This is a genomic window from Stenotrophomonas sp. AR029 (assembly GCF_047520695.2).
In the GTDB taxonomy this organism is placed as follows: domain Bacteria; phylum Pseudomonadota; class Gammaproteobacteria; order Xanthomonadales; family Xanthomonadaceae; genus Stenotrophomonas; species Stenotrophomonas sepilia.
Genome location: NZ_JAXBQQ020000005.1, coordinates 166893 through 222294, shown reverse-complemented (window position 1 = coordinate 222294; position 55402 = coordinate 166893). Strand labels below are relative to the sequence as shown.

Sequence of the window (55402 nt, the reverse complement as noted above, 5' to 3'; positions counted from 1 at the left end):
GTGTGGCTGATGCTGTTCCTGTTCGTCTACGTGCTTTGACCACGCACGCATCGGTGGCCTCAGCCGCCGACGCCGTGCGGCTTGATCCAGCCCATGTAGATGCTCACGATCACCAGTACGATCAACGCCACCGACACCGCGATGCGACGTGTCAGTGCGTTGACCGTGCGCTTGGTCTGGCCGCGGTCGACCAGCAGGTAATACAGGCCGGCGCCCAGGTTCCAGACGATGACGATCAGAAACGCGATTACCAGCAGGGTCTTCAGCGAATCACTCATGCGCGGCTCGAGGGAAGGGTGGGTGCGCCTATCTGACCGCGTTTGTGCGGACTTGTCATGATGCGCCAGCACACACGCGTGATCGGATGGTTGCTGGCCGTGCTGGCGATGGCCGGTTTCACTGCATTGGGGCTGTGGCAGCTGCAGCGCATGCATGCCAAACAGTCAATGTTGGATGCGCAGGGGCCAGCGGTGGCACAGGCGCTGCCGCTGGCCCAGGCGCTGGCAGCCCCCGGTGCGTTGCACGGTGTGGCCGATCACGGTCGCTTCCTGCCTGGCGTGGTGCTGCTGGACAACCAGACCCGGCATGGCCGTGCCGGCGTAAAGATCTATCGCCCGTTCCGCAGTGACGAAGGCAGCGTGCTGCTGGTCGATCTTGGCTGGCGCGCGCTGCCGCCGGATCGCACGCTGCCGGACATACCGGCGCCGCCTTCGCCGGTGGTGGTGCGCGGGTTGCTGGCGCCACCGCCTTCGGCGGGGCTGGTACTGGGTCCGCCGTTCTCCGCCACCGGTGAGGCGGGGCGCTGGCTGGCCAGCCGCTTGCCGGCCGAGGGCCTCGCCGCAGCGCTGGGCCTGCCAACACTGCCCGAGCGGGTCCTGCGACTGGACCCGGCGCTGCCCTTCGGCGACGAGCGTGACATGGACCTGCTGCCAAATACGCTGCCACCGCAGCGACACCTGGGCTACGCCGTGCAGTGGTTCGGCCTGGCCCTGACCGTGCTGGTGGTGGCGCTGGTGCTGGAGCGGCGCAGGAGACGGCCCATCGCCGGGTAGTGCCGGCCGCTGGCCGGCACGCACTCGGATTCCTGGATGCCGGCCAGCGGCCGGCACTACCGGCATCGTTTACCCAACCATGAGAAAATGCCCCACATGAACACTGCTACGTCCCCGCAGGCGCGCGGCTCCGGCCGCCGGACCCTGGTGCTGCTGTTTGCCGTGTTCTTCGGGGCGATGGCGCTGGCCGCGGTATTGCGCTTCTCCGGCTGGCAGCCCACCGGCCACCGCAATGCGGGACAGCTGCTGAAGCCGCCGGTCGATCTGCGCCAGCAGACGCCGACCCTGGCCAGCGGCCAGCCCTATCCTTGGAACCCCGAGGCCCGCACCTGGCGCCTGCTGGTGGCACCGGCCGGTGCCTGCGACGCGCAGTGCGTCACTTTGTCGCAGGGACTGGGCAAGGTGTGGCAGCTGTTCGGCCATAACGCCGATAATGTCGAGATCCTGTGGCTGGGTACGCCACCGGCGTCGATCGCCTCGCTGCCCGCGCTGCGGCCGCTGGCTCCGTCGCCAGCCCTGCGCGCGGTGTTGCCGGGCGTCGATGATCCGGCGGGACTGCCGGTCTACGTGATCGATCCGAACGGCTTCGTGATCATGCGCCATGCCCCGGGTTCCGACCTGGGTGGCCTGCGCAAGGACATGGCCACGTTGCTGAAACTGAAGTGAGTCCCGTTTGATGAGCCTTTCCGCGCGTCCGGCGCTGCACCGCAATTTCCACCGCCTGGCGTGGTTCGCCATGATCATGACCGCGAGCACGATCATGTTCGGCGCGTTCGTACGCCTGTCCGATGCCGGCCTGAGCTGCCCGGACTGGCCGACCTGCTATGGCCAGGCCACCTGGCCGCAGCACGTGGAAGAGACCATCGGCCACCCGGCGGCGGATATCCGCCCGCTGGAGACCCACAAGGCCTGGCGTGAGCAGGTGCACCGCTTCCTGGCCGGCGCGCTGGGCATCGAGATCCTGACCCTGGCCCTGCTGGCCACGCGCAAGCGCCGCTTTGGGACCACGGCAGTGGTGACCGCCTGCGTACTGGTGGCCGCTGGCATACCGCTGTACATGATGGGCTGGCATGGCACCGCCAGCGCATTGGCTCTGGTCGGCGAGGCGATCCTGTTGATCGCCGCGCTGCGCTGGAGCAACATCGACCTGGCACGCGCTGCACTGCTGACCCTGGCGGTGGTGATCTTCCAGGCCCTGCTGGGCATGTGGACGGTGACCCTGCTGCTCAAGCCCATCGTGGTGATGGGCCATCTGCTGGGCGGCATGCTGATGTTCGCGCTGCTGGCCTGGATGGCCTGGCGTGCGACGCACATGCCGATCACTCTGGCCGAGGCACCGAAGCTGAAGTGGCTGCTGCGCATCGGCCTGGCGGTGCTGGTCACCCAGATCGCACTCGGCGGCTGGGTCAGTGCCAACTACGCGGCGCTGGCCTGCGGCGGCGGCAGTGCATCGCTGGACAACTTCCCGCGCTGTGCCAACCAGTGGTGGCCGCAGCACAACTTCGTCGAAGGCTTCACCCTGTGGCGTGGCATCGGCGTGGACTACGAAGGCGGCGTGCTGGATGGTGCCTCGCGTATCGCCATCCAGATGGCGCACCGCCTGTTCGCGGTGGTGGTGGCCATCTACCTGCTGTGGCTGGGCGTGCGCCTGTTCCGGTTGCCGAGCATGCGCGGCTGGGCCAGCGCGCTGATCGCGCTGCTGGTGCTGCAGGTCACCCTCGGCATCCTCAATGTGAAGCTGGCGCTGCCACTGGAAGTGGCCGTGGCCCACAATGGCGTGGCCGTTGCCCTGTTGTTCGTGCTGGTCAGCCTGCTGGCCCGCCTGCGCGCCCCGGACTGATTCCATGTTTTCCAACTACCGCCAGTACTGGGACCTGACCAAGCCCAAGGTCGTCGCCCTCATTGTCTTCACTGCCCTGGTCGGCATGGTCCTGGCTATTCCGGGCGTGCCCAGCTGGGAGCAGGTGCGCGCCGGCCTGCTCGGCTTCCTCGGCATCTGGCTGGCCGCTTCGGCGGCCGCCGCGATCAACCAGTTGCTGGATGCGCACATCGATGCGCAGATGGCACGCACGTCGTGGCGCCCGCTGGTGGTCGGCAAGGTCAAGCCATGGCAGGTGCTGGTGTTCGCCGGCGTGCTGATCGTGCTGTCGATGACCATCCTGGTGCTGTGGGTGAACCTGATCACTGCGGTGCTGACCTTCGCCTCGCTGATCGGCTACGCGGTGATCTACACCGTGTACCTGAAGCGTGCGACCTCGCAGAACATCGTCATCGGTGGCCTGGCCGGCGCGATGCCGCCGATGCTGGGCTGGGCTGCGGTGACCGGCATGCAGGGCTCGTCGGACTGGGCGTACTCGTCGCTGCTGGTGCTGATCATCTTCATCTGGACGCCGCCGCACTTCTGGGCGCTGGCGATCTTCCGCCGCGAAGACTATGCCAAGGCGGAGATCCCGATGCTGCCGGTGACCCACGGCGTGGCGCACACCCGCAAGCAGATCATGGTGTATTCGGTGGTGCTGGCGCTGGTCTGCCTGTTGCCCTACCTGGTGGGCATGAGCGGTGCGTTCTACCTGGGCGGCGCGATCGTGCTCAATGCCGTGTTCCTCTGGTACGCCTGGCGCATGCTCGACCCACCGGATGAGCTGTTCTCGATGAAGATGTTCTATTACTCCATCGTGTACCTGATGGCGCTGTTCGCCTTCCTGCTGGTCGACCACTGGATCCTGCCCTGGTTGTGAAGCACCACCTGTAGAGCCGAGCCCATGCTCGGCTGAGGGGGGATTGGAAGAGCAGCCGAGCGTGGGCTCGGCTCTGCACTTGATCTCTTCCAGCGGCGTCGCCATTGCTGTTCCTGACCCCAAGGAAAGGAGCGAGCAGGGATGCATACGATCTTCCGTTGGACCACCGCGCTGATTCTGGCGCTGGGCATGGCCGTGACCGCGCATGCCGACGACACCGCCGCGCAGATCCACCAGCACGCCGGTGATCACCGCCTGCTGGTGCTGGGCGAATTCCATGGAACCCGCGAGACGCCGCTGCTGGTGCGGCAGCTGGTGGATGACTACAGCCGCACCAGGCCGGTCCTGCTGGCGCTGGAACTGCCACGCGGGGAAACCTCCACGCTGCGCGATTACCTGGCTTCCGATGGCGGGGAGAAGGCACGCCAGCATCTGCGCGGGCGTGCGTTCTGGACCGTGCGCGATGACCAGCATGATGGCCGTCGCAGCCGCGACATGCTGGCAATGATCGAAAGCCTACGCGTGCTGAAGTCGCAGGGACGTGTGATCGACGTCGTTGGCTATGACGTCAACGCCAGCAAAGGCGGCAACCAGGTACGCGATGACCTCATGGCAGCCGAGTTGCGGCGGCTCAATCGAGGCCTACCGGCCAGTGCGCGCATGCTGGTGCTGACTGGTAACGTGCACGCGATGCTGCAAAGGCCGCAAGGTATGCCGCCAGAAATGCAGATGCATCCGATGGCGTCGCAGCTGCGGGACCTGGATATCTACAGCGTACGGTTGGGCGCGCAACGTGGTCAGACGTGGGGATGCGCGGGCGGTTGCATGGCGCGGCCACTTCGAGAGCAGGTTGCCACGGGGCCGCGGGTCGCTGCCGGTGCGGAACGGCCGTACGACCTATGGGTATGGATGCCGGAACTGAGCGTCGGGACGCTGGTGGATCCGTAGCGTCAGGCAAACCATCCACGCATGGCGTGGATCTACTCCGGATCACAGGTGTCAGCCGAGCGCGGGCTCGGCTCTACAACAGATCCACGCCATGCGTGGATGTCCTCCCGTCGGGTCAGGGCGCGCGCTTCGCGTACCGCTGCGCGATCACGCCGCAGACGATGAGCTGGATCTGGTGGTAGATCATCACCGGCAGCACGATGGCGCCGAGGCTGCCGCCGGCGAACAGCACCTTGGCAATCGGCACGCCGGTGGCCAGGCTCTTCTTCGAGCCGCAGAACACGATGGCGATCTCGTCCTCGCGGTTGAAACGCAGGCGGCGGGCGATGAAGGTGATCAGCGGCATGGCGATGCCGAGCAGCACGGCGGCCACGACCGCCACGGCCAGCAACGAGAGCAGCGGCGTCTTGCTCCACAGTCCTTCGGTCACCGCCTCGCCGAACGCCGAGTACACCACCAGCAGGATCGTGCCCTGGTCGGTGTAACGCAGCAGCGCGCGCTGCTTTTCCACCCAGCCGGCAATCCACGGCCGCAGCAGGTGGCCGGCCACGAACGGCACCAGCAGCTGCAGCATGATGCCGCCGATCGCATGCAGCGGGTCGTGCACGCCGCCGGAGGTGCCCGCCAGCGCGGTCAGCAGCAGCGGGGTCAGGAATACGCCGAGAATGCTCGACAACGAGGCACTGCACACCGCTGCGGGCACGTTGCCATGCGCCATTGAGGTGAACGCGATGGACGACTGCACGGTGGAGGGCAGGGTGCACAGGAACAGCACGCCCAGGTACAGCTCCGGGGTCAGCAGCCAGCCCGATAGCGGCTTGAACATCAGCCCGAGCAGCGGGAACAGGAGGAAGGTGCAGGCGAGGATGGTCAGGTGCAGCCGCCAGTGCAGCATGCCGCCAATGATCGACTCACGTGGCAGGCGCGCGCCATGCAGGAAGAACAGTGCAGCGATGGCGACGGTGGTGACATCGTCCAGGACGATGGCGGCGGCGCCCCTCATCGGCAGCAGGGAGGCCAGGCCGACGGTGCACAGCAGGGCGAGGGTGAAGTTGTCCGGTCGCAGGCGCGACCACCAGCGGGTCATGGTGGGCAGAGTCCTTGGTGCGGAGGGTTCAGGGTGAGGTGATCGGCGTGGCCAGGCGTTGGCGGGTGGCGGCTTCCAGCGAGGTCAGGCCAGCACGCTGGCCCAGCTGAAGGGCCTGTTCGGGGCTGGCATGTTCGTAGCGTGCGTTGACCAGGCCGAGCACGGCGCCGGCGCGGTTGCCGGACGCACAGTGCAGCAGCACAGGCCCCTGGCTCTGCCGCAGGGCCTGGTGCACGGCGCGCACGTTGGCGGCATCGAGCCCCTCGGCACCGGCCACCGGAATGTGCACGTAGCGCAGGCCCAATGATTCGGCAACGCGCGTTTCGTCGAACCCCCGGTCCTCGCCGGGCTGGCGCAGGTCGATCACGGTGCGCACGCCCTGCGCGGCAAGTTCGCCCAGTTGTGCGGCGGAGGGCTGGCCGCCGGCATACAGGCCCGGGCGGACTTCATTGAGCGGGCCATCTGCGGCCAGGGCCGCCAGTGGCAGGCAGAGCGACAACAACAGCAGGCAGGTCAGGCGCAGCAGCATGGTCCTCTCCGTGAAAACGTTCTGCCGCTACAGGCGCAGCCCGGCGCGGGCCTTCAGCAGCTCGCGCAGTTCGTATTTGTCAGTATCATCCAGGCCCTGCTGGCGCTGCTTTGCCAACAACTCCTCCAGACGTTGCACCAGCAGCTGTTTCTCCAGCTGCGCCACCGCGTCGTGCAGTTCCTGGGTCCAGCTGGCCTCGGTGCCAGGCAGGGTCTGTGCCGCCAGGGTGTGCAGCGACGCCTGTTCCTCGCGGCCGTCGAAGTGTTCCAGCAGGGCGCCGGTGCTGATGTCCGGGCGCTGTTCGACCAGCCCCAGCAGTTCCAGCAGCAGCTCCACGCCCGGCAGTCGCAGGCCCTGGAAGTGATGCTTTCCGCCCAGGGTCAGCGCCAGCGACGGCTGCTGCAGCAGCACGGCGATCGCGCCGCGCACCAGGCTGCGCTTGGCCACCGGCTGGATCGTCCGATGTGGCTGGCGTTGCGGCACCGGCGCGCGCGTGGCCTGGGCTGTGCCACCGAGGCCGGTCAGCTGCGCCAGCTGCTGCTTCATCAGGTCGCCGAAGGCACCGTCGGGAATCTGCGCCAGCATCGGCTTTGCGCGTTCGGCCAGGCGCGCCTTGCCGTCCAGCGTGCCCAGGTTGATCTCGCGGGTCAGTTCATCGAAGAAAAACTGCGACAGCGGCGTGGCCTGCTTCAGGCGCTCGTTGAAGGCCTCGGCGCCTTCCTTGCGCACGATGCTGTCCGGGTCCTCGCCATCGGGCAGGAACAGGAAGAAGGCCTGGCGGCCATCCTTCATGCGCGGCAGCACCGATTCCAGCGCCTTCCAGCCGGCGCGGCGGCCTGCGGCGTCGCCGTCGAAGCAGAAGAACACGTCCGGTGCGTTGCGGAACAACAGCTCGGCGTGGTCCGGCGTGGTCGCCGTACCCAGCGTGGCCACCGCCTGGGTGACGCCGAACTGGAACAGCGAAACCACGTCCATGTAGCCCTCGACCACGATCAACCGCTCGATCTTCTGGTTGGCCTGGCGCACCTGCCACAGGCCGTACAGTTCGCGGCCCTTGTGGAACAGCGCGGTTTCGGGCGAGTTGAGGTACTTGGGGCCGTCGTCCTTCTCGAACACGCGCCCGCCGAAGGCGATCACCCGGCCACGGCGGTCGAAGATCGGGAACATGACCCGGTCACGGAACTTGTCGTAGACGTGGCCGCGATCGTTCTTGGAAAACAGGCCGGCGCGGTCGAGCAGCTTCATGCGGCGCTCGTCCTTGCCCAGCGCATCGCGCAGGCCGCTGTAGCCATCCGGTGCGTAGCCGATCTGGAAGCGCGCGCGGTTCGCTTCGTCCACGCCACGGCTTTCCAGATACGCGCGTGCCTTCTCGCTGCCTTCGAGGTTCTTCTGGAAGAACCTGGTGGCGGCGTCCAGCGCCGAATACAGCTCGCGGCTGTCGTCCTGCTGCTGCGGGCTGCGCGGATTCTCGTTGCGCGGCACTTCCATGCCGGCGCGCTTGGCCAGTTCATCCACCGCGTCGAGGAACTCGAGGCGGTCGTAGTTCATCAGGAAGCTGATCGCGGTGCCGTGCGCGCCGCAGCCGAAGCAGTGATAGAACTGCTTGGTCGGCGAGACCGTGAACGAGGCCGAGCGCTCGTCATGGAACGGGCAGCGTGCGGCGTATTCCTTGCCCTGGCGCTTCAACGGCACGCGGCTGCCCACCACCTCGACGATGTCGGTGCGGGCCAGCAGGTCGTCGATGAAAGCGTCGGGAATACGGGCCATGGGCAACAGGGCAGGGCGCGGTACAGGACCACGCGACGGAACCGGGGGCGGTTGCCCTAGTTTACCCCCTGTCGGGCACCTGGCTGGCGGTGGCCGGATCGATGCCGGCGGCGGCCAGGTGATGGCGCGCGCGCAGGCGCTCATCGATCACCGCGGTCATCAGCGCGCCAACGAAGAAGACCACGGTCGCGTAATAGATCCAGATCAGTGAGATCACCAGCGCGCCCATCGAGCCGTAGGCACTGCCGGGGGCCACGGTGGCGATGTAGACGCCGATGCCGTAGCGGCCCAGTGCGAACAGTGCCGAGGTGATGGCACCGCCGATGAAGGCCTGGCGCCATGCCACGCGGCGGTCGGGCAGGTAGTGGTACATGAAGGCGAACCCCACCGCGTACAGCAGCAGGCTGGTGACGTACCCCAGCGCGGGGAGGATCGAGGGCAGTTGCGCGAAGGCCACCTGCAGTACCGTGGTGGCAGTCATCGACAGGATCAGCAGGAAGCCCAGGGCCAGCACCACGCCGAACGAGAACACACGCTTGCGCAGCCAGGCCTTGATGCCCTCCAGGCGCTCGCCACTGGTGCGGAAGATCAGGTTGAGCGCGTTCTGCAGCTGCGCGAACACGGCGGTGGCGCCGACGAACAGCAGCAGCGTGCTCCACAGCCCCGCCAACGAGCCGACGTCGGGCTGGTTGTCGGCGTTCTTCAGGACGGTTTCGGCCACCGTAGCCGCGCTGCTGCCAGCCACCGAGCTGATCTGGTCGATCAGCGCCTGCTGTGCCGGCGGGTACAGCGAAGCGGTCAACCACAGCAGCAGCACCAGCAGCGGGGCCATCGACAGCAGGGCGTAGAAGGAAACGGAGGCGGCCTGGGTCAGCACGTCGACGTCGATGAAGCGCTTGGCCACCGCCATCGGAAAGCTGTCCTGCAGGCGCTTGAGGTACTTGTGCAGGGACACGGGAACGTTGGGCTCGGGTTCAACCATGGGTGTGGTTGTAGCAGGCGACCGACGAAGGTGCGGTGAAGCGGGTGCATCAATGGGGTCAGAGCCCTTTCGCGTTGCGAAAGGGATCCGACTCCGTGTACCGGATTACGCCAGCTGCTGCTTGACCAGCTTGGACACCAGGCCCATGTCGGCCTGGCCAGCGAGCTTGGGCTTCAGTGCGCCCATCAGCTTGCCCATGTCGGCCGGGCCGGAGGCGCCGGTCTCGGCGATGGCGGCCTGGATGGCGGCCACGATCTCGTCTTCGCCCATCTTGGCCGGCAGGTAGGCTTCGATGACCACGATCTCGGCGCGCTCGATCTCGGCCAGGTCTTCGCGGTTGGCCGCTTCGTACTGGCTGACCGAGTCCTTGCGCTGCTTGACCATCTTGTCGAGCACGGCGATCACGGCGGTGTCGTCCAGTTCGATGCGCTCGTCCACTTCGCGCTGCTTGATGGCGGCATTGATCAGGCGGATCACGCCCAGCTTGTGCTTCTCGCCCGCCTTCATGGCGGCCTTCATGTCTTCGGTGAGCTGCTGCTTCATGCTCATGAGGAACCTCGTGGTGGTAGGTGGGGCGGGGCGGATGCCCGAACCCGGAAACGCAAAAAGCCGGCGACGCTCGCGCGTGCCGGCTTCGGCTCCATCGCGACGGGCAGGCCCGCCGCAATGAAAATGCGTCCGATCAGTACAGGCGCTGACGCTTGGTGACGTCGCGCGACGAGCGGCGCAGCTGACGCTTCACAGCAGCGGCGGCCTTGCGCTTGCGCTCCTGGGTCGGCTTTTCGTAGAACTCGCGCTTGCGGGTTTCGGCCAGCACACCGGCCTTTTCGCAAGTGCGCTTGAAGCGGCGAAGAGCAAACTCGAAGGGCTCGTTCTCGCGGACTTTGACGCTGGGCATGGAATCTCCGGGACACAGTAGAACCGGGTCACGCCCGGCGAGCCGCACATTATAGCGGCGAATCGACAAACTGCAAGCGGCCAACCCTGAATACGGGCCGGCGGTTCGAAAGCAGTGAGATCTGCACGTCCCCCGAGGGGGCGGCAGGGGCGTCATAATAGCAGGCATGCGAGTCCTTGGCATCGAATCTTCCTGTGATGAGACCGGCGTGGCGGTGTATGACACCGACCTGGCCGGCAGCGCGGCCCTGCGCGCCCATGCGGTCTACAGCCAGATCGCCCTGCACGCCGAATACGGTGGCGTGGTGCCCGAGCTGGCCAGCCGCGACCACGTCCGCAAGCTGCTGCCACTGGTACGCCAGACCCTGGCCGACGCCGGCCTGGGCGTGGGCGATATCGATGGCGTCGCCTATACGGCCGGTCCCGGCCTGGTCGGCGCGCTGCTGGTCGGCGCCGGCGTGGCCCGATCGCTGGCCTGGGCGCTGGAGGTTCCGGCCGTCGGCGTACACCATATGGAAGGCCACCTGCTGGCTCCGCTGATGGAAGACGACCCGCCGGAAGCGCCGTTCGTGGCGCTGCTGGTGTCCGGTGGCCATACCCAGCTGGTGGCGGTGGACGCGATCGGCCAGTACCGCCTGCTGGGCGAAACCCTGGACGATGCGGCTGGCGAGGCCTTCGACAAGACCGCCAAGCTGATGGGCCTGCCGTATCCGGGCGGCCCGCAGCTGGCCAGGCTGGCCGAGCAGGGCACGCCGGGCGCGTACCGCTTCGCGCGGCCGATGACCGACCGCCCGGGGCTGGATTTCAGCTTCTCCGGCCTGAAGACCCAGGTCCTGATGGCCTGGCGCGACAGCGACCAGAGCGAGCAGACCCGCGCCGACATTGCCCGGGGCTTTGAGGACGCGGTGGTCGAGACCCTGTCGATCAAGTGCGAGCGCGCGCTGGAAGCGGCCGGGACCAATGTGATCGTGGTGGCCGGCGGTGTAGGTGCCAACAAGCGCCTGCGCGCCCGCCTGCAGCAGATGGCCGAGCGCCTCGGCGGCCGCGCCTGCTTCCCGCGGCCTGCACTGTGCACCGACAACGGCGCGATGATCGCCTTCGCTGGCGCGCTGCGGCTGCAGGCTGGCCAGCACAGCCCGCCGAAGGTGGATGTGACCCCGCGCTGGGACATGGCGACCCTGCCGGCGGTGTGAACCGGTAGCGTCGGGCCACGGCCGGCGGACGCATTACCGATGCACTACCAACGGCGACGCCGCCCATACCGTCGTCGCCCGCTCATGGCGCTGCAGCCACCCCAGGGTGTGCGGGCAGCGCGCATGGATCAGCCGCCCGATCGCGGCCAGATCGGCGCCGATGTCGCGCTCGAGGATGGGCTCGTGATGGGCGATGCGGTTGCGCAGGTGGCGGATGCGTCCGATATCCGCATGGATGGCTTTCCTGACGGCACTGGGATGAGCAGAGGGAGCATGCTGCAGAACCCTGCTGAGTGCGGGTATCCAAAGCGTGGAGTCGAAGCGACAGGTGAAGAGCTGCTGCCAGAACACCATCGGCAGGTTGGCGACGATCCCAGGTGTATCGGTTACGCGGCTGGCAAGGTGTTCCAGTACCGTGCGCGGAGAAGTACTGGATGAGGTTGGCAGCCTCCGTCGGAAGGCACCATTCCAGGGCCAACGCGGGCCATGCTGCCTGGCGAGCACAGCTGCAGCGGCGTTACGGGTGACCACTTCGCACAGATGGACCGGCATCATCAGTGCACTGCACATCCGCATGTTCCACAGGTACAGGGATTCGGCTGTGACGTCGGGGCTGCAGGTCGATGCGATTCTCTCGTAAGTAGACAGACGCTCCGCTGACAACGCGCGCCGCAGTACATCGTATGGAGCCATCGTCATGTGCGGTGGTGAAGGAGGGATCGATGTTCGCGAGAGTGGGCGGCGGCGACCATCAGGGAACGTCGTTGTCCGCGCGGCTGATTTTCTGCGTTTTGCCTCGGACGAATACCTGACCTGCCCTGTCGGAATTGGCCTTGACCGGCGATCTGGTCCTTGCCTAATCTGCGTGCCTGCGCCACCGGGACTCGCGGCTGGATTCCAGCTCCCCCCGGGGACAAACGGTAGTACCAAAGGGCCCTGCTAGTGGGGCCCTTTGTTTTTTCCGGCGCCGTCTCCCTGTCGGCCGCTCACCGCCCGTTCCGGGCAGGGTCACCGCCGTGCCGTTACCATGGCCGCCTGTATTGGCGCTGGTAACCGCAATGGACAAGGTTTTCATCGAGGGGCTGACGATCGACGCCCTGATCGGTATCTACGATTGGGAGCGACGGATCCGCCAGGACCTGGTGTTCGACCTGGAAATGGGCTTCGACAACCGTCGCCCTGCGGCCACCGACGACATCGCCCACACCCTGAACTACAAGGCGGTGAGCAAGCGCCTGGAGCAGTTCGTGCGCGAGTCGGAGTTCGGCCTGGTCGAGACGCTGGCCGAGCGCTGCGCGCAGATCGTGCTGGACGAATTCGACGTGAAGTGGCTGCGCCTGAAGCTGAGCAAGCCGGGCGCGGTGCGCGGCGCTCGCGCGGTGGGCGTGATCATCGAACGCTCGCGGGACTGATCCGGTAAATCCGGCCGCCGGCCGGCAACCCCAACAACAACGACAAAGCAAGGAGACAACGGATGGTGGATGCGGTGGTGGCGGTACAGTGGCTGGAACGGCTGCAGAACACACTGGAACCCTATCCCGGCGCCTACCTGGCGTTGATGATCTCGGCGCTGCTGATCGCCGCCGGCCTGGCCAATTGGGTGACCAAGCGCATCCTGCTGCGTGGCCTGCGGCGCCTGTTGCAGCGCCTGCCAGGTGCCGAGTCCGGCCGCGGCAGCCACTTGATGCGGGTGATTTCGCGCCTGTCCAACGTGGTGCCCAGCCAGGTGATCGCTTCGGGCATCACCCTCATCCCCGACCTGCCGCCCAGCCTGGTCAACGTCATCATCAAGCTGTGCATCGTGTGGGCCGTACTGACGGTGTCGATGGCGTTCTCGCATGCGCTGGACGCGGCCAACAGCCTGTACGAGCGCAAGCCCGATGCGCGCAACAAGCCGATCAAGGGCTACCTGCAGGTGGTCAAGATCGTGGTGTTCGTGGCCGCCGGCCTTTCCATCGTCGCCACCCTGCTTGGGGTGAAGCTGGGCCCGCTGGTGACCGGCCTTGGCGCCGCCACCGCGGTGCTGATGCTGATCTTCCAGGACACCATCCTGTCGCTGGTGGCCAGCGTGCAGATCAGTGGCGATGGCCGCGTGCGCATCGGCGACTGGATCGAGATGCCCAGCCAGAACGCCGACGGTGACGTCATCGACATCGCCCTGCACACCATCACCGTGCAGAACTTCGACAAGACCATCACCACCATCCCGACCAAGAAGCTGGTGACCGAGTCGTTCAAGAACTGGCGCGGCATGCAGGAGGCCGGTGGCCGCCGGATCAAGCGCGCGCTGTACCTGGACCAGCACAGCGTCGGCTTCCTCGACGACGGCGACCTGGCCTTCCTCGGCGAATTCGCGCTGCTGCGCGACTACCTGCGTGAGAAGGAACAGGAGCTGGGGCAGTGGAACGGGCGCCTGCGCGAGCAGGGCGTGGCTGAGGTCAACAGCCGCCGCGTGACCAACCTGGGCACCTTCCGCGCCTACGTGGAGCGCTACCTGCGCAGCCACCCGGGCATCCATACCGACATGACCCTGCTGGTGCGGCAGCTGCAGCCCACCACCGAAGGCCTGCCGCTGGAGCTGTACTGCTTCACCCGCAGCACCGCCTGGAGCGAGTACGAGGCCGTGCAGTCGGACATCTTCGACCACCTGCTGGCGATTCTGCCGGCGTTCGGCTTGCGGGTGTTCCAGGCCTCCAGCGATGCCATGTTGATGGCCGGGCAGCGCCAGATGGCCGGCTCGGAGTAAGCTGCGGTGCTCCCGGTGGGACCATACGGGCCCCGCTGTTGGCTGAAACTGAACGAAGAAACCTCTCGCCAAATGGCTCGGGATCGCTAGAATGCCGGGCTTGTAAACGTTTTCATCAAGGACTGCCGGTGGCCTCCGATCGCATCGAATCCCTCATTGCCCAGATGACCGTCGAGGAAAAGGTCGGCCAGCTGGGTGTCTTCGCGGACATGGTCCGCCCGTTCGCCCCGGACGTGAACCCGGAAGCCAACGTGCGCAATGCCGACCAGGTGCTGCAGCAGGTGCGCGAGGGCAAGGTCGGCTCGCTGTTCAATGGCGTGGGCGCCGAGCTGGGCCGCCGCATCCAGCAGGTCGCCACCGAGGAGAGCCGCCTGGGCATCCCGGTGATCCTGGCCGCCGACGTCATCCACGGCATGCGCACCGTGTTCCCGATTCCGTTGGGCGAGGCCGCCAGCTTCGAGCCGGACCTGGCCGAGCGCACCGCGCGCGCCACCGCCATCGAAGCCACCGCTGCCGGCCTGCACTGGACCTATGCCCCGGCCGTGGACATCGCCCGCGACCAGCGCTGGGGCCGGGGTGCCGAAGGTGCCGGTGAGGACGTGGTGCTGGGTTGTGCGTTCGCCGCCGCCCGCGTGCGTGGCTTCCAGGGCAGCGACCTGCGCGCCGCCGATTCGCTGCTGGCCACGCCGAAGCACTTCGCCGCCTACGGCGCGGTGATGGCCGGCATGGAATACAACATGGTGGACATCTCGCCGCAGACCCTGCGCGATGTGCACCTGCCGCCGTTCAAGGCCGCCTTCGATGCCGGCGCGATCACCGTGATGTCCTCGTTCAATGACATCAACGGCGTGCCGGCCAGTGCCAACGCTGAACTGCTGACCGACATCCTGCGCGGCGAATGGAAGTTCCCGGGCGTGGTGATCTCCGACTACACCGCCGACATGGAGCTGGTCGCCCACGGCTATGCCGCCGACGACCGCGATGCCACCGCCAAGGCGTTCACCGCCGGCCTGGACCTGAGCATGCAGAGCGGCTTCTACGCCGAGCACCTGCCGGGCCTGGTCGAGAGCGGCGAAGTGCCGATGGCGGTGCTGGATGAAGGCGTGCGCCGCATCCTGTGGCTGAAGGAAACCATCGGCCTGTTCGACGACCCGTACCGTTCGCTGGACCCGGCGCGCGAAGCGGATACCTCGCATATCGCTGCGCATGATGAACTGTCGCGCGATGCCGCGCGCCGTTCGATCGTGCTGCTGAACAACCGCGACAACGTGCTGCCGCTGCAGAAGACCGGGCAGAAGATCGCGCTGATCGGCCCGTTCGTGCAGGACCGCGAAAACATCGAAGGCTGCTGGACGCTGTTCGGCGACAAGCAGCGTTACGTCGACCTGGAAACCGGCGTGCGTGCCGCCATCGGCGACGAAGCGCTGCTGGAAATCGTGCCGGGCTGCGAACTGGAAGCGGCCATTCCGGGCGGTACCGAAGCGGCGGTGGCTGCCGCGCTGCGCGCCGATGTGGTGGTGCTGGCGCTGGGCGAACCGCAGCGTTACAGCGGTGAAGCACAGTCGCGCGTGGAGATCACCCTGCCGCCGGCACAGCAGGCACTGGCCGAGGCCGTGGCGATGACCGGCAAGCCGCTGGTGGTGCTGCTGCGCAATGGCCGCGCGCTGGCGCTGCAGGGCGCGGTGCGCAATGCGCAGGCCGTGGCGGTGACCTGGTACCTGGGTACGCAGACCGGCCATGCCGTGGCCGATGTGCTGTTCGGTGACTACAGCCCGTCCGGCCGCCTGCCGGTCAGCTTCCCGCAGGTGTCCGGCCAGCAGCCGTACTTCTACAACCACCCGCGCACCGGCCGTCCGGAGCTGCCGACCATGTCGGAGTTCAAGGCCCGCTGGCGCGAGATTCCGAACGAGCCGCTGTACCCGTTCGGCCACGGCATCGGCTACACCACCTTCGCCTACGGCGTGCCGCAGCTGAGTGCTGTGCAGCTTGGCTGGGACGACACCCTGACCATCACCACCACGCTGACCAACAGCGGTGATGTGGCCGGGGAGGAAGTGGTGCAGTTGTACATCCACGACCGCGTGGCCAGCCGCGTACGTCCGGTGCGTGAGCTGAAGGACTTCCGCAAGGTGGCGCTGCAGCCGGGGGAGTCCGCCGACGTGGTGTTCACCCTGACCCGCGAGCAGTTGGCGTTCACCGGCCGCGATGGCGTGCTGCGTGCCGAGCCGGGCCAGTTCGACCTGTGGGTCTGCGCCTCGTCGGCCGCCGGCGAAGCCGTGCAGTTCGAACTGCTGAAGGCCTGATCAGAAAAAGGGGACGGAGGGGATTAAGTCGTTTGTGCCACTAACGACTTAATCCCCTCCGTCCCCTTTTTGTTGCCGTCACTGTAGCGGCGCTACCATCGGGCTTCCTGTTTCGATGGAGTGCGCGTATGCGCCGGATGGCCTACCTGATTCCCGCTCTGCTGCTGGCGGCCTGTTCGCAGCCTGAGCCGCCGGCGCAGCCTGCGGCGGATGCGCCGCCGCCGATGGAAGCGAACGCGGCAGCGACGCCTGCCGCTGAACCGGCGGCGTCGGCTGCCGAACCTGCCGCCGCCGCACCGGCCGCACCGGCCGCGGAGGCGCCCGCCGAGGACGCGCGTGCGCGCATCGAATCGCTGCTCGGCGATGCGGCGCAGTTCGAGAAGGTCTTCAACGCGTTCAAGACCGCCGTGGTCGGCGGTGATCGTGCTGCGGTGGTCGAGCAAGTGCGCTTCCCGTTGAACATCAGCGACGGAAAGAAGATCACTGGCCCCGGTGAGTTCCAGCGGAACTACGAGAAGATCATTACCCCGGAGGTGGTCAAGGCAGTGTCCGGGCAGGACTTCGGCAAGGTCTTCGTCAACCAGCAGGGCGTGATGATTGGCGATGGACAGGTGTGGTTGAACGGAACGTGCCTGGACAAGGCCTGCACGCAGACCGAGGTGAAGGTCATCACCATCCAGTGAACGCAGACGGCCCCGCACGCGGGGCCGTTTGGCAGGGTAGTGCCGGCCGCTGGCCGGCAACCGCCGGATGCCGGAAGGATCCAGGTGCCGGCCAGCGGCCGGCACTACCGGGGCATCAGGTCTTCGGGGTGAGCTTCAGCAGGCGCGCCTTGCTGCCGTCTTCCAGCAGCCACAGTGCGCCATCCGGGCCCTGTTCCACTTCGCGGATGCGCTCGCCCATGTTGAAGCGTTCGGCTTCGCGCGCGCTGTCGCCATCAAAGGCCACGCGCACCAGCGAGGTGGACGACAGGCCGCCGATGAAGCCGCTGCCCTTCCACTGCGGGAACAGGCTGCCGCTGTAGATCACGAAGCCGGCCGGCGAGATCACCGGCGTCCAGGTCACCTTCGGGGCGGCGAATTCCGGGCGGGTGTCGTGGTCGGGAATCGGACGGCCGTCGTAGTGGTTACCGTTGGAAACGATCGGGTAGCCGTAGTTGGCGCCACGCACGATCAGGTTCAACTCGTCGCCACCGGCGGGTCCCATCTCATGCGCCCACAGCTTGCCGTTGGCGTCGAAGGCCATGCCCAGGATGTTGCGATGGCCCAGCGACCACACCTGTGCGGCAACCCCGCCCTGTGAGGCGAACGGGTTGTCGGCGGGCAGGCTGCCATCGTCGTTGAGGCGGATGATCTTGCCGAGGTTGCCGCCCATGTCCTGGGCCGGATCGAACTTCTGCCGTTCGCTGGAACTGATCCACAGCTTGCCGTCCGGGCCGAAGGCGAGGCGATGCCCGTAGTGGCCCTCGCCGCTGACCTTGGGGCTCTGCCGCCAGATCACCTTCAGGTCCTTCAGCTGGCCAGCCCCGTTCGCATCCAGCGCCAGCGTGGCCCGGGCCACGGCCGCACCGCGGGTATCCAGCGTGCCTTCCTCGGCATAGCTGAGGTAAACGACGTGATTCCGGGCAAAGTCGGGGTGCAGGATGATGTCGCCGAAGCCACCCTGGCCACCGTAGGCGACCTTCGGAACGCCGGTGATCTCATGCTTCTGGCCGCTGGCCAGATCCAGGTGCTGCAGCTTGCCGCGCTTCTCGGTGACCAGCAGGCTGCCGTCAGGCAGGAAGGTCATCGCCCAAGGCTGGTCAAAACGGCTGACTTCGGTGGCGGTGAACGGACGCTGGTCGGCGGCGGAGGAGGCTGCGGGCGCTGCGGTCTGGGCGCCGTTGGCGCCAGGATCGGCGGCGTTGCAGGCGGAGGTGGCGAGGATCGGCACGAGGCCGAGGCCGAGGGCGAGCAGCAGGGGCGTACGGGTCATGGGTATCTCCAGGGCGGGGATGCGGATGGCCGGGCTGCCCCTTGTATACCACCGCAGCCGTTACCGTCGTGGCCCGAAGGTCCTGCGCCCCCCTGTGCGGCAGCGGCGGGATCGTCTAGGGTGGGCACGCCCGGGCAAAGCATGCCCGTCTGCCTGCCAAGGACCTGCAATGAATACTGCCATGCCTCACAAGCCCTCCACCGCCTTCATCGCCGCCTCGTGGGTGGCCCTGCTGCTGGGTGCGGCGGCGTACCTGATCGGCCTGTTCAATGCCACGATGGCGCTCAACGAGAAGGGCTACTACCTGACCCTGCTGCTGTTCGGCCTGTTCGCGGCGGTGTCGCTGCAGAAGAGCGTCCGCGACCGAGTCGAAGGCATTCCGGTCAGCGGCCTGTATTACGCGCTGTGCTGGTTCGCGTTGTTGTCGGCGCTGATGCTGCTGCTGGTCGGCCTGTGGAACGCCACGCTGGCACCCAGCGAGAAGGGCTTCTACGGCATGGCGTATGCCTTGTCGTTGTTCGGTGCGGTGGCTGTGCAGAAGAACACCCGCGACCTGATCGCCGCCGGTGGTGGCGAGAGCAAGCGCAGCGCGATCGTGCCGCCGCTGCCGGAACAGGAATGATTCGGTAGCGCCGAACCCATGCTCGGCTCAGCCGAGCATGGCTCGACCCTAAACGTGGGGCGAGAGCCGAGCGTAGGCTCGGCTCTACAGCAGCCTGGGGCTATCGCTTCAAGCGCGGATCCGCCAGCTGCGCTTCGTCCCAGCCACGGCGCACGGCGTTGCGTGCCTGCGCCCAGTCCAGGCGACTGCGGCCACGTTCGCTGGCCCAGCGCGATTCCAGTTCGCGCTCCACTTCCTCGTAGGCGCGGATCATGTCCTGCGCGCGCGCGGCATGGCCGATCCGGTAGGCCGGCTCGTAGTCCTCGAAGAACAGTTGGTCGTCGTAGTACGGCTCGGCGGTGTAGCGCTCGCGCCAATAGTCGCTGACCGCGTCGCGCGGCGTGCTGTCGTCCGGTACGCGGCCGGGAATCTGGTACTCGGTCATGAAAAGGCTCCGTTGTGGACGAAGCCTGATCGTGCCTGCGTGGCGGTTAACGGTCCGGTCCGACAGCGTGATCGCCAGATCAATCCGCCAGGCATGGCCCGGCGCTCCGTTCACCCGGCGTCCGCATCCTTGCGCGGCAGCGTGTAGATCACCGCGCCAATGACGAACGCGACCAGTGCAGCGGCGATGTTCTGCCAGCTGGCACTGGCGAACAGGGCCAGGCACAGCAGCAGCGCCAGTACCGGAATCAGCGGGCCACCGGGCAGCTTCAACGCGCCTGGGCGATCCGCGTAGCGCTTGGCCAGCACCAGGACGGCGGCAGCGGTGCCGATGTAGGCGAACAGGCGCGTGGTCATCGACAGCAGGGCGAGCTGCACGAACGAACCGGACAGCGCCAGTCCGAGCGCGATCAGGCCCTGGCACATGATCGATGCGGCCGGCGTATGGAAGCGCGGATGCACCTGCGCCAGGATCTTCGGGCCGTAACCATCGCGGGCCAGTGCGAACAGGAATCGCGGGCCCATCATCATCGTGTTGCTGTTGGTACCCAGGATGGAGATGGTCGCGCCGATGGTGAGGATCAGTGCCAGGGCCTCGCCGCCGAAACCGGCTGCGGCGTCGGCCAGCGGCGTGGCCGAGCTGGCCAGGCCGGCCAGCGTACCCTGCGCCACCACCTGCACCGCGCCGTAGATGACGGTGACAGTGATGATCATGGTGATCAGCGCGAACGGAATATCGCGGCGTGGATTGCGGTACTCGCCGGCCGCGGCCGGGATGTTCTCGAAGCCGGCGTAGGCGTACAGCAGCAGCAGGGCGGCCTCGCCCATCCGTTGCAGGTCATGCGGGTCCGGGCGCTGGCCGGAGAAGGCCAGCTGTGGATCGATATAGAACGCGCCGATGGCCACGAACAGCAGCAGCGGCAGCATCTTGCCGATCACCAGCACCACGCCGGTGCGCGCGGCCGAGCGCACGCCGATGATGTTGACGCCGGTCAGGAAGCCCAGCGACACCACGATTACCGCGATGCGACCCATGCCGGCGCCGGCCCACGGCCAGAAGCGCGCGACCGCATCGGCCAGCGCGTTGCTCAATGCGGCCGCCGAGCTGATGCGGGTCAGCCAGATCATCCAGCCGATCTCGAACCCTGCGAAGCGGCCGAAGGCCTCGCGTGCGTAGAGGTAGCTGCCACCGGGTTCATCGAAGTAGCTGGCGGCCTGCGCGTAGCACAGCACCAGCAGCGCGACGACGATGCCAGCGGCGACCACGCCCCACAGGCTGAAGGGGCCGAGCAGGGCGACGGTGGCGGCCGGCAGCAGGTAGATACCGCTACCGATCACATCGTTGATCGACAGGCCGACGATCTGCCAGCGGCTGACCGCGCGCTGCAGCTGTGGTTCGTCCTGCGCGCTCAACGGGCGTCTCCGCTCAGCGCGGGCAGCTGCCACTGCACCTGCAGTCGCTGGTACTCGGTGCGCGGCAGCAGCACGAAGCGCGGCGTATCCTGCGGCCGCAGCCAGTCCAGCAGCGCCTGCATGCGCGCTTGTGGCATGGCGGTACAGCCGGCGGTGGCCTCGCCGGGCTGGCGCCACAGATGGGCGAAGATGCAGCTGCCCTTGCCGGGCTGGTTGTCCGGGTTGTGGGCGATGACGAAGCCCTCCCGGTAGCGCACGTCGCCCTTGTTGTGCAGATCCAGCCGCATCGGCTCGGTGGAGCCCTTGATCGCTGCACTGCCGACTTTCTTCTCATCGACGATGCGGTTGTAGAACGGCGAACCGGGCACGTCCATGCAGTAGCTGCTGTCCAGCATCGGCTGGTAAGGCATTGCGGTGCCGGGGCGTGTGACGGCATAGCCGAACGCACTGCCGAGCGCGAATATGCCGGCCGGGCTGCGACCGTCTCCTTCCTGCTTCTGCGGGCCATCGGCCTGTGCCGGATGCAGGCCCAGTCCCCAGGCGCTGCCGGTACGGCCGAGCGCCACCGGGAACGCCTGTCCGTGCGTGTGCCAGCCCTTGCCATCGCGCACATAGGCCTGCAGCTGCCCTTGGGTACTGTCCCAGCCATCGCTGGTGACCACGATCAGCTGGCGCGCGCCATCCAGCGGCGCCGCGTGAACGGACACCGTCGCAGCAAGCAGCAGCGCAGCGGTAGCGAGGCGAACCAGCGATTTCATCAACAGGTGCTCCGGTCAGGAATCCAGCAGGTGGTCGATCCGCTCCAGGTTCACCGCCAGCTGCTGCTGGCGGTCCGGATTGGTGTGGCAGAGCAGCACGAACAGGAAATCGAGCAGGGCGTGCATGGCGCTACGGTACAGCAGCTGCGCGACCTGCGGCGTGCGGTCGTGCGCGCAGACCGCCAGTGCCGCATCAGCATGCGCGCGCAGCGGGTTGGCAGTGTGGCGGGTAATGGAAATCACCTTGCCACCCATGTCCTGGAACTGCCGCGACAGCTGCGAAAGCTGCGGCAGGTTGCCGAATTCGGAGAACACCAGCAGCACATCGCCGGGGCGTGCGGCCGACAGGTTGGCCAGCATCAGGATCGGGTCGGTGTGCGGCACGACCAGCAGGCCGAGCAGCGACAGCCGCATGGCGAACTCGCGGGCGAACAGGCCGTCGTCACCCAGGCCATGGACGAACAGCTTGGGTGCGCCGTCGAGCAGCTGCACGATGCGCTCGATCTCCTCGCGTGGATTGGCCTGGCGTGTTTCCTCCTCGGCCTGCGCCTTGCTGCGGCGCAGGGCCTCGCCCAGGCGCAGGTAGTCATCGCCGCTGTCGGGTTCGCTGGGCACCTGTTGTGGATCGGCACCGGCGCGGGCCACGTCCTGGCCGATCGAGTACTTCAGGTCCGGGTAGCCCTTGAAGCCGAGCTTCTGGCTGAACTTCACCACGCTGGACTGGCTGATGCCCAGCGCACTGGCCAGCTGCTGCGATGAGTAGTCGCGCAGCAGGTGGGCGTTGTCGAGGATGAAGTCGGCGATGCGGCGCTCGATGGCAGACATCTGCCCGCGCTCGGTGCGGATCTTCAGCAGGGGCGGCATGCGGGGCGTCCGGGCATGTGTAGGCGCGTTGCGGTTGGCAGCGTAGAGCAGATTATGTGGTGGGTCGGGTGGGTGGGGTTCGCGGGGGACGCCGTGAATTCGTCCATGGGGGCCTGGCCGCGCTTGCTCGTTTGCGCTGTCCTGCGCAAACGGCAAGACCGGGGTTGGGCGTCCTGCCCAACCCGCCCGAGGCATGCCTCGGGCCCATGGCGCGGACACCCCCGCAAGCCCCACCCGCCCGACCCCGGACAGATCGCGCGCGTGCCAGCCGCGAGGGGGATACGGGGTAGAGCAAAAGCAAGAGCAAAAGCATCCACGCATGGCGTGGATCCACGGGATGCAGTTGTTGCCTTTGACGTTGAGTCCGCCTTCAAGCGAGCCGAGCACCGCAGGTCCGGCGAGGGCGAAGAGGCGCGGGTGTCCGAGCGCAGCGAGTTCCCGCGCCGTCCCTCGACGGGCCGAGGAGCGCAGGGAACCGGTGCGTAGCACCGGCTCGCGGTCGGCGGAGCGTTTCTTTTGGTTACTTTTCTTTTCGCGAAAAGAAAAGTAACGCCCGACCCAACGTCAGTGGCACGCCAGGCCAACCGCAAGGCAGAAATCACCCCAGCATCTCCAGCCCACGCACTTCGGTGATACCCAGCCCCGGCACGTCGCTGATGCTGATCTCCGATTCGTTGAAATGCACGCCGCCGCTGACCGGATCGAACTGGCCCAGCGAGGGACCGTCGAGGTCGACCTTGGTGATCACATCGCTCTTGGCCACGGCCAGGTGCACGGCCGCGGCCACGCTGATGCTCGATTCGATCATGCAGCCGATCATGCACGGCACGCCGTAGATGCCGGCGATGTCGGCGATGCGGATCGCGTTGGAAAGGCCGCCGGTCTTCATCAGCTTGATGTTGATGATGTCGGCCGCGCGCTGCTGGATCAGGTCCATCACCTGGCTCGGGCTGAACACGCTCTCGTCGGCCATGACCGGCGTGTTGACGCGGTCGGTGACGTACTTCAGGCCGCTGATGTCGGCGGCCTTCACCGGCTGCTCCAGCAGCTCCAGTACCACGCCGGCTTCCTCCAGCGTGCGCATCGCATGCACCGCCTGCTTGGCGGTCCAGCCCTGGTTGGCGTCCAGGCGCAGCAGGGCGCGGCCCTCCACGGCGGCGTGGATCGCCTTGACACGTTCGATGTCCAGTCCGATGTCCTTGCCGACCTTGATCTTCAACGACTCGAAGCCGCGTTCGATCGCCGACAACGAATCGGCCACCATCTTGTCGATGTAGTCCACGCTGATGGTGATGTCAGTGGTGATCACCGGGTCGCCGCCACCGAGCATCTGGTACAGCGGGGCACCGTGCAGCTGCGCCCACAGGTCGTACAGCGCGATCTCCACCGCGGCCTTGGCGCTGGTGTTGCGCTCCATCGCGGTCTGCACCAGCGTGCACAGGTGGTTGAGGTTGACCACGTCCTGGCCGATCAGGCGCGGGGCGATGAAGTGGCGGATCGCTTCGATGATCGAGCCGTGGGTATCGCCGGTGATCACTGCGGTGGCCGGGGCTTCACCATAGCCGGTGTTGCCGCTGTCGGTGCGGATCAGCACCACCACGTCTTCCACGGTCTCCACCGTGCGCAGCGCGGTCTTGAACGGTGTCTTCAACGGCACGCGCAGCATGCCCAGTTCGATGGCGGTGATCTTCATTCAGGAGTCTTGGCCCGCAGGCGCTGGATGTTGGTGATGCGGTCGATGTAGCGGACGGTGTCGCTGGCCATCATCGGCTCCAGCGGCGTGACCGAAACACCATTGAGATGGGCCTGCACGCGTTTGCCGTCGGTATCGAACCAGCTGCCGCCCGCCGTATCGTGGATGACCCAGGTGCGGCCGTCGACGTGGCCGATGGCCATCATCACATGACCGGGAATGTAGACCAGGTCGCCCACCTGCAGGCGGGCGACGGCACGGTCGCGCACCGCCTTGCCGTCCTTGCCGGTGAACGGCAGGCGGTCCAGCGCCGGACTGACCGCCTGCGCGCTGGTATTGCGCGGCAGCAGCACGCCAAAGCTGCGGTAGATCTCGGAGACGAAACCGCTGCAGTCGCGGGTGTCGTAGTCGTGGCCCCAGCCGTAGCGTTCGCCGAGGAACTTGAAGCCCTGCTGCAGCAACAGGCGCGGGGTCAGCGGCAGGTAATCGGCGGCGGTGTCCTGCGAGCGCGGCAGCAGCGCCGGCACCAGCTTCAATCGGCCATCGGCCTCGCGTACCGGCAACTGCACCACCCACGAGGCGTGGGCCTGCTGGCCGTTCACCGGCTCTGACGCGGGCCAGTCGGCCAGCACCGGCAGGCGCACGCCCATGTCCAGCTGCAGGCGCGAGACGCGCGGCTCCTCCGGGGTATGGGCGGTCTGCGCGGTGGCGCCGGTGACGATCCGGTACGGTCCCTTCGCGCCGTAGCCGAGCACCGTGGCCTTGTCGCCGCTGGCGATGGCGTCGGCTTCGATCCACGCGCTGTAGCGCTCGCTGTGCACGAACAGCCAACGGCCATCGGTACTGCGATGGACCACGGCCACCTTGTCGCCGGGGAACAGTGCCGATTCCTGGAAGCGGTCGATGTCGGTGTCACCGACGGTGCTGAAGACGCGCTCGCGGGTGGGGAAGGTGCGCAGCGCGGCACGCTTCACCACCAGCCCATACTGCGGTGCCACCTGTGTGGGAATCGCATCGAGGCCGAGGTTGGCTTCGATAGTGCTGCGCAGCGCGGGTGCGATCGCCTGGCCCTTGTCGTTGTAGAGGGCGCGGGTGGGCCAGCTCGACAGCGCGGTGATGCTGGCGCGAACCGTCGCCGCATCAAGCTGGGCGGGCAGTGTGGCGATGTCCTGGATGTGGCTGTCCTGCGCCCGCATCCGCGCGTTCTGTGCTTCGATCTGCGCGCGATCCAGAATCGGCGCGTCGGCGTTGTCCAAGCGCGCGGCCCAGTACTGCGGGGTCAGATAGGCCTCGTGCAGGCCGATCACATAGGGCAGCGGCGCACCCGGGTCGGGCGGTGGGGCCGCCTGTGCAAAGGCCGGGGCGGCCAGCAGGCACAGGGCCAGGGCCAAGCGGCGCGGCCAATGCCGGTGCCGTTCGCGGAAAGCCAGGCTCATGCGGTGCACACCCTCCTCGAATGCCTGTTGGAATATTTATTCCTTTTGGCCCCGAAAGCAAGAATAAATTATTGACCAACATCCCGGCCCGTGTTACACAGCCGTTACCACCCGCGCTGGGGAAGTGTCGCTGTGGATCCTGCCGTTCGCAAACCGCGTCTGACTGCCGCCGCCGGCCTGGGTGCCGTGTTGCTGCTGTGGGTGTCGGCCACGCACGCAGCAGGCGAGCGCAGCAGCCAGCAGCAGGCGCGTCAGGCGCAGGTGATCGACCTGATCGACAGCGGCCGTTTCCGCGACGCCGACGCGCTGCTGGCCACTACACCCGCCGCCACTGACGAAGCGTTCCAGCGCGAGCGCATGCGCCGCATCCGCCTGGATTTCGCCCTCGACGAAAACGCCGCCAAGGACGCCGTACGGCGCGGCATTCCCGATCTGACCGACGAGGAATTTGCGCGCTGGGACCAACTCGGCCTGATCGAGCATCTCGATATCGATGGCGAGCGTTGGTACTTCAAGCGCGCACCCTCGAACCTGTTCCTGCTCAGCGACGAAGCACGCGCGCGTCGCCGCGCGGATGCACCGATGCCGCCTCCGGGCCCCAACGAAGTGCTCAATGCCCACCACGCAGGCGTGGTTGCTGCGGCCGAACAGAGTGGCCAGGCGTCGGTTCTGCCGCAGCGCTATGAATTCACCCAGTCGCTCACGGTGAAAGCCGATGTGGTGCCCGCCGGTGAAACGATCCGCGCGTGGATTCCGTACCCGCGCGAGATCCCCGGCCAGCAGGAGCAGGTGCAATGGCTGGGCAGCACCCCGGGCAAGGCGCGCGTGGCTCCGGCACATACCCAGCAGCGCACCGCCTACCTCGAAGCCAAAGCGGTTGCCGGGCGGCCAACCCGCTTCGAGATCCGCTACGCGGTCACGATCTTCGCCCGGCATACCGCGATCAACCCGGCCGTAGTGCAACCGACCCCGGCCGACCCGGCCCTGAAGCCCTACCTGGCCGAGCAGCTGCCGCATGTGCGCTTCACCCCGGCGCTGAAGCTGTTCTCCGACCAGGTGCTGCAGGGCGAGACGCGCCCGTATGAAGTGCTGCGCAGGCTGTTTGCCGCGGTCGACCGCATTCCGTGGGCCGGTGCGCGCGAATATTCCACGCTCAGCAACATCAGCGATTACGCGCTGCGGGCCGGCCATGCCGACTGCGGGCAGCAGACCCTGCTGCTGATCGCGCTGCTGCGCATGAACGGTATTCCTGCACGCTGGCAGTCGGGCATGGTGTTCTCCGGCGACGGCAGCGGCTACAACAACCTGCATGATTGGGCGCAGGTCTACCTGGCGCCGTATGGCTGGCTGCCGATGGACGTGACCACCGGCGCACTGGCCAGTGATGTGCCGGCCCTCCGTGACTTCTATCTGGGTGGCCTTGATGGCTACCGCATCGCCTTCAACGACGATTTCGGCCAGCCCTTCGTGCCGGCCAAGCAGCACTTCCGCTCGGAAACGGTCGACTCGCAGCGCGGCGAGGCCGAGTGGGCAGGCGGCAACCTGTACTTCGACCAATGGAGCTACGACTTCCAGTGGCGGGTACTGCCAGCCAGGCAACGCTAGCGCGACACACCGCATTCCACACCATTCAATTCTTGCAGGAGAGAGCAGGGGATGAAGGCTTACAGCATCAAGCGGGCGGCGTTGTGCGTCGCCCTTGGGGCGTGTCTGGGCGTAGTGCTGCCCGGCATCGCGATGGCACAGAACGTGAGCGGCGCAGTTGCCGGCCGTGCAACCGCGGGTGACCAGGTGACCGTGGTCAGCAACAGTACGGGTCTGACTCGTACCGTTACCGTCGGCGCCGACGGCAGCTACCGCCTCGGCCAGCTGCCGGTAGGTGACTACCAGCTGCAGCTCAGCCGCGATGGCCAGAAGCTGGGCGATCAGGTTGCTGTCAGTGTGGCGGTTGGTGGTACCACCACGGTCAACCTGGCCAGTGGCGGCGGCGTCACCAATCTTGATGCCCTGCAGGTGGTCGGCACCCGAGTGGTCAACCGCGTGGACGTCTACTCCACCGAGACATCCTTCAACATCAACCGTCAGGAAATCTCGCGGTTGCCGGTGGCGCAGGACCTGTCTGCGGTCGCGCTGATGGCGCCGGGCGTGGTCGGCGGCAACTCGTCATTCGGCGGCCTGTCGTTCGCCGGTTCATCGGTGGCCGAGAATGCGGTCTTCATCAACGGCCTGAATGTCACCGACATGTACACCCGTCGCGGCTTCAGCACCGCGCCGTTCGCCTTCTTCAAGGAATTCCAGGTCAAGACGGGTGGCTACTCGGTCGAGTTCGGCCGCTCCACCGGTGGCGTGATCAATGCCGTGACCCGTTCGGGCAGCAACGAATTCGAGGGCGGTATCGAAGTCACCGCCGAGCCCAGTGCATGGCGCGCCAGTGGCGGCGATCACTTCCATCGTGATGGAACCCCGCATTCGTATGGCAGCCGCGACAACAACTCGTTCCTGAAGACCAACGTCTGGGGCTCGGGGCCGATCGTCAAGGACAAGCTGTTCCTGTTCGCGATGTACGAAGACCGCAACGACAAGGGACACAACACTTCGTCCGACGGCAGCACTTGGTTCAAGAATGATTCCGGCAACGGCTTCTGGGGCACCAAGCTGGACTGGAACATCAACGACAACCACAGCCTGGCGCTGCTGGCGTTCTCCGACGAGGGAGACGTCACCAATGCCTCCTATGGGTACAACTGGAACGCAGACGAGCTCGGTGCATGGGGCGGTGATTCGGTCACCGAGACGGGGGGACGCAACTGGTCGGCAACGTATACCGGCCACTTCGGGCAGAACTTCACCGCGCGCGCCATGGTCGGCCAGAACAACCAGCGTGCCTTCACCAATTCATCGCTGGATCAGGCCTGCAGCCCGGTGTTCACCGACAGTACCTACGGCCCGCGCCTGGGCAAGCTGCAGGGCCTGCGCGCAGGCTGCCACCCTACGGGCACGGCAGTGGCCGAGCGTGACGATACTCGTGACGTGGCGCGACTGGACTTCGAATGGCAGCTGGGTGACCACCTGCTGCGCTTCGGTGTCGACCGTGAGCTGATGACCACAAAGCAGTCCACCCGCTACCCCGGCCCGACCGAACTGAGCTACACCGCCTACGTGGCGCGACCCGGCGATGAAGTCTGGGATGGTGCCAGTGCCTACGTACCGGCTGGCGTTACCGAAATGCTGCGTGCGCGAAACCGCAAATCGGGCGGCACGTTCGAGACTGAAGCCAATGCCTTCTACGTGGAGGACATCTGGAACATCACGCCGAACCTGATGCTCAACCTCGGCGTGCGCTGGGACCGTTTCGAAAACCGCACCGCCGCCGGCAAGGCGTTCATCAAGATGGATGACCTGATCGCACCCCGCGTCGGCTTCTCGTGGGACATGCGTGGTGATGGCAGCACCAAGCTGTTCGGCAACGCCGGCCGCTACTACCTTCCGGTTACCAACAACATCAACGTGAACTTCGCCGGTGGCCTCACTGACGAATACAGCTACTACGTGCTCAATGGCTGGGAGCGGAAAACCTCACCGACAGGCTCACCGTACATGGCACCGATCGTCGGCCAGCAGATCGGCCCGACCGACACCCGCATGAACACCGGCGGTGCCGATCTGCGCCAGAGTGTGGATCGCGACCTCAAGGCGGTCTACCAGGACGAGTACATCCTGGGCTTCCAGAACATGATCAACCAGGCATGGTCGTGGGGCGTCAACGCCACCTATCGACGGATGACCCGTGCGCTGGACGACATCCGCATCAATTACACCCCGTGCGGCCCGACCCCGAGCACGCTGTGGCCGATCGCCAACCCGGGCGAGAGCCTGACGATCTGGGGTGACAAGAGCATCGGCTGCGCCAACGAGGGCTGGATCACCATCGATACCGCCAACAGCGGCTATCGCAAGGGTGGCAGCGGCGAGGTGATCGGTTACTCCAAGCCCAAGCGCACCTACAAGGCACTGGAGTTCCAGATCGACCGTGCATGGGACGAGAAGTGGATGTTCAACGCGTCCTACCTGTGGTCGAAGAGCGAGGGCAATTTCGAAGGCCCTGTGAATTCCGATACCAACTACGGCGACACGGGCATGGTTCAGTTCTGGGACCATCCGGCCACCAACGAGCGCTATGGCGTGCTGTTCAACGACTTCCGCCACCAGTTCAAGCTGCGTGCCGCTTACGCGCTGAACAAGCAATGGTCGTTCGGAACCACACTGCAGGTGCAGTCCGGTGGTCCCATCACGGCCTACGGCGTGATGTGGCCAAACGATTCCATCGCCGGTGGTAGTACCTCCAGCGAAGGTAGCGGTGGTGGCACCGGCTGGCTGTGCGTGGCCAGCTGTTCCGGTCCGTACAACCAGCGGCAGTTCGAGTACAGCCCACGCGGTGCGTTCGGTCGCCTGCCGTGGACCTGGAATATGGGCGCCAATGTGACCTGGCGTTTGCCGGTGGAGGGCATCGACCTCAGTGCACGGCTGTCGGTGTACAACCTGTTCAACAACCAGAAGACCATCAACGTGCACCAGCGCTATGAAGCGCAGCCCGGCCAGTACCGCGAGGCGACGTTCGCCACCGGGACGCGCTGGCAGGCCCCGCGCTACACCCAGCTGGTGGTGACCTGGAACTTCTGAGGCCACGATCCGCGCCGTCCACCGTGACGGCGCGGGCAATGGAGGGGCTGCGCGCATGTACCACCTGCTGATCGTCGCGGCGGCACTGGCCGCACCGTCCGCTTCGGCGACCGACATCGCCTCCCTCGAGGCCGACGTCGCCGCCGTGGTCCAGCACGAGCACCTGCCCGGGCTGGCCATCGCGGTGGTCGACAACGGGCAGGTGGTCTATCGCCACGCCGAGGGCGCGCGCGGCGACGGCGGCCGCATCGACCAGGACACGCTGTTCAAGATCGCCTCCAACAGCAAGGCGATGACCGCCGCGCTGCTGGCGCGGCTGGTGCAGCAGGGCAAGCTGCGCTGGGAGGATCCGGTGCGGCGGCATCTACCGGGCTTCCGCATGCACGATGCGTGGGTGGGCGAGCAGATGCAGGTGCGCGACCTGCTGATCCACAACAGCGGTCTCGGCCTGGGCGCCGGTGACCTGATGCTGTGGCCGGAGCCGAACGCGTTCACCCGTGCCGACATCATCGCGGGGCTGGCGCACCTGAAGCCGGTCAGCAGTTTCCGCAGCCGCTACGCCTACGACAACCTGATGTACGTGGTGGCCGGCGAACTGGCCGCTGCGACGGGTGGCAAACCGTATGACCAGTTGATGCGCGAGCAGGTGTTCGAGCCGCTGGGCATGACCCGCTGCCAAGTGGGGACGTGGTCGGTGAAGCGGGTCGGCAACGTGGCGCAGCCACATGCCTGGCGTGGCGACCACAATACGGTGGTGAACGCCGATGGTGCGATCAGCCCGGACCTGCCGTCGATGGCCGCCGGCGGCATCCGTTGTTCGCTGCGGGACATGACGCGCTGGATGCAGGTGCTGCTCGATCCCGGCCTGGCACCTGGCTGGTTGGATGCTGAGCAGCGCCGTACGCTGTGGACCCTGCACATGCCGATGCCGCTGGGTGAACGCCAGCGGCGTTGGGACAACGCGCATTTCTACGGCTACGGCTATGGCTGGCGCGTGTCGGACATGGATGGGCAGTGGAAGGTGGCGCACACCGGCACATTGTCGGGCATGTACTCGTCGCTGGCGCTGCTGCCTGAGCGCAAGGTGGGTGTGGTAATGCTGATCAACGGTGAAGGCGAGGATGCGCGCATCGCATTGATGCAGACCGCACTGAAGCGCTTCACCGCCCCCGATGAGGCGCGTCCGGCGCTGGCGTACCTGGCCGAACTGAAGGCTGACCAGGCCATGCGAGCGGCAGGCGGCCATCAGCGGCCGGCGACGTCGCAGGCACGGCCGACATCGGACGCCGATCTGCCGCGTTGGCAGGGCCGCTACACCGATCCGTGGCTGGGGCCGGCCTCGCTGTGCCCGGGCAAGGACGGCCTGCGCTTCAGCGTGGACAAGTCGCCCCGGCTGGAAGCGGCTGTGCTGCAGCTGCAGGGGCGCTGGCTGCTGCGCTGGGATACGCTGGGCGAAGACGCGCAGGCGTGGCTGCAGCCGGGTGAAGGCCTGGCACCGACACTGGACCTGCGCGCCATCGATCCGGACATCGACTTCAGCTATGACTTCCAGGACCTGCATTTCACTCGTACTGGCGATTGCCCTGGCAGCGACCACCAGCGCCGCTGAGCCACCGCGCGTTTCACCGGCCACCGACGCGGCCAGCGCCGGGCTGGTGGAGATCCGTACGTTGTCGCCGCGCATCGACCTGGACATCCGCTATGCGGGCGCCAACAACTTCACCGGCGCGCGCGTGCCCGGCTACGAGGCGCCTTCGTGCTACCTGCTGGCGCCGGTGGCGAAGGCGCTGGCCGAGGTGGAACAGGACCTGCGCGCCGATGGCTTCGGCCTGCGCCTCTACGACTGCTACCGGCCGGTGCGTTCGGTGCAGGCCTTCATGGCCTGGGTGAACGATCCGCGCGAGCTCTCGCGCAAGGCACAGCAGTATCCGGACCTGGACAAGCCGCGCCTGCTGGCCGATGGCTACATCGCCGAACGCTCCGGCCACAGCCGCGGTGCCACGGTGGATCTGGGCCTGCTGGATTGCCGAAGCGGTGCATGTGCGCCGTTGGACATGGGCACTGACTTCGACTTCTTCGGGCCACGTGCGCATACGCAGACGAGCGGGCTGAGTGAGACGCAGCAGGCAAACCGGCGGCAACTGGTGCAGGCAATGGCACGGCGTGGCTTCGTGAACTATCCGCAGGAGTGGTGGCACTACACGTTCCAGCCGGAACCGGATCCCGGCTCCGCGTACGACGTCCCGGTACGGTAGGGGTATCGGCAGGGCTGCGCCCTGTACCTGCGGTAGTGCCGGCCGCTGGCCGGCAACATCAGACGCAACAGCAACAGCGTGCGTTCCGTGGGTTGGCTGGGCGGTGCCGGAGTGCGGGGACGCCGTAAATCCGTCCATGGAGGCTTGGCAGCCGCATCCATGCGGCTGACACCCCGCACTCCGGCACCGCCCAGCCTCTGACAGTTTCCCGCGCGGTCCGTTGTAGGGCCGAGCTCATGCTCGGCTGCTCTTTGTTCAATCGTCGAATTATTCGATCTCGATGGAGACTCATCCACGCACGGCGTGGATCTACCGTGGCTGCCGGATTGGGTCCGAAGCAGATCCCTTACACTGGCCGCCATCCCACCGTTGCCCATCCGATGAACCTTCCCCTGCACTTCGGCCTGCTCGGTACCCTGGAAGCCGGCGCCATCGCCATGCTGGTTGGGCTGCTGGTGTACTTCCTGTGGTCGCAGCTGTGCCGCCTGCTGCGGTGGTCGATGGGGCACGCGATCGGCTGGTCCTGCGTCATCGCCGTGATCATCGCCGCCGGCATCGATGCGTGGAAGCTGTTCTACATGGGCATCGTGCGGCTGGAATCGCCGCTGTACGCGCGCATCTTCCTGGCCACCATCCACGATCCGAACGAACTTGGCAGCCGTGTGGTGCTGGAAATCGCCGGTGCGCTCGCCGGTGTTGCTCTTGCATGGGTGTTGTTCAGTTCGCGGTCATCGGAAAAAACCGTCGACTGACGCAGGTTTTTCGTTGCCTGCCGGTTAAATGCAGAGGCGCTGAATGCGCATCTTATGAGCCACTCACTTCACCCTAACCACCGCGCTAAAGCATGCGTGGAGGCGAGTGGTTAATCGCATGTGTGCGGGCCGGTCGCGGCGCAAAATCGATTCAGAAACGCGGTGGCAGGGTAGGTGCCGTGCGGAATCAACACGCCGCGCAACACCACCCAATTGGCAGGAGACACCCCTGATGACTATTCGCAACCGCAAGCCCCTGATCGCCCTGATCGTCGCCGCTGGCAGCGTGCTGGCCATCCCGGCGATGGCCCAGTCGGCCAAGCAGCAGGCCGCGCATGCACAGAACGAGGCCGCTCAGGCCCAGCAGGCGGCTGCACAGGCCGGCCAGGCCGCCGACCAGGCGACCAATGCGGCCGCAGCGGCATCGGCACAGGCCAATGGCGGTGGCCAGACCTGGGCCAGCATCGATACCGATGGCAACGGCACCATCAGCAAGACCGAGGCGCAGGTGAACGCCGGCCTGGCCCAGGTGTTCGACCAGGCCGATACCAACAAGGACGGCGAGCTGAGCGCCGATGAGTACAAGGCCTACGTGGCCGCCCAGCAGGCCGGCGCCGGTGGCGCAGCGCAGGGTGCACAGGGCAGGTAAGTCCTGCGTCGGGGCGTATGGGAACCCGGGCGGTTTCGGCCGCCCGGGTTTTTTTCGTCACCATGGCCCCTGTATCCTTGCGCGATGAATACACCCACGCCTGCGCCGTCGCGCGCCATCGGCCTGGTCGGTTTTGACGGTGACGATACGCTGTGGAAGAGCGAGGACTACTACCGCAAGGCCGAGCAGGATTACCTTGACCTGCTGTCGCGCTATGTCGACGTGCATGACACCCAGACCGCCCGCCACCTGCTGGAAGTGCAGCAGCGCCACCTGGGCACCTTCGGCTACGGCGTCAAGAGCATGACCCTGTCGATGATCGAAGCGGCCATCGACATCACCGGCCAGCGCATCGAGGCCAAGGACATCCAGCGCATCCTGGAGATCGGCCACGACACCCTGCGCCACCCGGTCGAGCTGATCGATGGTGTACGCGAAGCGGTGGTGGCCATCGCCGAGCACTACCCGGTGGTGCTGATCACCAAGGGCGACCTGTTCCACCAGGAAGCGAAGATCAAGGTCGCCAACCTGGGCGAGCTGTTCCCGCGCATCGAGATCGTTTCCGAGAAGGACCCGGAGACCTACGCCCGCGTGCTGGCCGAATTCGACCTGCCGATGCAGCGCTTCGTGATGGTCGGCAACTCGCTGCGCTCGGACATCGAGCCGGTGGTGACCCTGGGTGGCTGGGGCGTGCATACCCCGTACGCAGTGACCTGGGCCCACGAGACCCAGCATGGCGTGGCCGACGACGAACCGCGCATGGTCACTGCCGATACCGCCCACGACTGGCCGGCCGCACTGGCGGCGATCGAGACCAAGGCCGCTGCGGCCTGACAGGGCCCGTCGGCTGCGGCAGAATCGGGGCATGAACCACCGACTGCGCGCGCTGATGTTGTTCCTGTTGCTGGCGCCGGCCACCGTGCTGGCCCAGCAGACCGCCGAGCGCTCAAGCGCCTACGACGTGGACACCGGCGACAGCTGGGTCGATGCCCAGCTGCAGGACATCAACCATTACGCCGAACGCTACCCCGATGCCTTCCTCGACGAAGTGTCGCGCTATGCCGACGTGCCGCGCGGCTACATCAGCGCGCTGTTCACCACCCACGGCTGGCAGGCCGGAGACATCTATTTCGCCTGCTTCTGGGCCAAGGCCAGTGGCCAGACCTGCCGCGACAGCGTGCGTGCCTTCAGCCAGGACCCGGAGGGCGGCTGGGAGGCGGTGGTCAAGCGCATGCCCACCAAGCCGGACAATCTGCACTACCGGGCTGTGCGCCATGCCATCGTGGCCAGCTACCAGCACTGGGACCGGCCGATCACCCTGGATGCCGCGCTGAAGCGCCAGTTGAAGCGGTAGGGTCGGCCGCTGGCCGGCAATTGCAGCCTTTCCAGGCATCCGGGGTTGCCGGCCAGCGGCCGGCACTACCCGGTCATGTTGCTCTGCGTATCGCCGCCGCCGGGCGCTCCGGCGACAATACGGGTCCGAGCTGTTCCCCGTTCCCGTAATCGAGTGACTGATGAGCGCCTCTTTCGTTTCGCCTGATGTGATCCGCCGCCTGTTCGCGCAGGCCATGTCCCGCATGTACCGCACCGAAGTGCCGCTGTACGGCACGCTGGTGGAACTGGTGGAGCGGATCAACGCGCAGGTGCTTGCCCAGGACCCGGCGCTGGCCGCGCAGCTGCAGCGCAACGACGAGCGTGCGCGGCTGGATGAAGAGCGTCATGGCGCGATCCGCGTCGGTACCGTGCAGGAACTGGCGACGCTGCGCCGCCTGTTCGCGGTGATGGGCATGTACCCGGTCGGCTACTACGACCTGTCGGTGGCCGGCGTGCCGGTGCACTCCACCGCGTTCCGCCCGCTGACCGGCGCGGCGCTGGCGCAGAATCCGTTCCGCGTGTTCACCTCGCTGCTGCGCCTGGAGCTGATCGAAGACGAAGCCCTGCGTGCAGAGTCGGCGAAGATCCTGGCGCGCCGTCGCATCTTCACCGACGGCGCGCTGGCGCTGATCGACCAGGCCGAGCGCGACGGTGGCCTGTCGCAGGCCGATGCCGAGCGCTTCGTCGATGAAGCACTGGAAACCTTCCGCTGGCATGGTGACGCCACGGTCGACCTGCCGACCTACCGCGCGCTGCACAACGCGCACCGGCTGGTGGCCGACGTGGTCAGTTTCCGCGGCCCGCACATCAACCACCTGACCCCGCGCACGCTGGACATCGATGCCGCGCAGGCGGCAATGATCGAGCACGGCATGGCGGCCAAGGCGGTGATCGAAGGCCCGCCGCGCCGCGCCTGCCCGATCCTGCTGCGCCAGACCAGCTTCAAGGCGCTGGAAGAGGCCGTGCATTTCCCGGATGCCGAAGGTGGTGATGCCGGCACCCATACCGCGCGCTTCGGCGAGATCGAACAACGCGGCCTGGCGCTGACCCCGAAGGGCCGCGCGCTGTACGACCAGCTGCTGTCGCAGGCCCGCGACGCCGGTGGTGAAGGCAGCACCGGCGGCGACTACGGCCAGCGCCTGCAGGCGGTGTTCGCCAGCTTCCCGGATGACCATGACACCCTGCGCCAGGAAGGCCTGGGGTATTACCGCTACCAGCTGACCGACGCTGGCCGCGCCGCGCCGGAGCGCGTGGCCGATCTGCCCGCTGAAGTGCTGGTGGCCGCCGGCCTGGCCACGGCCGACCCGATCGTCTACGAGGATTTCCTGCCGGTCAGCGCCGCGGGCATCTTCCAGTCGAACCTGGGCGGCGAAGAACAGCGCGCCTATGCCGCGCATGCCAACCGCGAAGCCTTCGAGCAGGCCTTGGGCGTGGCGGTGAACGACGAGTTCGAGATCTACGAGCGGCTGCAGGCCGAATCGCTGGCGGCGTTGCGCACCGCGTAAAGGCAGAGCCGGCCGCTGGCCGGGCACCGCGTGAGGTAGAGCCGGCCGCTGGCCGGCTGTTGGGGAAGCCGGCCAGCGGCCGGCTCTACCCGACGTCCGTAGCGGGCCTCAGCCCTTCATCGTTCCGGTATCCAGCCAGCGCTGGTGCCACGACAACGCTTCCGGCAGCAGGTGCGGGGTGTGCTTGCCGTAGCTCTCACGGCTGGCACGGTCGAAGTAATCCTGCAGCTGCGGGCGGAAGTCCGGGTGCGCGCAGTTGTCGATCAGCACCTGCGCGCGCTTGCGCGGGGTCAGGCCGCGCAGATCGGCCAGGCCCTGTTCGGTGACGATCACCGACACATCGTGCTCGGTGTGGTCGACATGGCTGGCCATCGGCACGATCGCCGAGATGGTGCCGTTCTTGGCGGTGGACGGGCTCAGGAACGCCGACAGGAAACCGTTGCGGGCAAAGTCACCGGAACCGCCGATGCCGTTCATGATCCGCGTGCCCATCACGTGCGTCGAATTGACGTTGCCGTAGATGTCCACCTCGATCATGCCGTTCATGCCGATGCAGCCCAGGCGGCGCACCAGTTCCGGGTGGTTGGAGATTTCCTGCGTGCGCATGATGATGCGCTCGCGGTAGAAATCGATGTTCTCCTTGAACGTCTCATTCGCCTGCGGGCTCAGCGCGAAGCCGGTGCAGGAGGCGTAGCTCAGCACGCCGTCGCGCAGCAGGTCGAGCATGCCGTCCTGGATCACTTCGGTGAACGCGGCCAGGTCGCGGAAACCACTCTTGGCCAGGCCGGCCAGCACGGCGTTGGGGATGTTGCCCACGCCCGACTGCAGCGGCAGCAGGTTCGGCGGCAGGCGGCCCTTCTTCACCTCGTGCTTGAGGAACTCGATCAGGTGCGAAGCGATCTGCTCGCTGGTTGCATCGATCGGGCTGAACGGGCTGTTGCGGTCCGGGCCGTTGGTACGCACCACGGCCACGATCTTGTCCGGGTCGCAGCGCAGCGCGGTATCGCCGATGCGGTCGTTGGCGTTCACCAGCGGAATCGGCTTGCGGTGCGGCGGCAGCGCGGTGCCGTAGTAGATGTCATGCATGCCGTCGACGCCGGCCGGCTGCCATTCGTTGACCTCGACGATCACCTTCCTGGCCAGGTCCAGCCAGGTCTTGTTGTTGCCGACCGAGGTGGAGGGCACCAGCGAACCATCTTCGCGGATGGCCGAGACTTCGATGACGGCGGTATCGATCTCGCCATAGAAGCCGAACCACACGTGCTGGGCGACGTGGCTGAGGTGGATGTCGATGTAATCCAGCTTGCCCTCGTTGATGCGGTTGCGCGCATCCGGGTCGCTCTGGAACGGCATGCGCATGGCGATGCCATCGGCCTTGGCCAGCGCGCCATCGAGTTCCGGCGCGGTCGAGGCGCCGGTCATCAGCTTGATCTGGAAGGGATTGCCCTGGGCATGCACCGCTTCGATGCGGCGGGCCAGTTCGACGGGAACGGCCTTGGGATACCCGGAGCCGGTAAAGCCGCTCATGGCCACGGTTTCACCGGGCTGGATCAGCGCGGCTGCGGCCTCGGCGGAGACCACGCGGTCACGGAGACGCGCGTTGGCGATGCGATCAACAGACATGACGACAGTGTTTCTGGGGGGAATCCCGATTATCGGCCATCCTCATCCGTACGGGGGGTTCTACCTTCGTGGAATGGCTTTTCCCCCAGTGGCTCACCCATACCCACCGGTTCTGTTTTGCAGTGCAGCGTGCAAAGTGCTTTCGCAGCCCGCACGATGGCCCTGCATCCCGACGTGGGGGAGGGAGCAGAGCCCGCTGGCAGTTCGCTGCAAGCGGGCTTTTTTATTGCCTGTGGCCCAGTGTGAATACGCGGCCTCCATTATCGGTAGTGCCGGCCGCTGGCCGGCAACTGCAGCAACCTTCGGCAGAATCATGGGATCTGCCGGCCAGCGGCCGGCACTACCGGGTCCGTCGCGTCCCGACCGGGTCGATACAATCCGCCCATGACCCTCGCCCCCGCTGACCTGCCCGCCGCCCTGCAGCCTCTTGTCGACCGCGCGCTGGCGCGCTTGGCCCAGGTCCTGCCCGAACCCATCCCGACCGATCTGCTGCCGCTGCTGAGCCGGTTGGCGGTGACCAGCGACTTCGCGCTGGACACCCTGGTGCGGCAACCGGCGCTGCTGGCGCAGCTGGCCGCGCCCGGTTGCCCGCCGATCCCGCCACCGGTGCTCGATCCGCTGCAGCCCAGCGACTGGCCGGCGCAGATCCGGCGCTGGCGTACTGCCATGTCGACGCGGCTGATCTGGCGCGACCTGACCGGCCTGGACGACGTGGCACAGACCCTGGCCGGCGCCACCACCCTGGCCGAGGACTGCCTGCGGCTGGCGCTGGACGCGCTGCAGCAGGAATTCGCCCAGCGCCACGGTGTGGTCCGCGATGGCGAAGGCGCCGCGCAGCAGCTGGTGGTGTTCGGCCTCGGCAAGCTTGGCGGCGGCGAGCTCAACTTCAGTTCCGATATCGACCTGGTCTACGCCTATCCGCACGGCGGCGAATCCGACGGCCCGCGCGCGCTGGCCGCCGAAGAGTATTTCGCCCGCCTTGGCCAGCGCCTGGCCAAGCTGCTGGACGAAACCACCGTCGATGGCTTCAGCCACCGCGTCGACCTGCGCCTGCGCCCGTTCGGCAGCGCCGGCCGCGTCGCGCTGTCGTTCGCGGCGATGGACCAGTACTTCCAGCGCGAAGGCCGCGACTGGGAGCGCTATGCGTGGCTGAAGGCGCGCGCGGTCGCCGGTGATATCGAGGCCGGTGAAGCGTGGCTGCAGACCCTGCGCCCGTTCGTGTACCGCCGCTACCTGGATTTCACTGCGCTCGATGGCCTGCGCGAGATGAAGGCAGCGATCACCGCCGAAGTCGCGCGCCGCGAGCTGCACGAAGACATCAAGCGCGGCGCCGGTGGCATCCGCGAGATCGAGTTCCTGTGCCAGGCGCTGCAGCTGATCCGCGGTGGCCGCGAACCTGCGCTGCGCGAGCGCCGCCTGCTGGTGGCGCTGGACGCGCTGGTGGCTGCGGGGCAGATCGCGCCCGAGGACGGCAGTGCGCTGCGCGAGGCCTACCTGTTCCTGCGCCGCCTGGAGAACCGCCTGCAGATGCTGCGCGATGCGCAGACCCACGTGCTGCCCAGCGATGCACTGGACCGCGAGCGCATCGCCGTCGGCCTCGGCTACCCGGACTGGGACGTGCTGCGCGCGGCGCTGGCCGAACAGCAGCAGCGGGTCAGTACCGAATTCGCCGCGCTGCTGGCACCGCGCAAGGGTCAAGCCGCGCCCGACGCGCTGGCCAATTACTGGCGTAGCCTGCCCGAGGGCAGCAACGCGCCGTTGCTGGCAGAAGCCGGTTTCCTCGATGCCAATGGCGCCGACCAGTCATTGCGTGACTTCGCGCAGGGCACCGGCGTGAAGTCATTATCCGATGCGGCGCGTGCGCGGCTGGATCGCGTACTGCCCGCGTTGCTGCATGCGGCCACGCGTTCGCCGCAACCCGACGCTGCGCTCAAGCGTGTGCTCGGCCTGTTGCAGGCCGTGCTGCGCCGGACCAGCTATCTCGCGCTGCTGGACGAACAACCGAGCGCGTTGGCGCGTCTGGTCGATGTGCTGGCGCGCAGCGCGCTGCTGGCCGAGCGGCTGGCCGCGTACCCGCTGCTGCTGGACGAACTGCTGGACGTGCGCGTGTCCGGGCCGATGCCCGATGCGGCCGGCATGCTGGCCGAGTGCCAGCAGGTGCTGGCGGTGGAAGATCCCGAATCCGCACTGCGCTGGCTCAACGAGACGCGGCTGGCGCTCAGCTTCCGCATGGCGATGGCCACGCTGGATGGCCGCCAGGGTGCGGTGGACAGCACGCGGCAACTGGCCGAGCTGGCGCAGGCGGTGGTCACCACCGTGCTGGCGATGGCCGAGGCGGACATGCGCGCCGCGCACGGCGGGATTCCCGGTGGACGTTTCGCGATCATCGGCTACGGCAGCCTCGGCGGGCTTGAGCTGGGCTTCGGTTCCGACCTGGACCTGGTGTTCCTGCACGACAACCCGGCTGGCGTGGAGGCCAGCGATGGCGCACGTCCGCTGGAACCGGGGCGCTGGTATGCACGACTGGCACAGAAGGTGATGGCGCTGCTTGGTGCGGTCACCGCCGCCGGGCGCCTGTACGACATCGACGTGCGCCTGCGCCCGGACGGTGGCAAGGGTTCACTGGTGTCTTCGTTGGCCAGCTACACCGAATACCAGCGCGAACGCGCGTGGACCTGGGAACACCAGGCCCTGGTGCGCGCACGCGGTGTGGCCGGTGATGCCAGCCTGCTGGCCGATTTCGAACAGGTGCGTGCACAGACACTGGGTCGTGAGCGCGATCCGGCCACGCTGTATGCCGATGTGCTGAAGATGCGCGGCCGCATGCGCACTGAACTGGACCGCAGCGATGCCGCGCGGCTGGACCTGAAACAGGGTGCCGGTGGCGTGGTGGACCTGGAGTTCCTGCTGCAGACCGGCGTGCTGGCGCGTAGTGCGCAGCATGCGGCGTTGCTGCAGCCACGCGACACGCCGTCGCTGATCGGTGCGCTGGCGATTGCCGGTTTCCTGCCGGAAGACACTGCGCAAGCACTGCATGGCGCGCATGCCACGCTGCTCGACGTGGGCCTGGCCTGCACGCTGGACCGTCGCCCGCGACTGGCACCGACCACGCCAGCGATTGAAGACGCGTGTGCGGCGATTACGGCGGCGTGCAGAGCGGCGGAGCTGCCGTTCGGGTGAGTGGGTGCACCCATTAGAGCAATTGCCCGGGGATGATCCGCTGTTGGTAGGTGCCGACCGTTGGTCGGCACAATCTGTCAGCGGTGATGAACTCTGATGGAGCGTGCCGACCAACGGTCGGCACCTACCGTGCTCATGTGCCATCCAAGGTCGGCACCTGCCAGAGCACGTGCGGTCAGCTGGTCGCGCGCAGCGGCGCCATCTTCCACAGCAGTGCGCGGAACGGGGCCAGCAGGCAGACGCCGATCGCCAGCTTCACTACCAGGTCGCCGGCGGCCCAGCTCACCCACGGCAGGGTGGAACCGGCAAATGCGGTCGACCAGAAAATGGTGGTATCCACCGTCGCGCTGCAGGTCGTGGCCACCATCGGTGCGCGCCACCAGCTGCCGCGGCGCAGGCGGTCGAACACGGTGATGTCCAGCAACTGCGCCACGATGAAGGCCGAGCACGAGGCAACGGCGATGCGCGGCGTGGCCACCCAGATCGACAACAGCACCGCCACCGCGAAGCCGATCCACGCCACGCGGCGCGCCGGGCCCGGGCCGAAGCGGCGGTTGATCAGGTTGCTGACCAGGAACGCGACCGGATAGCTGAAGGCGCCCCAGGTCAGCCAGTCATTGATCGGGTACTGCACCAGCACGTTGGACAGCAGCACCACCGCGCCCATCGCCAATACCGCCAGCACCAGGGCGCGGGCGGTCAGCGGGGCAAACACAGGGGCAGGACGCACGGACATGGCGAGCCAGGGGGACAAAGGGGATCGCCCATTATCCGCCCGGCCCGCGGCAAAGCCAAAACCGCTTGTTCAGCTTTACAACGCTTCGCTCATCACATCGCCCGCGGCGTAGGCCGTCGGCACGTAGGCCAGTGCCTGGCCCTGTGCGCTCTTCACGGTCCAGCCGGCACCGGCCTCGGTGGGGTCGAAATGTACCTGCTGGCCGACCACGAAGGCCGCCGTCTGGTCTTCATGCACGCGCGCCGGCCAGCGCAGGGTGGCGGTCTGATCGGCCTTGTCGGGCACCTGCAGCTGCACCTGGCGCTCGCCGGCCGCCGTGATCTCCACCTTCTTCACGTCCATCGGCGGCAGTGGCACCGCCTTGGTGCGGGCAACCCTGCCATTGCGTTCGCTGGCCTTGAACGGCGCCTTGGACAGTTCGGACAGGCCCGCCGATGCAGCGAGCGGCACCGAGACCACGATCAGCGAGGTGATCAGCACGCTGGCTTCGCTGCTGTTCAACTGCGGCGCGGCGCCGGCATGGACGGTGGGCACCAGCAGCGCGGAGAGCAGCAGGGCGGAAGCGGGAACGCGCAGGCAACGGAACATGGAGACCTCCTGGTCAGCGTGGGGACGGCGGCTCAGCGCCGGGTATCGAAGATATCGCGCGGGCCGGTGGCCTCGGGCAGGTATTCCAGCGGGCGGCCCTGGTTGTCCTTCAGCTGCCAGCCCTGGTCGGCGCCGGTTGGCTCGAAGTTCACGGTCTGGCCCACGGTGAACTGCACGGCCGGGTCGCCGACGCCGCGCGGATACTGCATCGATGCGGTGTTCTGCGGATCGTTGGCATCACGCAGCAGCACTTCGCGGCGGCCATCGACGGTGGTGGCGATTGCGCTCACCTCCATCTGCGGCAGCTTGATCTGCTGCGGGCGGGCCAGCGGCTGGCCGGCATCGGCCGCATCCTGGGCTTCCTTCGCTGCTGCGGCGCGGGCCGAGGCCACCATCTGCGTGGACATTTCCAGGCTCGGTCCCTGCGGGCCCGGGTCATGGATGATCACGATGCGGCGTTCGGCGTGGGCGGCCGTCGACCACGCCAGGCCGGTGACGATCACCATCGACAACACAGAGGTAAGCAGCGGACGCATGTCGTTCTCCTTGCGGGATTCAGGGCGTGGCGGCGGTGGCACCGGCCACCGGCACATGGGGGATCACCAGTTCCTGCTGCAGCTGGCTGCGCTGGTGCAGGAAGTCGAACACCGATTCCACCGTCACCACCGAATAGTTGCCGGAGATGCGTTCGCCGGCTGGATGGTCGGTGGTGGTGGCGTTGGCTACGAACAGGCGCGCACCCACGCGCTTGCCGAGGCCGATATGCAGCACGCTGGGCTGGTACTTCTGCTGGCGCAGCCACTGCTGTGCCTGTTCGCGCTTGACGATGGCCGGCGCGCCTTCGGTCTGCGCCATCGCCGCCGCCAGCACTTCCAGCACCCACTGGTTGGAGTTCTGGTAGTCGGTGGCGAACGGGTAGGCGACCACGTTGTACCTTGTTTCGTGCAGCGCCTTGGGCTGGATCGAGGGCGGCACCAGCATCGCGCGCAGCGCCGCACGCAAGGGGGCCGACGGCACGCCGATGCGCAGGTCGGTATGGCCGCCGCTCTCGCCGACGAAGTTGCCGAGGCCCTCGTGGTACAGCTGCGAGCTGTCGGTCTTGCAGCGGTTGAGCAGGTGCATCGCGCGCCAGCGGCCGTCGTCCTCGCGCAGCAGGAAGGCCAGGTGGCTGTGGCGCAGGCCGTAGCGGCTCAGGTCCTGGCCACCGCGCGCGGCCACCGCCACGTCCACCTCGGGCAGCGCGTCCAGGCGTTCGGCGGTGGTCCAGGCCACGTCCAGCATCGCCGCCTGCGACGCCACGCTCGGGTAGCGCTCGCGGCAGGCGGTGCTGTCGGCCCAGGCCGGTGCGGTCGCCAGCAGGCTGGCGATCAGCAGCGCGGCGCGGCGCAGGCGGGAAAAACGATCCATGTCGGTACCTTCAACGGCGGGCAGGCCCGCGCGCCGATCATACGCTGCTCAGCGCAGCGGGCGATCCACGCCCTTGCGCTGGAGTTCCCTGTCGCAGGCATCGCTGATCGGGGCGATCGGCAGCGGCGGGCGCTCGCCCGTCTTCGGATCGCGCAGCGCCGGCTGTTCGCGGTACGCATCCAGCTGCTGCTGGCATTGATAGGAGATCGGGTCCAGCTCGGTGGGCGCGGTCGAACACGCGGCGAGCAGGGCCAGGGGCAGCAGGAGCAGGGTACGCATGAAGGCATTCGGTCCGGTGGGGGACACCGGACTCTAACGGTATGGGCAGATTGAAATGTTCAGAAATCGCTGCGCACCCCGGTAGTGCCGGCCGCTGGCCGGCATCGGCAGGGTGTCCGGTAATGCGCACAGCGTTGCCGGCCAGCGGCCGGCACTACCCCAAGGCCAGGCGCTGCTTTACTTCCGCCGCCACGCGCGCGGTTTCGCGCAATGGCTCGATGCGGTCGTACTGCCAGTCCAGCCAGTGCGGCTGCAAGCGCCCGCGTTCGCGCAGCTGCTGCTGGAACCGGGCCAGCCGGCCCTGCGCGGCATCGGCCAGCGCCACCATCACCGGCATGCGCGTGGCGCAGGCTTCAGAGAGCAGGTTCACCGAATCGGGCGAGACCACCACCCGGTTGGCCCAGCCGAGCAGGCCGCCATAGGGATTGGTACCGTCGCCACCATCGCCCCAGATCACGTGCGGCAGGTCGGCGAACTTCGCGCGTAGGATCTCGGCCAGGGCTGGCGGCGTGCGTCGCGAGGTGGTGGCCAGCAGGCTGCCGCCTTCGCTGCGGATCTGCTCGGCCAGCGCCTGGAACACACCGACCATCGCCGTCTCGTCCCACGGCGCCAGCGGCGTCGGCCCGCCCACCAGCAGTGCGGTGCGCGGACCGGGCAGGGTGCTGAAGCCGGCGAACGCGGCGCGACCCCAGGCCAGCCAGTCGTCGTCCACCGGGTTGAGGCTGCCGAGCAGGGTCAGCACATTGCTGCCGCGCAGGGCGTCGTGTTCGGGCACCACCACCACGTCCCAATGGCGGGCGCCGATGCGCGGGTCGAGGATCTGCACCACCTGGCTGCCGCGTGCACGCAGCACGCGCAGGGCACCGGCCGCCTGGCGACCACAGCCGATCGCCAGTGCCGGCGCCTCGGCCGCCAGCGTCGCCAAGGCCTCGCCGTAGCCATTCACATCGCCGGGCAGGCGCCGCGGCGACAGCCAGCGCCAGGGTGCGCGCGGTTGCAGGAGCAGCGGTCGGTGGGTGCCCTGGCGCAGTGCCGAGGCCAGCGCGACCGCCTGGCGGACATTGCCCGCACGGCCGTCAGTGACCGTCCATGGCGCGCTCGATCGTTTCACCATTGGCATTAATTCGTTTCAGCCCTGCTGGGTGTTGCAACAGTCGCGACACTCTACACTGCGGCTCGTCGTTTCGCCCCGCGCCGCCCGCGGGCACTGACTTCCTTTCGCCGCCCTGGAGATCCACCGATGTCCCACGCGCTCGACGCCGCTGCCCTTGACCAGCTGTTCCGTACGGCCCGCACCCAGAACGCCTTCCTCGACAAGCCGGTCCCCGAGAGCCTGCTGAAGGAACTGTACGACCTGGTGAAGTGGGGCCCCACCGCGGCCAACACCACGCCGGCGCGCTTCGTCTTCGTCACCTCGAAGGAGGCCAAGGACAAGCTGGCCCCGGCGCTGTCCGAAGGCAACCTGGCCAAGACCATGGCTGCGCCGGTCACCGTCATCATCGGTTTCGACCTGGACTTCCACGAGAAGCTGCCGTACCTGTTCCCGCACACCGATGCCAAGGCCTGGTTCGATGGCCCGCAGGAAGGCCGCCACGAAGCCGCCATCCGCAACGGCAGCCTGCAGGGTGCCTACCTGATCCTGGCTGCGCGCGCGCTGGGCCTGGATGCCGGCCCGATGTCCGGCTTCGACCCGGCCAAGGTCGACGAAGCCTTCTTCGCCGGCACCTCCATCAAGTCGAATTTCCTGGTCAACCTGGGTTACGGTGATCCGGCGGGCCTGTTCCCGCGCCTGCCGCGCCTGTCGTTCGACGAAGCGGCGCGCATCGCGTAAGTCGCTGTATCGGTTTCGGGCCCGCTGTTCCGCGGCGGGCCATTGCTGCACCGTGTACCCACCCTACGATCCGGAGAGTTCCTCAGATGAGCGCCACCCGTAAACTGCTGCTGCCGCTGGCCCTGACCCTGGCCATCGCCGCCTGCTCCAAGCCGGCCGACACCGCTGCCCCGGCGGCCGATGCCGCCGCCCCGGCCACCACCGAGCAGGCTGCCACCCCGGCGGCTGATGCCGCTGCTGCCGCGCCGGCTGCCGAAGCGATCAAGATCGCCTCGGGCACCTACAAGCTGGACCCGAGCCACACCGACGTGCTGGCGCAGTGGAGCCACTTCGGCTTCTCCAATCCCAGCGCGCACTTCGGCAACGTCGAAGGCACCCTGGTGTACAACGCCGAAGACGTGACCAAGTCCACCGTGGAAGTGAAGCTGCCGCTGAGCGGCCTGAACAGCTTCACCGCCAAGTTCGACGAGCACCTGAAGAGCGCCGACTTCTTCGACGCCGCCAAGTTCGCCGATGCCACCTTCAAGAGCACCAAGGTGGAAGCGGCCGGCACCAACAAGCTGACCGTCACCGGCGACCTGACCATCAAGGGCATCACCAAGCCGGTCACCCTGGACGTCACCGTCAACGGCGGCGGCGAGCACCCGATGGCCAAGGTTCCGGCCGCCGGCTTCGATGCCACCACCACCCTGAAGCGCAGCGATTTCGGCGTCGGCGCCTACGCCCCGAACGTCAGCGATGAAGTGAAGATCCGCATCACCACCGAAGCCACCGGCGAAAAGCCGGCCGCTTGATGCACCCAGCTCACTCGTCGTGAGAAGGCAGAAGGCCCGCTGAAAAGCGGGCCTTCTTTTTGGGTTCTGCATGCGAGGTGCCCGATGCCGATGGGGTTGCCGGCCAGCGGCCGGCACTACCCGGTAGATGCCAACCGGCATCTGGTGGGTGCGGATCTGCATTTGGTGGGTGTCAACCTGCATTTGGTGGGTGCGGACCGTTGGTCCGCACGATCCCTCAGCGCAACGCGCCCAACCATGCCACGCACGCCTCGCTCGGGCTCTGCTTGGCCTTCACCGTCATCCCGCTCACCCGCACGAACGTCTGCGCCGCCTGCGCCACCACCTGGCGGGCGATCAGCGCCGCCTGCTTGGTGGCCGCCTGCTGCTTGCGCAGCTGCACGATGTTGATCGAAGGCCGACCCACCGGCGCGTACTTCTGGTCGCGGCGCAGCACGTCGGCCACCTGCGCCACTTCGAATTCGGCCTGCAGGTAGCGGTGCTGTGCTTCCACCAGCTCGCGCAGCGGCGCGCGCAGTGCAGCGGTATCGGCGAAGGCGGCCAGGGCCGCGTCGCAGGCAGCGTCATCAGCGAAACGGGTGCGCAGCGCATCCACGCTGGCCAGGGTCAGTTTGGCCATGTGGGCCTCGTTGCTGCAGGAAAGGAGCGCGATTGTCGCATTGCCAGCTCGGTAGTGCCGGCCGCTGGCCGGCAATTGCATGGGAGTGTGCGGACCAACGGTCCGCACCCACCAGTCGATGGCGGTCCGCACCCACCGACGGCGGCGCAGCCGAGCATGGGCTCGGCTCCACAATGGCCCGCTGTATCACCCACGGAAGGAAGACCCATGCAGGACGCGCAGTACTGGTTGAACGAATTCTGGTCGGGCCTGAGCGTGCTCGATCTGGTGGGCGGCAGCGTGCTCGGTACGCTGCTCGGCCTGGTGCTGGGCATCGCCGGCTGGCGCTGGCTGCATCGCCGTGGTTGGTTGCAGCGGCGCAAGCGCTGGCATCACTGGCTGCTGGCCAGCTACGTGGTGCTGCTGCCGCTGGCCACTGCCTTCTTCGGCCTGCAGCTGGGTTTCACTGCCGGTGCGCACCGCGCGCTGTTCAAGCAGCTCGATCATTTCCAGCCGCACCTGCAGACCCTGGTGGAAGGCTGGAGCGAAGGCTTTACCGATTCGCTGGACGACCCGCGCATGCGCGAGGCACTGCGCAGCCAGGGCACGGTGGGCGACGTCGCCGACACCATCGCCTCGGCCTACCTCAGCGAGCATCCGCTGCCTGGCCTGGACCGTCTTGGCAACGACCCATTGGCACGCGGCACCGGCTGGGTGATCGGCAAGGTGCGCGAGGGCCTGCTGCGCAGCATGGTGGAAGACACGCTGGTGGACAGGGCCGGTACCCTCGGCCTGGAACCCAAGGTGGTGCGCGAGGCGCTGACCATGCACGTCGATGAGCTGCTGCACACCCGTGGCGTGTTGCGGCTGGTGAAGGCGCAGATCAACGGCATGATGCCGGGCGTGTACTTCGGGCTGCTGTTGCCGTTGTTGATCATCGCGCTGCTGGTGGCGCTGGAGATCTGGGCTGCGCAGCGGTTCGGGTGGACGCGGCAGAGGGTAGTGCCGGCCGTTGGCCGGCAATTGCAGGTTCCTGCCGAAGGTTCATGAGGTTGCCGGTGCATGGGGTCAGATCCCTTTTCCACAGGAAAAGGGATCTGACCCCGAGCCGGTCAATCGCCGTCGGTTTCGTCCGGGTGGGCCTTCCAGTAGCCGGTCGAACGAATCCAGTCGCGCGGCACGCCCAGGTGGCCTTCGATGAACTTGCGCATCATCCGTGCGCGGCGCGATTCGGTGGCGATCCAGTAGAAGACATCGCCGTCCGGGGCCTCGAAGTCGGTCAGCATGTCTTCCAGCAGCGTACTGCTGGCCGCCGGGAAGCCGTTGCGCTCCAGCCAGTGGATGCGCACGTTCTCGTACTGCGGCAGGTCCTGGCGCTCGGCCTCGTCGCGCACTTCGATGAAGGCCTGCACCTCGGCACTGTCCGGCAGCACGTCCAGCCAACGGGCGATGGCCGGCAGTGCGGTCTCGTCGCCGATCAGCACGTAGGCGTCGTAGGTGTCGGCCACCACGAACGAGCCGCGCGGACCGCCGATCACCAGCATGTCGCCCGGCTGTGCGCGTTCGGCCCACGGCCCGGCCACGCCCTGGTCGTGCAGCACGAAGTCGATGGCCAGCTCGCCGCGCTCGTGGTCCCACCAGCGCGGGGTGTAGTCGCGCGAGGGCGAAGGCACCTTGCCTTCCGGGTAGCTGCGGCCTTCGGCGGTCAGCACCGGCAGCACCATCTCGCCCGCAGCGTTGGGGAAGAACAGCTTGATGTGGTCGTCGGCGCCGGGCGAATCGAAGCCGGCCAGGTCGTCGCCACCCAGCACGATGCGGCGCATGTGCGGGGTGACCTCTTCGGTGCGCAGCACGGTCAGTTCACGGAAGCGCACATCCAGGCGCAGGCGCGTGTTGTTGTGTTCGGTCATGGGGGTTACCTGTAAAGGTGTCGCGCGGGGGCGCGCGGCGTAGGGGAGACCTGGCTGGATTCAGTCTGGCTGGGTCGTTGAAATCGGTGGTTGCTCGCTACCGGCCGTACCGTTGAGCAGGGCCGAGGCCCGCGTCAGCAGCGCCGCCACTTCGTCCGCCTCACCCTCGGCCCAGCGGCCGTGGTGGTGCACCAGCGCCCGCTTGAACTCGCGCAGGGCCGCGGCCAGCGGCGGCGGCAGCGAGGCCTTGGTGATCTCGCGGGCACGGTCGAAGGCACGCCGCTGCGCCAGGCGCACCTGGGTGCGCTGCACCTTCAGCTCGAACTCGCCGGCGGCGGTGATGCGGAAGATCCGCTTGCCATCCACTTCCTCGGCCTCGATCCAGCCGGCCTGCTCGAAGCTGGCCAGCAGCGGGTACATGGTGCCGGCGCTGGGCGTGTAGGCCTGCATGAACTGGTTGCTGATCAGCTGCATCAGCTCGTAGCCATGGCGCGGCTGCTCGCCGATCAGGGCCAGCACCAGCAGGCGCAGGTCGCCGCGGCTCAGCACACGTGGCTGGCCGTTGCGGCGCGGCACATCCGGATCGGTGGAACGGGCTCTGGCAGAAGCGGTACGGCTCATTTCGATATATCGGTAAACGAGTATGCAAACGATATATCGATATGTCGAAAGCGACAACATCCGATCCGGCCACAAGCAGGTGCAATTTTGGCCACGGACCTTCGTGCGCACAGCAAAAGGGGCGCCCCCTGCGAGGCGCCCCGGCGATGCTGTGGAAGGGAGCAGGGCCATCGGGCCCATCACTCGCGACCCACCCTGGGCCCGCGACTGGCAGCGATCCAGAGGCAGGTGCGACATGTTGTCGCCGGTTCAGAACCGCTGCCCGGTACCCACCTACGGCGGTGCCGGAGTTGCCCTACAACCGTCATCGGCAGCGGTAACACTGCGTCCTGCACATGGGCGCAGCGGCCGCAAGCGACAGCCCGCGCCGCCGCCAAGGCCCGCCGCAGGGCCATCAGCGGGCCCGGCAAGCCCCTTGCGGACACTGGCCGGTTGCATCCATACGCCAGCGTAGCCAAGTGACGAAAGCCCTTGGTGCGCTACACTTTGCGGTCTAGAAATCTATACAACAGTCGCGCGCGTGCGTGCGGTTATGGGAGCGCTAATGAACTGGTTGAACGAGGTGCTGAACAACGACCCGAATCCTGTGGAAACCCAGGAGTGGATCGAGTCGTTGAAGGCCGTTATTGATGTCGAGGGCTCCGAGCGCGCGCATCAGCTGCTGGAAGGCATGGTGGAACTGACCCGTCGTTCGGGTGCCTACCTGCCGTTCTCTCCCACCACCGAATACGTCAATACCATCGAACCGCAGTTCGAGGCCAAGAGCCCGGGCAACGCCGAGCTGGAATGGCGCATCCGTTCGATCATCCGCTGGAACGCGATGGCCACGGTGGTGCGCGCCAACCGCAAGCCGGGTGACCTGGGCGGCCACATCGCCTCGTTCGCCTCCGGCGCCACCCTGTACGACGTGGGCTTCAACCACTTCTGGCGCGCCCCGAGCGAAAACCACCCGGGCGACCTGCTGTTCATCCAGGGCCACAGCGCCCCGGGCATCTACGCGCGTTCCTTCCTGGAAGGCCGCATCAGCGAAGAGCAGCTGGACAAGTTCCGCATGGAAGTGGACGGCGGTGGCCTGTCCTCGTACCCGCACCCGTGGCTGATGCCGGACTATTGGCAGACCCCGACCGTGTCGATGGGCCTGGGCCCGCTGGCCGCCATCTACCAGGCGCAGTTCATGCGCTACCTGGAAAACCGTGGCCTGATCGAGAAGTCCGACCGCAAGGTCTGGTGCTTCATCGGCGACGGCGAGAGCGACGAGCCGGAAACCCTGGGTGCCATCGCCCTGGCCGGCCGTGAAGGCCTGGACAACCTGATCTTCGTGGTGAACTGCAACCTGCAGCGCCTGGACGGTCCGGTGCGCGGCAACGGCAAGATCATCCAGGAACTGGAAGGCGTGTTCCGTGGCGGCGGCTGGAACGTGATCAAGCTGCTGTGGGGCGGTTACTGGGATGCCCTGCTGGCCAAGGACACCAACGGCGTCCTGAAGAAGCTGATGATGGAAACCGTCGACGGCGAATACCAGAACTGCAAGGCCTTCGGCGGCGCGTATACCCGCGAGCATTTCTTCGGCAAGTACCCGGAAACCGCCGCGATGGTCGCCGGCCTGAGCGACGACGACATCTGGCGCCTGAACCGTGGTGGCCACGACCCGCACAAGGTGTACGCCGCCTACCACCAGGCCGTGAACACCAAGGGCATGCCGACCGTCATCCTGGCCAAGACCGTGAAGGGTTATGGCATGGGCAGCGCCGGTGAGGCACTGAACCCGACCCACCAGACCAAGAAGCTGGACGACGAAGCGGTGCGCCACTTCCGCGACCGCTTCAACATTCCGGTGACCGACGCGCAGCTGGCCGACGGCCAAGTGCCGTTCTACCACCCGGGCCCGGATTCGCCGGAAGTGCAGTACCTGCAGGAACGCCGTGCCGCGCTGGGCGGTTACCTGCCGCAGCGCCGCCGCAAGGCCGACAAGACCTTCGTCGCACCGAAGCTGGAAGCCTACGAGCGCCTGCTGAAGAGCAGCGGCGAGCGCAGCTACTCCACCACCATGGCGTTCGTGCAGAGCCTGAACATCACCCTGCGTGACAAGGAACTGGGCCCGCACATCGTGCCGATCGTGGCCGACGAAGCGCGTACCTTCGGCATGGAAGGCCTGTTCCGCCAGATCGGCATCTACGCGCCGTTCGGCCAGAAGTACAAGCCGGTGGACGCCGACCAGCTGATGTTCTACCGCGAAGACCAGAGCGGCCAGGTGCTGCAGCAGGGCATCAGCGAGCCGGGTGCGATCAGCTCGTGGATGGCCGCCGGTACCAGCTACTCGGTCAGCAACGTGCCGATGCTGCCGTTCTACATCTACTACTCGATGTTCGGCTTCCAGCGCGTGGGCGACATCGCCTGGCAGGCCGCCGACATGCGTACCCGCGGCTTCCTGCTGGGTGGCACCGCCGGCCGCACCACGCTGAACGGTGAAGGCCTGCAGCACGAAGATGGCTTCAGCCATCTGGTGGCCGGTGGCATCCCGAACGTGCGCAGCTACGACCCGACCTTCGGCTTCGAAGTGACGGTGATCCTGCAGCACGGCACCAAGCGCATGATGGAAGACCAGGTGGACGAGTATTACTACGTCACCCTGATGAACGAGAACTACACCCACCCGGAAATGCCGGAAGGCGCGGCCGAAGGCATCGTCAAGGGCATGTACCTGCTGACCGACGCCGGCAAGCCGAAGAAGGGCGAGCTGCGCGTGCAGCTTTTGGGCTCCGGCACCATCCTGCGCGAAGCCATTGCTGCTGCCGAGCTGCTGGACAAGGACTTCGGCGTGACCGCCGACATCTGGAGCTGCCCGAGCTTCAACGAACTGCGTCGCGATGGTTTCGACGTGGAACGTGCCAACCGCCTGCATCCGGAAGGTGAGCAGCGCAAGGCCTACGTGACCGAGCTGCTGGAAGGCCGCCAGGGCCCGGCGATTGCCGCTACCGACTACGTGCGTGCGTATGCGGACCAGATCCGTGCGTTCGTGCCGATGTCGTACACGGTGCTCGGTACCGATGGTTTCGGCCGCTCGGATACGCGTGCGAACCTGCGCCGGTTCTTTGAGGTGGATCGCTACTACATCGCGCATGCCGCGATTGCGGCGCTGGCGAAGGAAGGGAAGATGACCGCGAAGGATGTGGCCCGGGCGATCAAGCAGTACAAGATTGATCCGGAGAAGGCTAATCCTGTTGGGGTTTGATTAGACGTTTCCACCGTTTTGGAAAGGGTCCGCTTGCGGGCCCTTTTTTTATTCGTGAGAATGTGGGCTACTGGTGTCGCGTTGCGCATCTCATCGCCAAAGGGACGGATCTCTGATGGGCAAAGTTGTTACGGTCATGAACATGAAGGGCGGTGTGGGAAAGACCACAGTGGCGCTCAACGTTGCTGGAGCTCTTGGGTACTACAAATGGCGAGACAAGCCGACCCGAAAGGTTCTGATAATTGACTACGATCCGCAATTCAATTTGTCGCAGGCGTATATTCCGCCTGCAGAATATTTTCGCTTGGATCAGGAGCGAAAAACAATTCTCTCTGTTTTACAGGAGAGCGCCAAGGACCTTGATCCATACAGAATAAAGATCCCGGAAACTTCCCAGCCTCCTGGCGTGGGGGATTTAACTAGGGGCGTGTTTTCTTATGATAATGGTTCTTCGCTCAGCATAGTTCCATCTACACTTGATCTAATGTATGTGGCACTGGGGCGTGCTGAGACACAGATTTGTGTCATTGAAAAAAGATTCTCAAAATTCATCGATGAATGCAGGCGCACATTTGATCTTGTTGTGATTGATTGCCACCCGGCTGGATCGCTCATGACTAAAACCGCACTCGGCAATTCGGATCATGTTCTTATTCCTGTCGTGCCTGAGAGGTACGCAGTGCGAGGCATTGGTTTGATGCTTGACTTCATCGAGTCTAAGAAGCTGGGTGGGCATGGCCCTGTTCCTCATATTCTTTTCAATAAGGCTCCTCTAACTGGAAGTACTGTGGAGGAATTGACGATTCGTTCTGATGCTAAGTATTCTAAATATTGTATGAGAAATACACTGAAAAGATATAAGGCATTTTCCGAGCCGGAGGGTGGGAAGGGCTTTGTCTGGCACAATAAGAAGCCCCATAGTAAGAAGGCTCGCGCCAACCTCCAGAATGTGGCATTTGAATTGGCTGAAAGGACAGGGGTTTGGTAATGGCTAATAAAGATAGAGAGCGAATTTTTCGTGCTGCTATAGCTTCATTGATCTCGTCAAATCTCAGTGGCCGAGATCTTCAGAGGCTTGTAAAGTATTTGGATGAGGACTCATCATTTAGATATCGTTTTTTTGACCTACTGATGGAGGTTTATAAGTCAAGTCAATATGATGAAGATGGGAAGGTTAATTTTGAATCTCCCTGGGAGGAAGTATCCCCGCCCACCCCGAACTCTGATGGGTTGGTTGATCTAGTTTTGGAGATGCTAAGTCGGAAGCGTCTTCCGAAAAGAGAGTTGAAGGCACTTTTGTCTAAAATCAATCCGAGTTTCGATGTGATCGAATCGGATGACATGACCTCAAGGGAGATCATAAATTACTTCCTCTCAATTTCACCAACTAATGCTCGAAAATCTCTTCTGAGGAGTATCGGGCTCGATGTAGAGGATGATTTGTATCTCGGAGGGATTGCTGATAGACGAAGGGACTGAGCTATGAGTAATCAGCTTTGTGATGCTCTTTTGGCGGTGAGTTGGCAGGAGAATGTTGAGGCGTTCTGCCGAGAAGAATCGCATATTAAAGATATACATTCGGCTATCGCAAAGATTGCCATGCTGGCTCGTCAAATTCAGGTCGTGGAAGATGGTAATCCGGCATTGCCATTTGTTCACGAAATGCAGTTGTCAGGCCACGATGTGGTGCGTTGTATTTCGCTGTCACTTTATAAGCCTGCAGTATCGGCGATGAGGTCAATGCTAGAGTGCGCAATTTACTATTGCTATTTTAGGTCGCACCCAGTTGAGCTGAAGACCTTGGTGAGAGATGAAAAGTTCTACTTGTCGAAATCGGAAATAATTGACTATTTCCAGATTCATGTTGAAGGCTGGAAGAAGAAGCAATCGGCAATTGCGCTAGTGTCACGCTTGGATTCGTGGTATTCAAAAGTTTCGGCAATAATACACGGACAAATTCCTG

Annotated in this window: 54 protein-coding genes (2 of these 54 only partly in view); 29 read left to right on the top strand and 25 right to left on the bottom strand. The window is 66.3% G+C overall.

All coding sequences use genetic code 11. The features are described from left to right. A protein-coding gene (locus tag ACM0PB_RS16465; protein WP_005407793.1) for a cytochrome c oxidase subunit 3 crosses the window boundary here: on the top strand, positions 1–39 show its end. 837 nt of this gene lie to the left of the window's left edge; the window shows 39 of its 876 coding nt (coding positions 838–876); the start codon falls outside the window, past its left edge; it ends in the stop codon at positions 37–39. A gap of 20 nt (positions 40–59) precedes the next feature. Here ACM0PB_RS16465 and ACM0PB_RS16460 read toward each other — a convergent pair whose 3' ends face one another. Next, positions 60–278 (bottom strand): twin transmembrane helix small protein, encoded by a 219-nt coding sequence (locus ACM0PB_RS16460; RefSeq protein WP_049416782.1) that lies wholly within the window; start codon positions 276–278, stop codon positions 60–62. A gap of 57 nt (positions 279–335) precedes the next feature. Here ACM0PB_RS16460 and ACM0PB_RS16455 point away from each other — a divergent pair, with 57 nt between their 5' ends. From ACM0PB_RS16455 to ACM0PB_RS16435, 5 genes are all read left to right on the top strand, one after another. Further along, positions 336–1052, top strand: coding sequence for an SURF1 family protein (locus ACM0PB_RS16455; protein ID WP_065186704.1), 717 nt, complete (start codon positions 336–338; stop codon positions 1050–1052). A gap of 96 nt (positions 1053–1148) precedes the next feature. Further along, complete coding sequence (locus ACM0PB_RS16450) at positions 1149–1718, top strand: redox-active disulfide-containing membrane protein (protein ID WP_164093478.1); 570 nt, start codon at positions 1149–1151, stop codon at positions 1716–1718. A 10-nt stretch (positions 1719–1728) separates the two neighbouring features. Beyond that, the gene (locus ACM0PB_RS16445) at positions 1729–2892 is read left to right on the top strand and encodes a COX15/CtaA family protein (RefSeq protein ID WP_164093479.1); all 1164 of its coding nucleotides are present in this window, start codon (positions 1729–1731) and stop codon (positions 2890–2892) included. A 4-nt stretch (positions 2893–2896) separates the two neighbouring features. Continuing rightward, the gene (gene cyoE / locus ACM0PB_RS16440) at positions 2897–3790 is read left to right on the top strand and encodes a heme o synthase (protein ID WP_049416773.1); all 894 of its coding nucleotides are present in this window, start codon (positions 2897–2899) and stop codon (positions 3788–3790) included. Positions 3791–3931: 141 nt separating this feature from the next. Further along, the gene (locus ACM0PB_RS16435) at positions 3932–4738 is read left to right on the top strand and encodes a calcium-binding protein (protein WP_171956363.1); all 807 of its coding nucleotides are present in this window, start codon (positions 3932–3934) and stop codon (positions 4736–4738) included. Between the two features lie 115 nt (positions 4739–4853). On the opposite strand, the gene ACM0PB_RS16430 is transcribed toward ACM0PB_RS16435, so the two are convergent. From ACM0PB_RS16430 to rpsU, 6 genes are all read right to left on the bottom strand, one after another. Beyond that, entirely contained in the window at positions 4854–5825 is a 972-nt protein-coding gene (locus ACM0PB_RS16430; RefSeq protein WP_139726642.1) for a bile acid:sodium symporter family protein, read from the bottom strand. A gap of 28 nt (positions 5826–5853) precedes the next feature. Continuing rightward, positions 5854–6354 (bottom strand): protein tyrosine phosphatase family protein, encoded by a 501-nt coding sequence (locus ACM0PB_RS16425; RefSeq protein ID WP_139726643.1) that lies wholly within the window; start codon positions 6352–6354, stop codon positions 5854–5856. A gap of 27 nt (positions 6355–6381) precedes the next feature. Further along, a complete protein-coding gene (dnaG, locus tag ACM0PB_RS16420) occupies positions 6382–8121 on the bottom strand; it encodes a DNA primase (RefSeq protein WP_065179430.1) in 1740 nt (579 codons plus the stop codon). 61 nt (positions 8122–8182) lie between these two features. Further along, a complete protein-coding gene (locus ACM0PB_RS16415) occupies positions 8183–9103 on the bottom strand; it encodes a YihY/virulence factor BrkB family protein (protein WP_414604715.1) in 921 nt (306 codons plus the stop codon). A gap of 105 nt (positions 9104–9208) precedes the next feature. Next, the gene (locus tag ACM0PB_RS16410) at positions 9209–9652 is read right to left on the bottom strand and encodes a GatB/YqeY domain-containing protein (RefSeq protein ID WP_065179428.1); all 444 of its coding nucleotides are present in this window, start codon (positions 9650–9652) and stop codon (positions 9209–9211) included. Positions 9653–9785: 133 nt separating this feature from the next. Next, positions 9786–10001, bottom strand: a complete 216-nt coding sequence (gene rpsU / locus ACM0PB_RS16405) for a 30S ribosomal protein S21 (protein WP_002808376.1) — start codon at positions 9999–10001, stop codon at positions 9786–9788. Positions 10002–10167: 166 nt separating this feature from the next. Here rpsU and tsaD point away from each other — a divergent pair, with 166 nt between their 5' ends. Further along, complete coding sequence (gene tsaD, locus ACM0PB_RS16400) at positions 10168–11193, top strand: tRNA (adenosine(37)-N6)-threonylcarbamoyltransferase complex transferase subunit TsaD (RefSeq protein ID WP_021202939.1); 1026 nt, start codon at positions 10168–10170, stop codon at positions 11191–11193. A gap of 33 nt (positions 11194–11226) precedes the next feature. Here tsaD and ACM0PB_RS16395 read toward each other — a convergent pair whose 3' ends face one another. Further along, positions 11227–11892 carry a hypothetical protein gene (locus ACM0PB_RS16395; RefSeq protein WP_164230278.1) on the bottom strand — a complete coding sequence of 222 codons (666 nt, stop codon included), beginning with the start codon at positions 11890–11892 and terminating at the stop codon, positions 11227–11229. Between the two features lie 359 nt (positions 11893–12251). Between ACM0PB_RS16395 and folB the strand changes: the two genes are divergently transcribed. The 4 genes from folB (at position 12252) to ACM0PB_RS16375 (ending at position 16925) form a co-directional block, all read left to right on the top strand. Continuing rightward, positions 12252–12605: a dihydroneopterin aldolase gene (gene folB / locus ACM0PB_RS16390; RefSeq protein ID WP_005415016.1), complete on the top strand. Its 354-nt coding sequence runs from the start codon at positions 12252–12254 to the stop codon at positions 12603–12605. A gap of 62 nt (positions 12606–12667) precedes the next feature. Then, on the top strand, positions 12668–13939 hold the full coding sequence (locus tag ACM0PB_RS16385) for a mechanosensitive ion channel family protein (RefSeq protein WP_005415017.1): 1272 nt from the start codon (positions 12668–12670) through the stop codon (positions 13937–13939). Between the two features lie 128 nt (positions 13940–14067). Beyond that, positions 14068–16242 carry a glycoside hydrolase family 3 N-terminal domain-containing protein gene (locus ACM0PB_RS16380; RefSeq protein WP_065197311.1) on the top strand — a complete coding sequence of 725 codons (2175 nt, stop codon included), beginning with the start codon at positions 14068–14070 and terminating at the stop codon, positions 16240–16242. Positions 16243–16370: 128 nt separating this feature from the next. Further along, entirely contained in the window at positions 16371–16925 is a 555-nt protein-coding gene (locus ACM0PB_RS16375) for a hypothetical protein (RefSeq protein WP_164230276.1), read from the top strand. Between the two features lie 115 nt (positions 16926–17040). On the opposite strand, the gene ACM0PB_RS16370 is transcribed toward ACM0PB_RS16375, so the two are convergent. After that, on the bottom strand, positions 17041–18216 hold the full coding sequence (locus tag ACM0PB_RS16370; protein ID WP_164230274.1) for a PQQ-dependent sugar dehydrogenase: 1176 nt from the start codon (positions 18214–18216) through the stop codon (positions 17041–17043). A 169-nt stretch (positions 18217–18385) separates the two neighbouring features. Here ACM0PB_RS16370 and yiaA point away from each other — a divergent pair, with 169 nt between their 5' ends. Continuing rightward, the gene (gene yiaA, locus ACM0PB_RS16365; RefSeq protein ID WP_014645710.1) at positions 18386–18838 is read left to right on the top strand and encodes an inner membrane protein YiaA; all 453 of its coding nucleotides are present in this window, start codon (positions 18386–18388) and stop codon (positions 18836–18838) included. A gap of 100 nt (positions 18839–18938) precedes the next feature. On the opposite strand, the gene ACM0PB_RS16360 is transcribed toward yiaA, so the two are convergent. From ACM0PB_RS16360 to ACM0PB_RS16335, 6 genes are all read right to left on the bottom strand, one after another. Next, entirely contained in the window at positions 18939–19262 is a 324-nt protein-coding gene (locus ACM0PB_RS16360) for a hypothetical protein (protein ID WP_005415023.1), read from the bottom strand. A 110-nt stretch (positions 19263–19372) separates the two neighbouring features. After that, positions 19373–20674 carry an APC family permease gene (locus ACM0PB_RS16355; protein WP_111127784.1) on the bottom strand — a complete coding sequence of 434 codons (1302 nt, stop codon included), beginning with the start codon at positions 20672–20674 and terminating at the stop codon, positions 19373–19375. After that, on the bottom strand, positions 20671–21432 hold the full coding sequence (locus tag ACM0PB_RS16350) for a L,D-transpeptidase family protein (protein ID WP_065186691.1): 762 nt from the start codon (positions 21430–21432) through the stop codon (positions 20671–20673). Before ACM0PB_RS16350 ends, ACM0PB_RS16355 begins: the two co-directional genes overlap by 4 nt. Before the next feature lie 15 nt (positions 21433–21447). Then, positions 21448–22296 carry a MurR/RpiR family transcriptional regulator gene (locus tag ACM0PB_RS16345; RefSeq protein WP_053498690.1) on the bottom strand — a complete coding sequence of 283 codons (849 nt, stop codon included), beginning with the start codon at positions 22294–22296 and terminating at the stop codon, positions 21448–21450. 598 nt (positions 22297–22894) lie between these two features. Then, positions 22895–23989 (bottom strand): dipeptide epimerase, encoded by a 1095-nt coding sequence (locus tag ACM0PB_RS16340; protein WP_005415027.1) that lies wholly within the window; start codon positions 23987–23989, stop codon positions 22895–22897. After that, the gene (locus ACM0PB_RS16335; protein ID WP_065186621.1) at positions 23986–25425 is read right to left on the bottom strand and encodes an SH3 domain-containing protein; all 1440 of its coding nucleotides are present in this window, start codon (positions 25423–25425) and stop codon (positions 23986–23988) included. Before ACM0PB_RS16335 ends, ACM0PB_RS16340 begins: the two co-directional genes overlap by 4 nt. A 132-nt stretch (positions 25426–25557) precedes the next feature. Between ACM0PB_RS16335 and ACM0PB_RS16330 the strand changes: the two genes are divergently transcribed. The 9 genes from ACM0PB_RS16330 (at position 25558) to hglS (ending at position 36640) form a co-directional block, all read left to right on the top strand. Further along, positions 25558–27030 (top strand): transglutaminase-like domain-containing protein, encoded by a 1473-nt coding sequence (locus ACM0PB_RS16330; RefSeq protein WP_065186622.1) that lies wholly within the window; start codon positions 25558–25560, stop codon positions 27028–27030. A 51-nt stretch (positions 27031–27081) separates the two neighbouring features. After that, positions 27082–30105, top strand: coding sequence for a TonB-dependent receptor (locus ACM0PB_RS16325; RefSeq protein ID WP_184014270.1), 3024 nt, complete (start codon positions 27082–27084; stop codon positions 30103–30105). 55 nt (positions 30106–30160) lie between these two features. After that, complete coding sequence (locus tag ACM0PB_RS16320; RefSeq protein WP_184014268.1) at positions 30161–31714, top strand: serine hydrolase domain-containing protein; 1554 nt, start codon at positions 30161–30163, stop codon at positions 31712–31714. Continuing rightward, complete coding sequence (locus ACM0PB_RS16315; protein WP_216655045.1) at positions 31647–32360, top strand: M15 family metallopeptidase; 714 nt, start codon at positions 31647–31649, stop codon at positions 32358–32360. The genes ACM0PB_RS16320 and ACM0PB_RS16315 overlap by 68 nt, the downstream gene beginning before the upstream one ends. A 380-nt stretch (positions 32361–32740) precedes the next feature. Next, on the top strand, positions 32741–33112 hold the full coding sequence (locus tag ACM0PB_RS16310; RefSeq protein WP_065186625.1) for a hypothetical protein: 372 nt from the start codon (positions 32741–32743) through the stop codon (positions 33110–33112). A gap of 232 nt (positions 33113–33344) precedes the next feature. Continuing rightward, positions 33345–33761, top strand: coding sequence for an EF-hand domain-containing protein (locus ACM0PB_RS16305; RefSeq protein ID WP_005407824.1), 417 nt, complete (start codon positions 33345–33347; stop codon positions 33759–33761). 84 nt (positions 33762–33845) lie between these two features. Further along, complete coding sequence (locus ACM0PB_RS16300; RefSeq protein ID WP_414604274.1) at positions 33846–34595, top strand: HAD family hydrolase; 750 nt, start codon at positions 33846–33848, stop codon at positions 34593–34595. A 31-nt stretch (positions 34596–34626) separates the two neighbouring features. Next, positions 34627–35115, top strand: coding sequence for a hypothetical protein (locus tag ACM0PB_RS16295; protein ID WP_005415036.1), 489 nt, complete (start codon positions 34627–34629; stop codon positions 35113–35115). A gap of 160 nt (positions 35116–35275) precedes the next feature. Next, entirely contained in the window at positions 35276–36640 is a 1365-nt protein-coding gene (hglS, locus tag ACM0PB_RS16290) for a 2-oxoadipate dioxygenase/decarboxylase HglS (protein WP_005415037.1), read from the top strand. 108 nt (positions 36641–36748) lie between these two features. On the opposite strand, the gene scpC is transcribed toward hglS, so the two are convergent. Then, on the bottom strand, positions 36749–38263 hold the full coding sequence (gene scpC, locus ACM0PB_RS16285) for a succinyl-CoA:acetate CoA-transferase ScpC (RefSeq protein ID WP_021202957.1): 1515 nt from the start codon (positions 38261–38263) through the stop codon (positions 36749–36751). 384 nt (positions 38264–38647) lie between these two features. On the opposite strand from scpC, the gene glnE reads away from it, so the two are divergent. Continuing rightward, the gene (glnE, locus tag ACM0PB_RS16280; RefSeq protein WP_414604281.1) at positions 38648–41443 is read left to right on the top strand and encodes a bifunctional [glutamate--ammonia ligase]-adenylyl-L-tyrosine phosphorylase/[glutamate--ammonia-ligase] adenylyltransferase; all 2796 of its coding nucleotides are present in this window, start codon (positions 38648–38650) and stop codon (positions 41441–41443) included. Positions 41444–41618: 175 nt separating this feature from the next. On the opposite strand, the gene ACM0PB_RS16275 is transcribed toward glnE, so the two are convergent. From ACM0PB_RS16275 to ACM0PB_RS16250, 6 genes are all read right to left on the bottom strand, one after another. Continuing rightward, positions 41619–42179, bottom strand: coding sequence for a queuosine precursor transporter (locus ACM0PB_RS16275; protein ID WP_164229677.1), 561 nt, complete (start codon positions 42177–42179; stop codon positions 41619–41621). A gap of 75 nt (positions 42180–42254) precedes the next feature. Beyond that, the gene (locus ACM0PB_RS16270) at positions 42255–42767 is read right to left on the bottom strand and encodes a hypothetical protein (RefSeq protein ID WP_065197240.1); all 513 of its coding nucleotides are present in this window, start codon (positions 42765–42767) and stop codon (positions 42255–42257) included. A 32-nt stretch (positions 42768–42799) separates the two neighbouring features. Beyond that, positions 42800–43303 carry a hypothetical protein gene (locus tag ACM0PB_RS16265; protein WP_032953871.1) on the bottom strand — a complete coding sequence of 168 codons (504 nt, stop codon included), beginning with the start codon at positions 43301–43303 and terminating at the stop codon, positions 42800–42802. 19 nt (positions 43304–43322) lie between these two features. Next, positions 43323–44174, bottom strand: a complete 852-nt coding sequence (locus tag ACM0PB_RS16260; RefSeq protein ID WP_065197241.1) for a DUF2145 domain-containing protein — start codon at positions 44172–44174, stop codon at positions 43323–43325. 48 nt (positions 44175–44222) lie between these two features. After that, on the bottom strand, positions 44223–44453 hold the full coding sequence (locus ACM0PB_RS16255) for a hypothetical protein (protein WP_005415044.1): 231 nt from the start codon (positions 44451–44453) through the stop codon (positions 44223–44225). A gap of 154 nt (positions 44454–44607) precedes the next feature. Continuing rightward, positions 44608–45567 (bottom strand): mitochondrial fission ELM1 family protein, encoded by a 960-nt coding sequence (locus tag ACM0PB_RS16250; protein WP_005415045.1) that lies wholly within the window; start codon positions 45565–45567, stop codon positions 44608–44610. 126 nt (positions 45568–45693) lie between these two features. On the opposite strand from ACM0PB_RS16250, the gene ACM0PB_RS16245 reads away from it, so the two are divergent. Together ACM0PB_RS16245 and ACM0PB_RS16240 are read left to right on the top strand one after the other, a co-directional pair. Then, a complete protein-coding gene (locus tag ACM0PB_RS16245; RefSeq protein ID WP_005415046.1) occupies positions 45694–46284 on the top strand; it encodes a malonic semialdehyde reductase in 591 nt (196 codons plus the stop codon). A gap of 86 nt (positions 46285–46370) precedes the next feature. Next, on the top strand, positions 46371–47078 hold the full coding sequence (locus tag ACM0PB_RS16240) for a YceI family protein (protein ID WP_005415047.1): 708 nt from the start codon (positions 46371–46373) through the stop codon (positions 47076–47078). Between the two features lie 217 nt (positions 47079–47295). On the opposite strand, the gene ACM0PB_RS16235 is transcribed toward ACM0PB_RS16240, so the two are convergent. Further along, positions 47296–47697, bottom strand: a complete 402-nt coding sequence (locus ACM0PB_RS16235; RefSeq protein ID WP_139726649.1) for a hypothetical protein — start codon at positions 47695–47697, stop codon at positions 47296–47298. A 207-nt stretch (positions 47698–47904) separates the two neighbouring features. Between ACM0PB_RS16235 and ACM0PB_RS16230 the strand changes: the two genes are divergently transcribed. Next, on the top strand, positions 47905–48726 hold the full coding sequence (locus tag ACM0PB_RS16230) for a hypothetical protein (RefSeq protein WP_414604752.1): 822 nt from the start codon (positions 47905–47907) through the stop codon (positions 48724–48726). Positions 48727–48788: 62 nt separating this feature from the next. Here the strand turns inward: ACM0PB_RS16230 and ACM0PB_RS16225 are convergent, their stop codons facing one another. Together ACM0PB_RS16225 and ACM0PB_RS16220 are read right to left on the bottom strand one after the other, a co-directional pair. After that, positions 48789–49586, bottom strand: coding sequence for a siderophore-interacting protein (locus ACM0PB_RS16225; protein WP_414604751.1), 798 nt, complete (start codon positions 49584–49586; stop codon positions 48789–48791). A 60-nt stretch (positions 49587–49646) separates the two neighbouring features. Beyond that, positions 49647–50207 (bottom strand): PadR family transcriptional regulator, encoded by a 561-nt coding sequence (locus tag ACM0PB_RS16220; RefSeq protein WP_095379197.1) that lies wholly within the window; start codon positions 50205–50207, stop codon positions 49647–49649. 544 nt (positions 50208–50751) lie between these two features. Between ACM0PB_RS16220 and aceE the strand changes: the two genes are divergently transcribed. The 4 genes from aceE to ACM0PB_RS16200 all read left to right on the top strand — a co-directional run. Continuing rightward, a complete protein-coding gene (gene aceE, locus ACM0PB_RS16215; protein ID WP_012478970.1) occupies positions 50752–53439 on the top strand; it encodes a pyruvate dehydrogenase (acetyl-transferring), homodimeric type in 2688 nt (895 codons plus the stop codon). 115 nt (positions 53440–53554) lie between these two features. Then, positions 53555–54427 carry a ParA family protein gene (locus ACM0PB_RS16210; protein WP_261728022.1) on the top strand — a complete coding sequence of 291 codons (873 nt, stop codon included), beginning with the start codon at positions 53555–53557 and terminating at the stop codon, positions 54425–54427. After that, positions 54427–54918 (top strand): hypothetical protein, encoded by a 492-nt coding sequence (locus ACM0PB_RS16205; protein ID WP_414604750.1) that lies wholly within the window; start codon positions 54427–54429, stop codon positions 54916–54918. Before ACM0PB_RS16210 ends, ACM0PB_RS16205 begins: the two co-directional genes overlap by 1 nt. A 3-nt stretch (positions 54919–54921) precedes the next feature. Then, on the top strand, positions 54922–55402 hold the 5' portion of the coding sequence (locus tag ACM0PB_RS16200; RefSeq protein ID WP_261728020.1) for a hypothetical protein. Its footprint extends 224 nt past the window's final position; 481 of the gene's 705 nt are visible here — the first part of the coding sequence; it begins with the start codon at positions 54922–54924; its stop codon lies off the right edge, out of view.

Excerpts from the sequence above, each read along its gene's own strand:
- ACM0PB_RS16460 (WP_049416782.1), bottom strand. The coding sequence starts at position 278 with ATGAGTGATTCGCTGAAGACCCTGCTGGTAATCGCGTTTCTGATCGTC.
- ACM0PB_RS16455 (WP_065186704.1), top strand. The coding sequence starts at position 336 with ATGATGCGCCAGCACACACGCGTGATCGGATGGTTGCTGGCCGTGCTG.
- ACM0PB_RS16450 (WP_164093478.1), top strand. The coding sequence starts at position 1,149 with ATGAACACTGCTACGTCCCCGCAGGCGCGCGGCTCCGGCCGCCGGACC.
- ACM0PB_RS16445 (WP_164093479.1), top strand. The coding sequence starts at position 1,729 with ATGAGCCTTTCCGCGCGTCCGGCGCTGCACCGCAATTTCCACCGCCTG.
- cyoE (WP_049416773.1), top strand. The coding sequence starts at position 2,897 with ATGTTTTCCAACTACCGCCAGTACTGGGACCTGACCAAGCCCAAGGTC.
- ACM0PB_RS16435 (WP_171956363.1), top strand. The coding sequence starts at position 3,932 with ATGCATACGATCTTCCGTTGGACCACCGCGCTGATTCTGGCGCTGGGC.
- ACM0PB_RS16430 (WP_139726642.1), bottom strand. The coding sequence starts at position 5,825 with ATGACCCGCTGGTGGTCGCGCCTGCGACCGGACAACTTCACCCTCGCC.
- ACM0PB_RS16425 (WP_139726643.1), bottom strand. The coding sequence starts at position 6,354 with ATGCTGCTGCGCCTGACCTGCCTGCTGTTGTTGTCGCTCTGCCTGCCA.
- dnaG (WP_065179430.1), bottom strand. The coding sequence starts at position 8,121 with ATGGCCCGTATTCCCGACGCTTTCATCGACGACCTGCTGGCCCGCACC.
- ACM0PB_RS16415 (WP_414604715.1), bottom strand. The coding sequence starts at position 9,103 with ATGGTTGAACCCGAGCCCAACGTTCCCGTGTCCCTGCACAAGTACCTC.
- ACM0PB_RS16410 (WP_065179428.1), bottom strand. The coding sequence starts at position 9,652 with ATGAGCATGAAGCAGCAGCTCACCGAAGACATGAAGGCCGCCATGAAG.
- rpsU (WP_002808376.1), bottom strand. The coding sequence starts at position 10,001 with ATGCCCAGCGTCAAAGTCCGCGAGAACGAGCCCTTCGAGTTTGCTCTT.
- tsaD (WP_021202939.1), top strand. The coding sequence starts at position 10,168 with ATGCGAGTCCTTGGCATCGAATCTTCCTGTGATGAGACCGGCGTGGCG.
- ACM0PB_RS16395 (WP_164230278.1), bottom strand. The coding sequence starts at position 11,892 with ATGACGATGGCTCCATACGATGTACTGCGGCGCGCGTTGTCAGCGGAG.
- folB (WP_005415016.1), top strand. The coding sequence starts at position 12,252 with ATGGACAAGGTTTTCATCGAGGGGCTGACGATCGACGCCCTGATCGGT.
- ACM0PB_RS16385 (WP_005415017.1), top strand. The coding sequence starts at position 12,668 with ATGGTGGATGCGGTGGTGGCGGTACAGTGGCTGGAACGGCTGCAGAAC.
- ACM0PB_RS16375 (WP_164230276.1), top strand. The coding sequence starts at position 16,371 with ATGCGCCGGATGGCCTACCTGATTCCCGCTCTGCTGCTGGCGGCCTGT.
- ACM0PB_RS16370 (WP_164230274.1), bottom strand. The coding sequence starts at position 18,216 with ATGACCCGTACGCCCCTGCTGCTCGCCCTCGGCCTCGGCCTCGTGCCG.
- yiaA (WP_014645710.1), top strand. The coding sequence starts at position 18,386 with ATGAATACTGCCATGCCTCACAAGCCCTCCACCGCCTTCATCGCCGCC.
- ACM0PB_RS16360 (WP_005415023.1), bottom strand. The coding sequence starts at position 19,262 with ATGACCGAGTACCAGATTCCCGGCCGCGTACCGGACGACAGCACGCCG.
- ACM0PB_RS16350 (WP_065186691.1), bottom strand. The coding sequence starts at position 21,432 with ATGAAATCGCTGGTTCGCCTCGCTACCGCTGCGCTGCTGCTTGCTGCG.
- ACM0PB_RS16345 (WP_053498690.1), bottom strand. The coding sequence starts at position 22,296 with ATGCCGCCCCTGCTGAAGATCCGCACCGAGCGCGGGCAGATGTCTGCC.
- ACM0PB_RS16340 (WP_005415027.1), bottom strand. The coding sequence starts at position 23,989 with ATGAAGATCACCGCCATCGAACTGGGCATGCTGCGCGTGCCGTTGAAG.
- ACM0PB_RS16335 (WP_065186621.1), bottom strand. The coding sequence starts at position 25,425 with ATGAGCCTGGCTTTCCGCGAACGGCACCGGCATTGGCCGCGCCGCTTG.
- ACM0PB_RS16325 (WP_184014270.1), top strand. The coding sequence starts at position 27,082 with ATGAAGGCTTACAGCATCAAGCGGGCGGCGTTGTGCGTCGCCCTTGGG.
- ACM0PB_RS16320 (WP_184014268.1), top strand. The coding sequence starts at position 30,161 with ATGTACCACCTGCTGATCGTCGCGGCGGCACTGGCCGCACCGTCCGCT.
- ACM0PB_RS16315 (WP_216655045.1), top strand. The coding sequence starts at position 31,647 with ATGACTTCCAGGACCTGCATTTCACTCGTACTGGCGATTGCCCTGGCA.
- ACM0PB_RS16310 (WP_065186625.1), top strand. The coding sequence starts at position 32,741 with ATGAACCTTCCCCTGCACTTCGGCCTGCTCGGTACCCTGGAAGCCGGC.
- ACM0PB_RS16305 (WP_005407824.1), top strand. The coding sequence starts at position 33,345 with ATGACTATTCGCAACCGCAAGCCCCTGATCGCCCTGATCGTCGCCGCT.
- ACM0PB_RS16300 (WP_414604274.1), top strand. The coding sequence starts at position 33,846 with ATGAATACACCCACGCCTGCGCCGTCGCGCGCCATCGGCCTGGTCGGT.
- ACM0PB_RS16295 (WP_005415036.1), top strand. The coding sequence starts at position 34,627 with ATGAACCACCGACTGCGCGCGCTGATGTTGTTCCTGTTGCTGGCGCCG.
- hglS (WP_005415037.1), top strand. The coding sequence starts at position 35,276 with ATGAGCGCCTCTTTCGTTTCGCCTGATGTGATCCGCCGCCTGTTCGCG.
- scpC (WP_021202957.1), bottom strand. The coding sequence starts at position 38,263 with ATGTCTGTTGATCGCATCGCCAACGCGCGTCTCCGTGACCGCGTGGTC.
- glnE (WP_414604281.1), top strand. The coding sequence starts at position 38,648 with ATGACCCTCGCCCCCGCTGACCTGCCCGCCGCCCTGCAGCCTCTTGTC.
- ACM0PB_RS16275 (WP_164229677.1), bottom strand. The coding sequence starts at position 42,179 with ATGTCCGTGCGTCCTGCCCCTGTGTTTGCCCCGCTGACCGCCCGCGCC.
- ACM0PB_RS16270 (WP_065197240.1), bottom strand. The coding sequence starts at position 42,767 with ATGTTCCGTTGCCTGCGCGTTCCCGCTTCCGCCCTGCTGCTCTCCGCG.
- ACM0PB_RS16265 (WP_032953871.1), bottom strand. The coding sequence starts at position 43,303 with ATGCGTCCGCTGCTTACCTCTGTGTTGTCGATGGTGATCGTCACCGGC.
- ACM0PB_RS16260 (WP_065197241.1), bottom strand. The coding sequence starts at position 44,174 with ATGGATCGTTTTTCCCGCCTGCGCCGCGCCGCGCTGCTGATCGCCAGC.
- ACM0PB_RS16255 (WP_005415044.1), bottom strand. The coding sequence starts at position 44,453 with ATGCGTACCCTGCTCCTGCTGCCCCTGGCCCTGCTCGCCGCGTGTTCG.
- ACM0PB_RS16250 (WP_005415045.1), bottom strand. The coding sequence starts at position 45,567 with ATGGTGAAACGATCGAGCGCGCCATGGACGGTCACTGACGGCCGTGCG.
- ACM0PB_RS16245 (WP_005415046.1), top strand. The coding sequence starts at position 45,694 with ATGTCCCACGCGCTCGACGCCGCTGCCCTTGACCAGCTGTTCCGTACG.
- ACM0PB_RS16240 (WP_005415047.1), top strand. The coding sequence starts at position 46,371 with ATGAGCGCCACCCGTAAACTGCTGCTGCCGCTGGCCCTGACCCTGGCC.
- ACM0PB_RS16235 (WP_139726649.1), bottom strand. The coding sequence starts at position 47,697 with ATGGCCAAACTGACCCTGGCCAGCGTGGATGCGCTGCGCACCCGTTTC.
- ACM0PB_RS16230 (WP_414604752.1), top strand. The coding sequence starts at position 47,905 with ATGCAGGACGCGCAGTACTGGTTGAACGAATTCTGGTCGGGCCTGAGC.
- ACM0PB_RS16225 (WP_414604751.1), bottom strand. The coding sequence starts at position 49,586 with ATGACCGAACACAACAACACGCGCCTGCGCCTGGATGTGCGCTTCCGT.
- ACM0PB_RS16220 (WP_095379197.1), bottom strand. The coding sequence starts at position 50,207 with ATGAGCCGTACCGCTTCTGCCAGAGCCCGTTCCACCGATCCGGATGTG.
- aceE (WP_012478970.1), top strand. The coding sequence starts at position 50,752 with ATGAACTGGTTGAACGAGGTGCTGAACAACGACCCGAATCCTGTGGAA.
- ACM0PB_RS16210 (WP_261728022.1), top strand. The coding sequence starts at position 53,555 with ATGGGCAAAGTTGTTACGGTCATGAACATGAAGGGCGGTGTGGGAAAG.
- ACM0PB_RS16205 (WP_414604750.1), top strand. The coding sequence starts at position 54,427 with ATGGCTAATAAAGATAGAGAGCGAATTTTTCGTGCTGCTATAGCTTCA.